The organism is Streptomyces sp. PTY087I2, assembly GCF_001687325.1.
Taxonomy (GTDB): domain Bacteria; phylum Actinomycetota; class Actinomycetes; order Streptomycetales; family Streptomycetaceae; genus Streptomyces.
This window is the reverse complement of the sequence record NZ_LZRD01000008.1, coordinates 1-56,895: the sequence shown is the minus strand read 5'-3', so window position 1 is coordinate 56,895 and position 56,895 is coordinate 1. Positions and strand designations below refer to the sequence as shown.

The window sequence follows — 56,895 nt, the reverse complement described above, 5'->3', positions numbered from 1 at the left end:
GGACCTCGGCGCGGGTGGCCAGGGCGTGGACGAGGAGCGGTTCGGCGACCTCCGCGCCGATCCGGCGCAACGGGTCGAGGGCCCCGAGCGCGTCCTGCGAGACGAGCCCGACGACGCGGCCGCGCACGGTCCGCCAGTCGCGCTCCCGGAAGCCGGTGGTGTCCCGCCCGTCCACCCACAGGCCCTCGGCGCGGACCGCCGCGTCGGGCCCGGCGAGGCCGATGAGGGACCGGGCGGTGACGCTCTTGCCGGAGCCCGACTCGCCGACGAGGGCCAGGCATTCGCCGGGGGCGAGGGTGAGCGAGACGTCGTGGACGACGGTGCGCCGGTGGCGGCCGTGACCGAAGGAGACGGAGAGCGAGCGCACGGCGAGGGCGGCGGCGGCCGGATCCGGGCCGCTCACCGCATGGGCCCCGTCCGGCGCGTCTGCCTGGTGCGGGGTGTCCGCCGCGTCAGCCGGGTCCGGTGCATCGGGCACGCCCGCCGTATCGGGCGCGTCCTCCGAGCCCGCCGGGTCAGCCGCGTCCGGCGCCTCCTCCGCGCCCGCCGTGTCGGGCACGCCCGCCGGGTCCGGCGCGTCCGGCGCGGATTTCGTCGTGGATACGGTCATCTGCCGGGCCTGCCTTCGAGTCCGATGTGCAACTGCCGTCCGACGACGGTGACCGCCACCACCGACAGGGTGATCGCCGCCCCCGGGAACACCGCGATCCACCAGGCGCTCTGGAGCGCGTCCCGGCCCTGGGCGAGCATCGACCCCCACTCCGGGGTGGGGGCCTTCGGGCCGAGGCCGAGGAAGCTGAGCGCCGAACCGGCGATGATCGCCGTGCCGACCCCGAGCGTCGCGGGCACGACCAGCGGCCCGACCGTGTTGGGCACGACATGGCGCAGCACCACGGTCCGGCGGCGCAGCCCGAGCCCGATCGCCGAGCGGATGTACTCCGCCCGGCGCACCACCTGGGCCTGCCCCCGCACGAGGCGGGCGTACCCCGGCACGGACGAGACCGCGATGGCGAGCGCCGCGTTGACCGAGCTCGGCCCCACGACGGCGATCACCAGCAGGGCCAGCAGTAGTTCGGGCAGCGCCAGCATCACGTCCATGGACCGCATCGCCACCTGGTCCGCGAACCGGCCGAGCAGCGCCGCCGGCAGCCCGATCAGCAGGCCCACCAGCACCCCGAGCGAGGTGGCGCCGACGCCGAGCAGCAGCGATTGGCGGGCCCCGTGGACGACCCGGGCGTACACATCGCGGCCGAGCTGGTCCGTACCGAACCAGTGCTCGCCGCCGGGCGGCAGCAGCGCGGCGACCGGGTCGGCGTCCGTCGGGGATGCCGAGGCCAGCAGCCCGGGGGCGACGCAGGCGAGCGCCGCGACGACCAGGACGGCCCCGGACAGCAGCAGGCCGGGCCGTAAGGTCGCCAGCCGTTCGCGCAGCGGTCCGAAGGAGGGCCGGGCGACGGCCGCTTCGGTGGGAGGTGAGGTCATACGGGGCTCCTGAGCCGCGGATCGGCCCACAGGCACAGCAGATCCGCGAGGGCGTTGACGACGAGGTAGACGGCGGCGGACAGCAGGACGAGCCCCACGACCACGGGGATGTCCCGGTTGGAGATGGCGTCCAGCGCCACCCGGCCGAGCCCCGGCCGGGCGAACACGGTCTCCACCAGCACCGTTCCGCCCAGCAGCCCGCCCGCCAGCCATCCGCTGAGCGTCACTGCGGGCACGGCGGCGTGCCGCAGGGCGTGCCGCAGCCGCAGGGTGGTGCCGCTCAGCCCCCGGGAGCGGGCGGTGAGCGCGAACGGCTGGTGCAGGGCGGCCTCCATGCCCTCCCGGAGCACTTGCGCGAGCAGCGACCCGAAGGGCACCGCCAGCGTCACGACGGGCAGTACGAGGGACCGCCAGTCGCCCGCACCGGCCACCGGGAAGAGGTTCAGCCGGAACGAGAACACGGTCAGCAGGACGATCCCGAGCCAGAACGCGGGGGTGGAGACGGCGACCAGCTCGGCCCCCGACACCGCCCCCCGCACCCGGCGCCGGCGCCCCGCGGTGGCGGCGGCCGTGACCAGCGCCCCCGCCACCAGCAGGACCAGCGCGCTCAGCGACAACTGGGCGGTGTCTCCCAGCTGTTCGCCGATGATCAGCGAGACGGGCTGCTGCTGTTGATAGGAGCTGCCCAGGTCGCCGGTGGCCAGCCGCCCGAGGAACGCGGCGTACTGCACGGCCAGGGGGGCGTCCAGGCGGTACTCGCGCAGGATCTCCTCACGGAGCGCCGCCGAGTCGGTCGCCGATGCCCCCAGCAGCGTCGTCACCGGGTCGCCGGGGACGAGGTGGAGCACCAGGAAGGCCAGGCTCGCCGCGCCCCACAGCACCAGCGCGGCCCCGACGGCCCGGTGCAGCAGCCAGCGGGCCGCCGGTGGGAGGCGCCGGTTCACCTCGTGGTCTTCCAGACCCCGGCGAACTGCGGCCAGGCGTTGGCGTCGAAGGTCAGTCCGTCGGCCTTGCGGGAGACGCCGATCGTGGTCACGGGAACGTACAGCGGGAGCACGGTGGCGTGGTCGACGGCCCAGCGCTCCACCTTGGCGTACGACTTCTCCCGCTCGGCGGGCCGGGACTCGGCCGCACCGGCCCGCAGCCAGGCGTCGACCTGCTTGTCCCGGGTGCGCGAGACGTTCTGGCCGCCTGCCGACGGCAGGTTGGTGGAGAGATAGAAACCGGCCAGGATCGCCGGGTCGGCGCGGACCCAGGCGTTGTCCCAGACGTCGTAGTCGCCCTTGCCGTACCGCTCGAAGTAGGCGCCGGTTTCCACCGGGTCGCGGACCAGGTCGATGCCGTTCTTCTTCAGCTCGGCCTGCACCGCCTCGCCGAGCACATCGCGCTGGTCGCGGACGAGGGCGCCGATGAACGGCCAGTGCAGGGAGAGGCGTTCGCCGTCCTTGACGCGGTAGCCCTTGGCGTCCTTCTTCGCCCAGCCGGCCTCGTCCAGGAGCTTCGCGGCGGCGGCCGGGTCGTGGCTGATCGCCCCCTCGATGGAGTCGTCGTAGGCGGCGGGGGTGGTGGGGCCGAGCGGGCTCCAGGCGCGCTCGTACTCGCCCTGGTAGATGCTCTTGATGAGGGCGCCGACGTCGACGGACTGCTGGAAGGCCCGGCGTACTCGCTCGTCGCGCAGCGGCCCCCGGTCGGTGTTGAGGTAGAGGGAGTACGAGGCTCCGGGCGCCTGGCGCTTGGTCAGGCGCAGCGAGCTGTCGCGCTGGACGGTCCTGGCGGAGGTGACCGGCAGGGCCGCCGCGTCGACCTGGCCGCTGGTCAGGGCCCCGGAGCGGACGGAGTCCTCCGGCAGGAAGCGGACGACGAGCTTGTCCAGGAGCGGCGGGCCCTGGTGCTTCGCGCCCGCCGGGGACCAGGCGTAGTCGTCGTTGCGGGCGAACTCGGCCCGGTCGTTCTTGACGTACCGCACCGAGCGGAACGGGCCGGTGCCCACCGAGTACTTCCCGCCCGCGCACAGCTGGTCCTTGAACTTCGTCAGCGAGGCGGGCGAGGCGATGCCGAGGTAGGGGGTGCTGGCGGCCTGGAGGAAGGGGATGTTGGGCTCGGAGAAGGCGATCTCGACGCGGTGCTTGCCGAGCACCTTGCTGCCGCTGTACGGGCCGAGCAGCGCGGAGGCGTAGAGCGACTTGGTGGCGGGGGCCTTGATGTGCTCCAGGTTGGCCTTGACGGCGGCGGCGTCGAAGGGGGTCCCGTCGTGGAAGGTCACGTCGTCGCGGAGTTCGAAGGTGTAGGTGCGGGCGTCCTTCGACACGGTCCAGGACTTCGCGAGCCAGGGGTGGAGCTTGCCGTCACCGTCCAGCTGGACCAGCGAGTCGAAGACGTTGCGCTGGACCACGGCGGTGATGTCGCCGGGGCTGGTGTGCGGGTCGAGGCACGAGGTGCCCACGGCGGCCGCGTAGGTGAACGTGCCCCCGCGCACCGGCTCGCCGCTCTTCCCCTCGCCCTGCTCGCCGCCGCCTCCACAGGCGGTCAGGGAAACCAGCAGGGCGGTGGCGGTGGCGGCGGTGGTCGCGGCGGGTCGTCTGGGCATGTGCCTCTCCATACGTGTGGTGCGAAGCGCGGGTGGGCGGAGCGGGGCTCCCGGAGCTGCTGTTACGGGGCCCGGGGGCACGGCCCGTCGCGGGACCGGTGTCGGAGCCGGTCCCGTAACAGGTGTGCGAGGAGGTGCGAGGAGGTCAGGCGGCCGTTTCCCGGCCGCGCGAACGCGCGGCGTGGACGACGGCCTGGATGCGGTTGCGCATGCCGAGTTTGCGCAGGATGTTCGAGACGTGGAACTTCACGGTCTTGCTGCTCAGGCCGCAGATCTCGGCGATCTCCGCGTTGGAGCGGCCTTCCGTGAGCAGGAGGTGGATCTCCCGTTCCCGGGCGGTCAGCGGTGCGGTCCGGGGTGGCAGGGGTGAGGGCGGGGCGAGCGGGGACTCCGTGGACACGTCGTCGGGTCCGTGGAGCAGGGCGGTTTCTATGACGCGCCGGGCCACGTCATGGGTGAGGAAGGCCTCGCCGCGGGCGGTGGCCCGGAGCGCGGAGAGCAGGACGTCCGGGGCGGCGTCGACCGAGACGAACGAGCGGACGCCCAGGCGGAGATAGCCGAAAACGCGGTCGTCGCAGGCGGATTCCATGACGATCAGCGCACGGGTGGCGCGCGTCTCGCCGTACGGGCCGAGGGCCCTGCCGACGGCTTCGGCGACCGGGACGGTGGGGACGTCCTCGATCAGAACCACGTCGGGAAGGACCGGACGAGGGGCCCGGCCCGCCGCCGCCCGACGGACCACGAGCATCTCGAAACCGGGCTCCTCCTGGAGTAGTGCCGTCATGCCGGCGGTGAGCAACGACGTTGTGCCGGGGGCCAGTACACGGATCGCACTTCGCCCCCGTGGCGATGCCTCGAAGTGCAACATGAGGCTCGACGGTACGAAATTTTCGTCTGTGAGTCAATCATCTATGTACAGATTAAATGTTGCGCGATTGTGTCGCCTCCCCGGTTCCCCCTGCGCTTGGCGGCGGCTTCTGCTAGGGCCGCGGCCTTGCCTGTGACCGGTGGTGAGGGAGGGGTGTGTTTGAGCCACCGACACCTCTGGCTTAGGCTTGCCTAACCTTCATTGCTCGGCCAAACCTGAGGACCCTCCATGCTCGGCTTCACCCGCGTGCGCCGCCACACTCTCGCCGCCACGGCCACCACCGTCGCTCTCGCCGTCGCCCTGGTCGGCTGCTCCTCGGACGGCGACACGAAGGACGGGGCGAAGGACTCGGCGAAGAGCGGCGGCGCCTTCCCCGTCTCGATCAAGAGCTCGCTCGGCACGGCGAAGATCGAGGAGAAGCCCGAACGCATCGTCACCCTCGGCCAGGGCTCCGCCGAGACCGCGATAGCCCTCGGCCAGACCCCGGTCGGCATCGAGAGCTACCCGTGGGGCAGCGACAAGTCCGGCTACCTGCCGTGGATCAACGAAGCGGTCAAGAAGTCCGGCGACGAGCTCCCGAAGCAGTTCACGGGCGGCGAGGAGATCGACTTCGAGGCGATCACCGAGCTGGAGCCGGACGTCATCCTCGCCCCCTGGTCGGGCATCACGCAGAAGCAGTACGACGTCCTCAAGGACATCGCCCCCACGGTCGCCTACCCCGACCAGGCGTGGAGCACCGACTGGGACCAGCAGATCGACATCATCGGCAAGGCGCTCGGCCGCACCGAGGACACGAACGGCCTCAAGACGAAGATCGAGAAGCAGCTCGCCGACGCCGCGGCCACCCGGCCGAACTACAAGGACGTCACCTTCTCGTACATCTACAACTCCGGCCCCGGCACCCTCGGCGTCTTCAAGCCCGAGGAGCAGCGCGTCAAGATGGTCTCCTCGCTCGGCCTGAAGGTCGACCCGGTCGTCAACTCCTTCAAGGAGACCCCCGGCACCGACTCGGCCCTCATCGGCCTGGAGAACGCCGAGAAGCTCAAGGACAGCGACGTGATCTTCACGTTCTACACGGACGCGAAGAACCGCAAGGAGATCGAGGGCCAGAAGCTGTACGGCGAGATCCCCGCGATCAAGAAGGGCGCCGTCGTCGCGAGCAACGACAACTCCTTCGTCACCGCCTCCTCGATCATCAACCCGCTGACCGTGCCGTGGACGATCGAGCGCTACCTGCCGCTCATCGACGAGGCCGTCAAGACGGCCGGCAAGTAACCCCGGCCGGGTATCCGGACCGCCGAGGTCATCGGACACACTTCACTCCCATGGCAACCACCACGGTCGCACCGCCGAGCGGTGCGGGTACCTCGCGTACCCGCGCCGCTCGGTCGGCGTTCCTCCTGCTCCTCGGCCTGGCCGCGCTGGCGCTCGCGCTCTGTGCCAGCGTCATGTTCGGCAGCCGCTCCACCTCGTTCGGCGATGTCCTCGACGTCCTGGGAGGCACCGCCGACCGCAACGTCACCACCATCATCGAGAGCCGCTACCCCCGCACCCTCCTCGGCGTCCTCGCCGGGGTCTGCCTCGCGGTCGCGGGCACCCTCATGCAGGGCGTCTCGCGCAACCCGCTGGCCGAACCGGGCCTCCTCGGCATCAACGCCGGCGCCTCCGCGAGCATCGTCGCCGCGACCGCCTGGCTCGGGGCCTCCGGCGCCACCGACACCATGTGGTGGGCGCTGCCCGGAGCGCTGATCGCGGGCGTCCTCGTCCATGTCATCGGCTCCGCCGGTACGGGAACGAGCGTGGTGCGCCTGGTCCTCGCCGGTGCGGTGCTCACCGCCGTTCTGATGGCGTTCATCCAGGCGGTGACCCTCAGCAAACCGCAGGTTTTCGACAGCTACCGCTACTGGGTCGTCGGAGCGCTCGGCGGCCGGGACTACGACGTCTTCTGGTCCGTCCTGCCGTTCGCCGCCGTCGGTTTCGTCCTCGCCCTCGCCCTCGGCCCCGGGCTCAACGCCCTGGCCCTCGGCGACGCGACCGCCGTCGCCCTCGGCTCGCACCCGGGGCGCACGCGGGCCGGCGGACTGATCGCCGCCACCCTGCTCAGCGCCGCCGCGACCGCCGCCGTCGGCCCGATCGCCTTCGTCGGCCTCGCCGTCCCGCACGTCGTACGGGCCCTGGCCGGCGTCGACTTCCGCGCCCAGATCCTCTTCTCCGCCCTGATGGGCCCCACGCTCCTGCTTCTCGCGGACGTGGTGGGCCGGGTCGTCATGCGACCCACCGAACTCATGGTCGGCGTCGTCACCGCCTTCATCGGCGCACCCGCGCTGCTCATCGCCGTACGCAGGATGCGGGGCACCTCATGACCGTCACCGAACGCACCGCGCCCGTCCGCAAGGCGCCCCGGGGCTATCTGACCGTCGGCAGCGCCGTGGCGATACCCATGCGCCGGGCCTCGGTGTTCGCGGGCGCCGGGCTCTTCGTGCTCCTCCTCGCGGCCGCCGTCGCGACGCTGGCCTGGGGACGCCTCGGCATCGACCTCGCCGACCTGCCCGCCGCGCTCGTCGGGGACGCCGAGGGCAAGGACCGGTTCGTCTTCAACCGGCTGCGCGGCCCCCGCCTCACCGTCGCCATCGGCGTCGGCGCGGCGCTCGGCCTGTCCGGCGCGCTGTTCCAGTCCGTCACCCGCAACCCGCTCGGCAGCCCGGACGTCATCGGGCTCTCCGCCGGGGCCGGAGCGGGCGCCGCGTTCTGCGCGCTGATGTTCCCCGACACGGTCCCGGTCCCCGTCGGCGCGCTCATCGGCGCCCTCCTCGCGATGGCCCTCGTGTACGTCTCCACCGGCACCGGCTTCCGCAACCCCGCCCGGCTCGTCATCGCGGGCATCGGGGTCGCCGCGATGGGCGCGGCCGTCACCCAGTACGTCGTCTACGCCCTGGAACGCGACAAGGCCTCCGTCCTCACCGCGTACGTCAACGGCAGCCTGACCGCCCGCTCCTGGACCGACGCCACCACGGTCTGGCTGGTCCTGCTCGCCGCCGTCCCGCTGGCCGCTCTCATCTCCCGGCGGCTCGACATCGGCGAGATGGGCGACGACATCGCCGAAGGGCTCGGCTCCGAGCCGAAGAAGGCCAAGACCCTCGCCGTGCTCCTGGCCATCGCCCTTTCGGCCGCCGCCGTCAGCGTCTCGGGCCCCATCGCCTTCATCGCCCTGACCGCCCCTCAGATCGCCCGGCGCCTCACCCGGGGCTCCGGCCCGCACCTGCTGCTCTCCGCCCTGACCGGCGGTCTGCTACTGGTCCTCGCGGACCTCTGCTCCCAGCAACTGCCGCTCTTCGACGACCTGCCGGTGGGGATCTACACCATGGCGATCGGCGGCGCGTACCTGGGCTATCTGCTGGTACGGGAATGGCGCAAGGGCGTGCTCTGAGGACCGGGCGCCCCGGCCGCCCCGTCTTTTCCGGCGTACCTCGGCCGGCCGGAGGGGTGGCGACTGGTCACGTACAGGTTCGTCGACCATACTGCCCGCCGTGGAGCAGAGCATAGATTCGAACAAGAAGCCCGAGTTCGCCGCAGGCACCGACCCGGCGTTCATCCCCCTGCCCGGACTGGCGGCGCCCGCCGGAACCCGCGGGCCGGAACCGGAAGCGGAACGGGAGGCCGGTGCGGAGGCGGCGGAGGTCCGCGACGACGAGGCCGGACCGGCGGTCGCGGAGGGCGAGGCCGACCGGGAACCGGAAGCGGTGGACGAAGCGGCGGCGGTCGACGGCGAGACCGAGGCGCAGACCGATGCCGAGGCCGACGCCGAAGAGGGCCCCGTCTTCGAGGTCAGCGACCGGCGCGGTTCGATCCGGGTGGCCCGGGAAGGCGTCCGGTTCCGGCTGGACGACCAGGAGGCCGAGTTCGGCTGGGACGAGATCGCCGCGGTGGAGACCACCCCGGCCCGCTTCGGCCGCAGGTTCACGGTGACCGTCCACCTGCCGGGCCCCCGCTGGTTCAACGCCGAGGTCGAGGCGGCCGGCCGCAGCGAGCTCAAGGGCTGGCCGGCCGAGCTGGACAAGGTCCTGGACGCCTACTTCGAGGAGTGACGCCCCCGTCGGGCCCCGAACGGTCGTGCGCGGGACACCCCCCGAGGGGGTGTCCCGTCGACCGGGCGGGCCGGGCGGTGCGTCCGGCCGTGCTGCCCGCGCCGCCCCGCGGAGTCAGGGCTTCCCGCGTCCGCGCCCCCGGACCCGCATCGTGACGTAGACGGCCAGGGCGGCGACCGCCAGGCCCAGGACGACCTTGGACACGACACCGACGTACGCCCCGACGACGTCCCACTGGTCGCCGAGCCAGTATCCGGCCATCACGAGCACGGTGTTCCACACCAGGCTGCCCGTCGCCGTCAGCGTGACGAACACCGGCAGCGGCATGCGCTCCACACCCGCGGGCACCGAGATCAGGCTGCGGAACACCGGCACCATCCGGCCCAGCAGGACCGCCTTGGTGCCGTGCCGGGCGAACCACGCCTCCGTCCGTACCAGGTCGGCGGCCTTGACCAGGGGCAGCTTCGCCCACCAGGCGTGCATCCGCTCCCGGCCGAACACGGCGCCGACGCCGTACAGGACGATCGCGCCCACGACCGAGCCGAGCGTCGTCCAGAACAGCGCCGAGGCGATGCTGAGCACGCCCTGCGAGGCGGCGAACCCGGTCAGCGGCAGGATGACCTCGCTCGGCAGCGGCGGAAACACGTTCTCCAGCGCGATGGCCGCACCCGCGCCGGGCCCGCCGAACGTCTCGACCAGACCGGCGGCCCAGCCGGCGATACCCCCCTGCGGCTCCGGGGCCGCCGACAGCCGGTGGGCCGCCGCGGACAGGGTCAGGTGCATGCCTCCATGGTCGCGCAGCCCCCGCCTCAGGCCCCGTCGAGAACCACCGAGCGGCTCAGGTGGCGCGGCAGATCGGGGTCGAGCCCCCGGGCCGCCGCCCGGGCGAGGGCGAGGCGCTGTACGCGTACGAGATCGGCCAGGGGGTCGAGGGAGCCGTTCACCCACCGGGCGCCCGTGGCGCGCACCTGCTCCGCCAGGCCCTCGGGGGCCTCGCCGAACATCCAGGTCGTGGTGCCCGTGGTGGAGATGCTGATGGGGCCGTGGCGGTACTCCATCGCGGGGTACGACTCCGTCCAGGACAGCGACGCCTCCTTCATCTTCAGCGCCGCCTCGTGGGCCAGACCGACCGTCCACCCCCGGCCGAGGAACGAGAACTGGGTGCTCCGCAGCAGCTCGTCGGGGAGCGGCTCGGCGAGCGCGGCCTCCGCGTCCGTGACGACCGTGTCGGAGTGCAGCCCGAGGTGGGCCCGCAGGAGGGTGAGGGCGGTCGTGGCGAAGCGGGTCTGGACGACGGACCGTTCGTCGGCGAAGTCCAGGACGACGAGAGCGTCGGCCGCCGTCTTGACCGGGGTCCGCGGATCCGCCGTGACGGCCACCGTGCGGGTGGTGCCGCGCAGCCGGTTCAGCAGCTCCAGCACCTCCGTCGTGGTGCCCGAACGGGTCAGCGCCACGACCCGGTCGTAGCCGCGCCCGGAGGGGAACTCGGAGGCGGCGAAGGCGTCCGACTCGCCCTGTCCCGAGCCCTCGCGGAGCCCGGCGTAGGCCTGCGCCATGTAGAAGGAGGTGCCGCAGCCGACGACCGCGACACGCTCGCCCGCGACGGGCAGGGCGGCGGCCTCGGGGCCGCCGGCCAGAGCGGCGGCGCGCCGCCAGCAGGCGGGCTGACTGGCTGTCTCGGTCTCGGCATACGACACGTCTGCACTCCACGGGAACGAGGTGGACCACGGGATGGGGGCTGAGCGGGGCCGAACACCCCGCGTGTAGAATTCTGCACGTTACATGCAGTTATCGAGCAAAAACAAGCAAGGTGCAGGTGGGTGGAGGGCTCCCGGCGGGCCCTGTGCGACGCTTGCGGCGGTCCGGCCCCCGGCGACCGCGTTCCCGCGAAACGCGGTGCCCGCGCCGGACGGTGAGGAGACGCTCTTGTCCAGGGACGCCCGGTGGGACGCGCTGCTGGAACTGGTCGGCAAGCACGGCAGGGTGGACGTCGAGGAGGCGGCGACGGCGCTCGACGTCTCGGCCGCCACCATCCGCCGCGACCTGGACCAGCTGGCCGAACAGCACCTGCTCACCCGCACCAGGGGCGGCGCGGTCGCGCACGGCGTCTCCTACGAACTGGCGCTCCGCTACAAGACCGGCCGGCACGCTCCGGAGAAGCAGGCCATCGGCCGCGCGGTGTCCGGTCTGGTGGCGGTCGGCGAGGTGGTCGGTCTGACCGGCGGGACGACCGTGACCGAGGTGGCCAGGGCGCTGGCCGTACGCCCGGACATCGTGGGCGAGACGGCGGTGGCGGGCGGCCAGCCGACGCTGACCGTGGTGACCAACGCCCTCAACATCGCGAGCGAGCTGGCGATCCGCCCGCAGATCAAGATGGTCGTGACGGGCGGCGTCGCGCGGCCCCAGTCGTACGAGCTGACGGGCCCGCTCGCCGTCGGAGTGATGAACGAGATCACGCTGGACGTCGCGGTCCTCGGGGTGAACGCCATCGACATCGAACGCGGCGCGTACGTCCACCACGAGGGCGAGGCCAGCGTCAACCGGCTGCTCGCGGAACGGGCCCAGCGGGTGGTGGTGGCGGCCGACTCCTCGAAGATCGGCAAACGGGCCTTCGCGCGCGTCTGCGACCTGGGCCTCGTCGACGTCCTGGTCACCGACTCCCGTATCGGGGCGGAGGCGAGGGACCGGTTCGGCGAGGCGGGGGTGCAGGTCATCACGGTCTGACGGGGTGTGGACCGGCACGGTCCGCCGGGGCCGGTCGTCATGAACCGATGTCCGCCGGGTATCGGATGCGACACGGAGGCGGACTTCGCCGTGTCGCTGGTACGCCGAACGGGTGAGGGGCGAGAGGATTGCCCGATGAACAGTGAGTGCAGCCGGTGCCCATCCGACCGGCTCGACGACGGGGTGGACCTGTGAGCAGGTACGACAGGTATGACAGATACGACGCCACCGACGAACAGTGGGAGGGGCTCGCGCAGGTCGTACCCCTGCGCGGCCGTGACGAGTGGCCGTCCCGGATCGACCACCGCACCGTCCCCGATGAGCGCGCCGCCGAACAGCGCCGCCTGGTCGTCCTGCGGGTGCAGGTCTTCGCGGACGCCCGGGAGGTCGCCGAGTACCTCGTCGCCCAGGTTCCGGTGCTGCTCGACCTGACGGCGGCGGAGACGGACGTGGCGAAGCGGATTCTCGACTTCAGCAGCGGCGTGGTCTTCGGTCTCGGCAGCGGCATGCACCGCGTCGACCGCAATGTCTTCCTGCTCGCACCGGTCGGCATGGAGGTCGAGGGGGTCACGCCCGCGGGCCTCGCCCAGTCGTAGGAAGCGGCGGACGAACGGCGGCCGGGGCGGCGTTCCGGGGGCGGCGGCGGTCGGTTCGGGCCGCCGCCCCCGGCCGCGCCTCGGACGTGCGGCGGGCGCTGTCGGTGGCCGGTGATAGACCTGGGGCTGTGACGGACATCGATGTGGCAGAACTCCAGCGCCGGCTGGCCGCGTTCGCGGCGGCCCGGGACTGGGGGCAGTACCACACCCCGAAGAACCTGGCGGCCGCGCTCAGCGTCGAGGCCTCCGAACTGCTGGAGATCTTCCAGTGGCTGACGCCCGAACAGTCTGCCGGGGTCATGGAGGACCCCGAATCCGCCCACCGGGTCACCGACGAGGTGGCGGATGTGCTCGCCTATCTCCTTCAGTTCTGCGAGGTGTTGGGCATCGACCCGACGGCTGCGCTGGTGGCCAAGTTGGAGCGGAACGAGAAACGCTTCCCGCTGCCGAGCGCCGCAGAACCCCCCGATCGTCACTCTTCGGAGTGATCAAGTTATCCACATTCGACTTCGTGTCCACAGATTTCCGATTTCCTCTGGCCTTACGGTGCTGTCTACCTCACTGTGGGTAATGAATGAGGTGAGCGGGTTTTCGTACGGACGGGGGAGACAGATGGAAGCGGAGCGACTCATCGAGGCGGGCCGACGGGCTCTGGCGGGCAGCCGGGGCGCGCTGGACGTCATGGCGGAGGCCTGGCAGGCGCAGGCGCTCGCCCGGGCGATCGGCAGTCGGCTGGCGCAGTGCGGGCCGATGGAATTACGGAGCGAGGCGCGGGCGCTGGGGGAGATCGGCGCCGGATGCTCGGCGCTGGACCATCCGACGGTGATCTCCGGCGGTGCCAGGGCCGCCCAGTTGTCGGGCATCGGAGAGATCCGGCCGACGCTGGCCGGGCTGGCGCTGCTGCTCGGCGAGGCCGGGATCGCGCTGGTCGGGGTGGCCTGCGACACGGGGGAGGACGGGCTGTACTGGCAGTGCATCGAGGCCATGGACGCGGCGGACGAATCGCTGGACCGTGTGCACGGGATGCTCAGACGCCTGGCGGAGAGGGAGCGGGAGCCGGAGCGGGCGAGGGAGCGCGACGGCCCGTACGGCATACGCGGCCCCGCACCGTCGGCGGCGGGGCCTTGAGGGGGAAGCGCGGCTTCTGAGGGGCGGCGCGGGTTTCGATGAGGGAGGCGCGGGCGGGGACGGCCTTGGGGGAGGCAGGATGGAGGCATGGATCTTCGCATCTTCACCGAGCCCCAGCAGGGGGCCGACTACGACACCTTGCTCACCGTCGCCAAGGCCACGGAGGACCTCGGCTTCGACGCCTTCTACCGCTCCGACCACTATCTCCGGATGGGCTCCGGCGACGGTCTGCCCGGACCGACGGACGCCTGGATCACCCTGGCCGGACTGGCGCGCGAGACCCGGCGGATCCGCCTCGGCACGCTGATGACCGCGGGCACGTTCCGGCTTCCGGGAGTGCTGGCCATCCAGGTGGCCCAGGTCGATCAGATGTCCGGCGGCCGGATCGAACTGGGCCTGGGCGCGGGCTGGTTCGAGGAGGAGCACAAGGCCTACGGCATCCCGTTCCCGAAGGAGAAGTTCGGCCGCCTGGAGGAGCAGCTCGCGATCGTCACCGGGCTGTGGGCGACGGAGGTCGGCAAGACCTTCAGCTACGACGGGACCTACTACCAGCTCACCGACTCGCCCGCGCTGCCCAAGCCCGCCCAGGCCAAGGTGCCCGTCCTGATCGGCGGTCACGGGGCGACACGCACCCCGCGCCTCGCCGCGCAGTACGCCGACGAGTTCAACATCCCGTTCGCCTCGCTGGAGGACAGCGAGAAGCAGTTCGGCCGGGTCCGGGCCGCCGCGCAGGCGCACGGGCGCTCACCGGACGACCTCGTGTACTCCAACGCGCTGATCGTCTGCACGGGCAAGGACGACGCCGAGGTCGCCCGGCGCGCGGCGGCCATCGGCCGGGATGTGGAGGAGCTGAAGGCGAACGGCCTGGCGGGGTCGCCCGCCGAGGTGGTCGACAAGATCGGCCGCTACGGGGCGATCGGCTCGTCGAGGATCTACCTCCAGATTCTCGACCTGGACGACCTGGACCACCTGGAACTGATCTCCTCTCAGATCCAGTCCCAGCTGACCTGACCTGACCGAATGTGATCCGACCTGAGGAGGCAGAGGTGGCCGAGAGCGCAGGCAGTACGCTCGCCGACGCGCTGGACGCCGGGCCCGTCCTGCTGGACGGCGGGCTCTCCAACCAGCTGGAGGCACAGGGCTGTGACCTGTCCGACGCGCTGTGGTCGGCCCGGCTGCTGGCCGACGCGCCGGAACAGATCGGGGCCGCTCACCTCGCCTATCTCCGGGCCGGGGCGCGGGTGTTGATCACGGCCAGCTATCAGGCCACGTTCGAAGGGTTCGGGCGGTACGGGCTCGACCGGGCCGGGACCGAGACCCTGCTCGCCCGCAGCGTGGAGCTGGCCCGGGGCGCCGCCGACGCGGCGCGCCGGGTCGGCCCCGGGCGGGAGACCTGGGTCGCCGCGTCCGTCGGACCGTACGGGGCGATGCTCGCGGACGGCAGTGAGTACCGGGGGCGTTACGGGCTGAGCGTCCGGGAGCTGGAGCGTTTCCACCGCCCCCGGGTGGCGGCACTCGCGGCGGCCCGGCCGGACGTCCTGGCGCTGGAGACGGTGCCGGACCTGGACGAGGCGGAGGCCCTGGTCCGGGTGGCCGAGGAGACCGGGCTGCCGTACTGGCTCTCGTACAGCGTGGCGGGTGGCCGGACCCGGGCCGGGCAGCCGTTGGAGGAGGCGTTCGCGGTGGCGGCCGGGCGGAAGTCCGTCCTCGCGGTCGGGGTCAACTGCTGCGACCCGGACGAGGCGCAGGCGGCGGTCGAGCTGGCGGTGGCGGTCACGGGCAGGCCCGCCGTGGTCTACCCGAACAGCGGCGAGGGCTGGGACGCCGGGGCACGGGGGTGGACCGGGCGCTCCACCTTCGACCCGGACAGGGTGCGGGCCTGGACGCGGGCCGGGGCCCGGCTCGTCGGGGGCTGCTGCCGGGTGGGCCCGGACCTCATAGCTGAGCTGGCCGGGCGACTGGAGGAGCCGGGGGAGCTGGGGGAGCCGGAGAACCCGGAGAACCCGGAGGGAGCGGAGATGTAGGCAAGCGGGGAGAAAATGCCTGGTGGGGACAGGGGGTGAGGATCATACTCGGACAGGTGTTCCTGACCATCGGTACGACCGGCACCCAAGAGCGTCCCGCCACTGATCTGGGCTTTCTGCTGCACAAGCATCCCGACAAGGCGCAGGCGTTCTCCACCTCGCACGGCTCCGCGCACGTCTTCTATCCCGAGGCGTCCGCCGAGCGCTGCACGGCCGCACTCCTGCTGGAGGTGGATCCGGTGGCGCTGGTGCGGCGCGGCAAGGGCAAGGGCCGGGGAGGCGCGCCCGACGCGGCGCTCGCGCAGTATGTCAACGACCGCCCCTACGCGGCGTCCTCGCTGCTGTCGGTGGCCCTCGCCGCCGTGTTCAAGTCCGCGCTCGGCGGGGTCTGCCGGGCCATGCCCGAGCGGGCGACGAGCCCCATGCCGCTGCGGATCGAGGTGCCCGCCCTGCCCGCCCGGGGCGGTGTCGAGCTGGTGCACAAGCTGTTCGCGCCGCTCGGCTGGGAGCGGGTCGAGGCCACGGCCGTACCGCTGGACGAGGAGTTCCCCGCCTGGGGCGACTCGCGCTACGTACGGCTGGTGCTGGAGGGCGAGTTGCGGCTCGCCGACGCGCTGCGGCAGCTCTATGTCCTGCTGCCGGTGCTCGACGACGCCAAGCACTACTGGGTCGCGCCCGACGAGGTGGACAAGCTGCTGCGGGCCGGGGAGGGCTGGCTGGCCGACCACCCCGAGCGGCCGCTGATCACCCGGCGCTATCTGTCCCACCGCTGGGGGCTCACCCGCCAGGCGGACCAGGCCCTGGAGCTGGTCCGGCTCGCCGAGTCGGACGACCTCGACGTGGACAGCGTCGACAATGCGGTGGACGAGAGCACCGACACCGAGGAGAAGCCGGTTCCGCTCGCCGAGCATCGGCGGACCGCGATCCTGGACGCGCTGCGCGCCGCCGGGGCGAGCAGGGTGCTCGACCTGGGCTGTGGCCAGGGCCAGTTGGTGCAGGCGCTCCTCAAGGATGTGCGCTTCACCGAGATCGTGGGCGTCGACGTCTCGATGCGTGCCCTCACCATCGCCTCGCGGCGGCTGAAGCTGGACCGGATGGGGGAGCGCCAGGCCGACCGGGTCACGCTGCGGCAGGGCTCGCTGACCTACACCGACAAGCGGCTGACGGGGTATGACGCCGCCGTGCTCAGCGAGGTGATCGAGCACCTGGACCTGCCCCGGCTGCCCGCCCTGGAGTACGCGGTGTTCGGCGCCGCACGACCCGGGACGGTGCTCGTGACCACGCCGAACGTCGAGTACAACGTCCGCTGGGAGACCCTGCCCGCCGGGCACGCCCGGCACGGGGACCACCGCTTCGAGTGGACCCGGGCCGAATTCCGGAACTGGGCCGGGCAGGTCGCCGAACGGCACGGCTACACCGTCCGGTACGTGCCGGTCGGGCCGGACGACCCCGAGGTGGGGCCGCCGACCCAGATGGCCGTGTTCACCCGCACCACCGAGCGGACCGAGAAGCAGACCGAGAAGAAGAAGGAGGCGGAAGCCGCATGAACAGCGACCACAGCACCACCGGCGCGGAGACCGCCGAGCCTGGCCGGACCGCCGCCGCGGCGAGCCCCGTGCGCACCCTGCCGGTGACCGACCTCTCCCTCGTCGTCCTCATCGGCGCCAGCGGATCGGGCAAGTCCACCTTCGCCCGCAAGCACTTCAAGCCGACCGAGATCGTCTCCTCGGACGTCTGCCGGGGCCTGGTCGCCGACGACGAGAACGACCAGAGCGCCAGCCGCGACGCCTTCGACGTGCTGCACTACATCGCGGGCAAGCGCCTGGAGGCCGGGCGGCTCACCGTCATCGACGCCACCAGCGTCCAGTCCGAGAGCCGCAAGCAGCTCGTCCAGCTGGCCAGGAAGTACGACGTCCTGCCCATCGCCATCGTCCTCGACCTGCCCGAGGAGGTCTGCGCCGCCCGCAACGCGGCCCGCCCCGACCGTGCCTCCATGCCCCGCCACGTCATCCAGCGGCACCGCCGCGAGCTGCGGCGCTCGCTGCGCGGCCTGGAGCGCGAGGGCTTCCGCAAGGTACACATCCTGCGCACCGAGGAGGAGGCCGAGCGCGCCGAAGTGGTCCTGGAGCGCCGCTACAACGACCTGCGCCACCTCACAGGACCGTTCGACATCATCGGTGACATCCACGGCTGCCGCTCCGAGCTGGAGACCCTGCTCGGCAAGCTGGGTTACGTGGACGGTGCCCACCCCGAAGGGCGTACGGCCGTCTTCGTCGGCGACCTCGTCGACCGGGGCCCCGACAGCCCCGGAGTGCTGCGCCGCGTCATGTCCATGGTGGCGTCGGGCAACGCCCTCTGCGTCCCCGGCAACCACGAGAACAAGCTCGGCCGCTATCTCGCGGGCCGCAAGGTCCAGCTCACCCACGGGCTCGCCGAGACCGTCGAGCAGCTGGAGCGCGAGGACGCCGAGCACCCCGAGTTCCGGGGCCAGGTGCGGGAGTTCATCGACTCCCTCGTCAGCCACTACGTTCTGGACGACGGCAAGCTGGTGGTCTGTCACGCCGGGCTGCCCGAGAAGTACCACGGCCGTACCTCCGGCCGGGTCCGCTCGCACGCGCTGTACGGGGACACGACCGGGGAGACCGACGAGTTCGGCCTGCCCGTGCGCTACCCGTGGGCCGAGGAGTACCGGGGCCGGGCCACCGTGGTCTACGGCCACACCCCCGTCCCCACCACCTCCTGGATCAACAACACCATCTGCCTGGACACCGGCGCCGTCTTCGGCGGGAAGATGACCGCGCTGCGCTGGCCGGAGCGCGAACTCGTCGACGTACCCGCCGAGAAGGTCTGGTACGAGCCGGTCAAGCCGCTGGTGACCGAGGCGCCCGGTGGCCGGGAGGGCCGGCCGCTGGACATCGCCGACGTCCAGGGCCGCCGGATCGTCGAGACCCGGCACATGGGACGCGTCGCCGTGCGCGAGGAGAACGCCGCCGCCGCGCTCGAAGTCATGAGCCGGTTCGCCGTCGACCCGCAGCTCCTCGCCTACCTGCCGCCCACGATGGCCCCCACCGCCACCTCCCGCGAGGACGGCTTCCTGGAGCACCCGGCCGAGGCGTTCGCGCAGTACGCGTCCGACGGCGTCGAGCGGGTCGTGTGCGAGGAGAAGCACATGGGCTCCCGGGCCGTCGCCCTGGTCTGCAAGGACGCGGAGGCGGCGACCGCGCGGTTCGGCACGGCGGGCCCCACCGGCGCGCTGTACACCCGCACCGGCCGCCCCTTCCTGGACGACCCGGCGATGACCGAAGAGGTCCTGGCCCGGCTCCGCAGCGCCGTCACCGCCGCCGGGCTCTGGGCGGAGTGGGACACCGACTGGGTGCTCCTGGACGCCGAGCTGATGCCGTGGTCGCTGAAGGCGGGCGGGCTGCTGCGCTCGCAGTACGCCGCCGTCGGCGCCGCGTCCGGCGCGGTCCTCCCGTCAGCCGTCGCCGCCCTGGAGCAGGCGGCCGCCCGGGGCGTCGAGGTGGCGGGCCTCGCCGGACAGCAGCGGGCCCGCGCGCAGGACGCCGCCGCGTTCACCGAGGCGTACCGGCGCTACTGCTGGCCCACCGAGGGCCTGGAGGGGGTGCGCCTGGCCCCTTTCCAGATCCTCGCCGTCCAGGGCCGCTCCCTGGCCGCCGTCCCGCACGACGAGCAGCTCGCCTGGCTCGACCGGCTCGTCGAGCACGACCCGACCGGGCTGCTCCAGGTCACCCGCCGGCTCGTCGTCGACACCGGCGACGAGGGATCGGTCCGCGCCGGTGTGGACTGGTGGCTGGAGATGACCGGGCGCGGCGGCGAGGGCATGGTCGTCAAGCCGCTCGGCGCCCTCGTCCGGGACGCCAAGGGCCGCCTCGTCCAGCCCGGCATCAAGGTGCGCGGCCGGGAGTATCTCCGCATCATCTACGGCCCCGAGTACACCCGCCCGGAGAATCTGGAGCGGCTGCGCTCCCGGTTCCTCGGCCACAAGCGCTCGCTCGCGCTGCGGGAGTACGCACTGGGTCTGGAGGCGCTGGACCGGCTGGCGGAGGGCGAACCGCTGTGGCGGATCCACGAGGCGGTGTTCGCCGTCCTGGCCCTGGAGTCGGAGCCGGTGGACCCCCGGCTCTGAGACCGGTCCAACGGATAGCCGATTCGCCGGGTGAACGGTGCTCCGCGCGGTGAGGATGAAGGCATGGGATTCCATGTCGACTCCGAAGCCGGGCGGCTGCGCCGCGTCATACTGCACCGCCCCGATCTGGAGCTGAAGCGGCTCACCCCCAGGAACAAGGACGCGCTCCTGTTCGACGACGTCCTGTGGGTGCGCCGCGCCCGGGAGGAGCACGACGGGTTCGCCGACGTCCTGCGCGACCGGGGCGTCGCCGTGCACCTCTTCGGCGATCTGCTCCGCGAGTCCCTCGACATCCCGGTCGCGCGACGGCTCGTGCTCGACCGGGTCTTCGACGAGAAGGAGTACGGCCCGCTCGCGACCGAGCATCTGCGGGCCGCCTTCGAGCAGCTGTCGGCGGCGGAGCTGGCGGAGGCGCTGGTCGGGGGCATGACCAAGCGGGAGTTCCTGGAGCGGTACAGCGAGCCGACCTCCGTCCGCTTCCATGTGATGGACCTGGACGACTTCCTGCTCGGACCGCTGCCCAACCACCTCTTCACCCGGGACACCTCGGCGTGGATCTACGACGGGGTGTCCATCAACGCCATGCGCTGGCCCGCCCGGCAGCGCGAGACCGTCCACTTCGAGGCCATCTACCGCCACCACCCGCTCTTCACCGGCCCGGAGGCGGGCGCCTTCCACCACTGGTCGGAGGGGCAGGACGACTACCCCTCCACCATCGAGGGCGGCGACGTCCTGGTCATCGGGCAGGGCGCGGTCCTGATCGGCATGAGCGAGCGCACCACCCCGCAGGCGGTCGAGATGCTGGCCCGCGGGCTCTTCGACGCCGGTTCCGCGCGCACGATCGTGGCGCTGGACATGCCCAAGGCCCGTGCGTTCATGCACCTGGACACGGTGATGACGATGGTCGACGGCGACACGTTCACTCAGTACGCCGGGCTCGGCATGCTCCGGTCGTACACCATCGAGCCCGGCAGCGGCCCCCGCGAGCTGAAGGTCACCGACCATCCGCCCGAGCACATGCACCGCGCGATCGCCGCCGCCCTCGGCCTCGATTCCATCCGGGTCCTCACCGCCACCCAGGACGTGCACGCCGCCGAGCGCGAGCAGTGGGACGACGGCTGCAACGTGCTCGCGGTCGAGCCCGGCGTCGTCGTCGCGTACGAGCGCAACGCCACGACCAACACCTATCTGCGCAAGCAGGGCATCGAGGTGATCGAGATCCGGGGCAGCGAGCTGGGCCGGGGTCGCGGCGGGCCGCGCTGTATGAGCTGCCCGGTGGAGCGGGATCCCGTGGCGTGAGCGGCCGACGGAACGCGAACCCATGCCCCTGTATAGAGATGCGAGGTGTCGTATAGACTTCCAGTCCTGTCGCGCGCAGCGCGCCGATCCCCGCCCGACCCAGGAGCAGTCATCATGGCCATAGACCTCACCGGCCGCCACTTCCTCAAGGAGCTGGACTTCACCTCCGAGGAGTTTCTCGGCTTGGTCGCGCTGGCCGCCGAGCTCAAGGCGGCCAAGAAGGCCGGGGCCGAGGTCCAGCGGCTGCGCGGGAAGAACATCGCGCTGATCTTCGAGAAGACCTCGACCCGGACGCGCTGCGCGTTCGAGGTCGCCGCCGCCGACCAGGGCGCCTTCACCACCTACCTCGACCCCGCGGGCTCCCAGATGGGCCACAAGGAGTCCGTGAAGGACACCGCCCGGGTGCTGGGCCGGATGTTCGACGGGATCGAGTACCGGGGCGACAGCCAGCAGGCCGTCGAGGAGCTGGCCGCACACGGCGGCGTGCCGGTCTTCAACGGGCTCACCGACGACTGGCACCCCACCCAGATGCTCGCCGACGTCCTCACCATGACCGAGTGCCGCGAGGGCACCCTCGCGGGGACGGCCTTCGCCTACCTCGGCGACGCCCGCTTCAACATGGGCAACTCCTACCTGATCACCGGCGCCCTGCTCGGCCTGGACGTCCGGATCGTCGCCCCCGAGGCGTACTGGCCGGCCGAGGCGGTCGTGGCGCGGGCCCGGAAGCTCGCCGAGGTCAGCGGCGCGAAGATCACCCTCACCGGCGACGTGGCCCAGGGCGTCGCGGGCGCCGACTTCGTCGCCACCGACGTCTGGGTCTCCATGGGAGAGCCCAAGGAGGTCTGGGCCGAGCGCATCGCCGCCCTCGGGCCCTACGCCGTGACGATGGACGTCCTGCGGGCCACCGGCAACCCGGACGTGAAGTTCCTGCACTGCCTGCCGGCCTTCCACGACCTCGGCACCCAGGTCGGCCGGGACATCCACGCCCGGTACGGACTGACCGAGCTGGAGGTCAGCGACGAGGTCTTCGAGTCGCCGCACTCCGTCGTCTTCGACCAGGCGGAGAACCGGATGCACACGATCAAGGCCGTGCTGGTGGCGACCCTCGCCGGAAAGTAGCCTCGCCGGCAAGGGTGCCCGGTACGGATACCGGGCAGGGGTTCGCATGCTCATACACCCGATTGGGTGAACATGCGTACTGGTGGCTACGATGTCGGCTCTTGGTGGGGTTCGGACCCGGGGAGACCCCCGCAGGGTCGAACCCCATACCTGTGCCGCCGGAACACCGGCGCACGGCCGTCCCCCCACTGCACCACCAGAGATGAGAACGTCCCGCATGAGCACCGGTCTGCCGCGATCCGGCACCCCGAAGCCCTCCGGCCCCCATCTGTCGGGCCTGCGCCGCAAGAGTCCCGAGCAGCTCATCGCCGAATCCGGTGGCGACCTGGAAGGCCACGGCCTCAAGCGCACGATGGGCCTCTTCCAGCTCGTCTGCTTCGGGGTCGGCGCGATCGTCGGCACCGGCATCTTCGTCGGGCTCTCCGACAGCGTCGCCGAGGCCGGCCCCGCCGTCGTGATCTCGTTCGTCCTCGCCGCGATCACCTGCATCTTCACCGCCCTGTCCTTCGCGGAGCTGGGCAGCGCCATCCCGGTCTCCGGAAGCTCGTACTCCTTCGCGTACGCGGCCCTCGGCGAGCGCACCGCCTTCCTCGTCGGCTGGTGCCTGCTGCTGGAGTACGGCGTCTCGGTCTCCGCCGTCGCGGTGGGCTGGAGCCAGTACGTCAACGAGCTGCTGAACAGCCTGTTCGGCTGGGAACTGCCCGCGGCCCTGTCCTCCGGGCCCGCTGACGGCGGTGTCGTCAACCTGCCCGCGGTCGTCGTGATCGCCATGGCCGCCACCCTGCTGGTGCGCGGCGTCCGGGAGAGCGCCACGGCCACCGCCGCCATGGCGGTCCTCAAGATCGGCATTCTGATCGCGTTCTGCGCGGTGGCGTTCAGCGCGTTCCAGGACGACAACCTCATGCCGTTCGCCACCCACGGGCTCGGCGGGATCACCGCGGGCGCGTCGCTCGCGTTCTTCTCCTACATCGGCTTCGACGCCATCACCACCGCCGGCGAAGAGGTCAAGAACCCCCGCCGGAACATCCCGATCGCCATCCTGATCTGCATCGGCGTCGTCACCCTGCTCTACTGCGCCGTGGCGCTCTCCGCCATCGGCGCGATCGGCTCGGACGACGTGGCGAACAAGAGTGCCGCGCTCTCGATCGCCGTCAACGAGGTCACCGGCTCCTCGGTGGGCGGCGGCATCATCGCCTTCGGCGCGGTCGTCGCCATCGCCTCGGTGGTGCTCGCCGTGATGTACGGGCAGACCCGCATCCTGATGTCGATGTCCCGCGACGGACTCATTCCGCGCGTCTTCGAGCGGGTCTCGCCCACGACCCACACCCCGGTCGCCAACACCTGGATCGTCGCCTGCGTCTTCGCGGTCCCGGCCGCCTTCGTCCCGCTCGACGTCGTCGTGAACCTGACGACCATCGGCACGCTGGCCACGATGGTCGCCGTCAATGTCGCGGTGGTGGTGCTCCGCCGCCGCAACCCCGAGCTGAAGCGGACCTTCCGGGTCCCGCTCTACCCGGTCAGCCCGCTGCTGGGCGTCGCCTTCTGCCTGTATCTGATGTACGGGACCGGCTGGACGACCTGGGTCCAGTTCGCGGTCTTCCTGGCCGCCGGCTCGCTGCTCTACGCCGGCTACGGCCGCAAGCGTTCCCGGCTGGTCAGCTCCCCGGCGACGGACCCGGCTGCGCCGGTATCGCCGGAAGCGTGAACCAGACGGCCTTGCCGTGCTCCGTGGTGCGGTGACCGCACGCGGAGCTGAGGGTCCGGATCAGCAGCAGGCCGCGGCCGTGCTCCTGCCAGGGATCGACCTCGAAGCCCGGCCGCGGCCGGGACAGGTCGCCCGGCGGGGCGGGGTCGCGGTCGTGCACCTCGACCTGGCAGCCGGTGGGCAGCAGCTCCACGACCAGTTCGATGGGCTCGCCGCCCAGGGTGTGCTCGACCGCGTTGGCCACCAGCTCGGCGGTCAGCAGTTCGGCGGTGTCGCTGTCGGCCGGGGCGTCGATGTCCGACAGGGCCGTACGGATGAGAGCCCGGGCGATCGGCACGGCCGCGGTCGAATGCGGCAGGGCGATGCGCCAGGAAGCGGGGACGGGGACATCGGGCGGCACGGCAGGGTTTCCGTTCGGGAGCGGGTCTACCTGAAGCGGGAGGTCTCGGCCTCGGGACACTCGTCTTCTCGGGTTCACGTCGTACTCGTGGCGAGACTTCCTGGTTTCAACCTTACGAACCGCTCCGGCCCAGCCATAGGGGCGGTCGGCCGGAGCAAAGGGGACTTTCGCCACAACGGTCTCATGGATGCGGTATTGCGACCTCGTGACGGCAGTCACGCTTGAGTGATAACTTCGGAGGCGGAACGCGACCCGCGCACGGCCGGCACCCGCCCGATCGCTGAAGGGGACCCCTCCATGAGCCCGTTTCCCAGCTCGGCCCCGAGCGCCGAGGAATGGCGTCATCTCCGGCTGACCCGGGACGACGGTGTGGCAACCGTCACATTCTCCCGCCCCGAAAAACTCAACGCGCTCACCTTCGGCGCCTACGCCGATCTGCGCGACCTCCTCGCCGAGCTCTCCCGGGAGCGCTCCGTCCGCGCCCTCGTCCTCGCCGGGGAGGGGCGCGGCTTCTGCTCCGGCGGCGACGTCGACGAGATCATCGGCGCCACCCTCGCCATGGACACCGCGCAGCTCCTCGACTTCAACCGGATGACCGGCCAGGTCGTCCGGGCCCTGCGCGAGTGCCCCTTCCCCGTCGTCGCCGCGATCCACGGGGTCGCGGCGGGCGCCGGAGCCGTCCTGGCCCTCGCCGCCGACTTCCGGGTCGCCGACCCCTCGGCCCGCTTCGCCTTCCTCTTCACCCGGGTCGGCCTCTCCGGCGGCGACATGGGCGCGGCCTATCTGCTGCCCCGGGTCGTCGGCCTCGGCCACGCCACCCGGCTCCTGATGCTCGGCGACGCCGTCCGCGCCCCCGAGGCGGAGCGGATCGGCCTGATCAGCGAGCTGGCCGAGGAGGGGAAGGCCGACGAACGCGCCGCCGAGCTGGCCCGCCGCCTCGCCGACGGCCCCGCCCTCGCGCTCGCCCAGACCAAGGCCCTGCTCACCGCCGAGCTGGACATGCCGCTCGCCGCCTCCGTCGAGCTGGACGCCAGCACCCAGGCCCTCCTGATGCACGGCGAGGACTACGCCGAGTTCCACGCCGCCTTCACCGAGAAGCGGCCCCCGAAGTGGCAGGGGCGGTAGCCGTGGCCGGCGGCGGATCCTCCGTGCGGCGCATCGCGGTCATCGGCGGCGGCCCCGGCGGGCTCTACGCCGCGTCCCTGCTCAAACGGCTCGACCCGGACCGCGAGATCACCGTCTTCGAGCGCAACGCCCCCGACGACACCTTCGGCTTCGGCGTCGTCCTCTCCGACGAGACCCTCGGCGGCATCGAACACGCCGACCCCGAGGTCTACCGCGCCCTCGGCCGCGAGTTCGTCCGCTGGGACACCATCGACATCGTCCACCGCGGCCGCACCCACACCTCCGGCGGCCACGGTTTCGCCGCCCTCGGCCGCCGCCGGCTCCTGGAGATCCTGCACGAACGCTGCACCGACCTCGGTGTCGGTCTCCGCTTCCGCACCGAGGCCCCGCCCGTCGCCGAGCTGGCCGCCCACCACGACCTGGTCATCGCCGCCGACGGGGTCAACAGCGTGACCCGCCGGGCGCACGCCGACGTTTTCGGCCCCTCCCTCACCGAACACCGCAACCGCTACATCTGGCTCGCCGCCGACTTCGCGTTCGACGCCTTCCGCTTCGAGATCGCCGAAACGCCGTACGGCGTCATGCAGTTGCACGGCTACCCGTACGCCGCCGACGCCTCCACCGTCATCGTCGAGATGCGCGAGGAGGTGTGGCGCGCCGCCGGACTCGACACCTGCGAACCGGCCGAATCCACCACCCGCTGCGCCAAGTTCTTCACCGAGGCCCTGGACGGCAGGCCCCTGCGCTCCAACCGGTCCAGCTGGCTCACCTTCCGTACGGTCACCAACTCCCGCTGGTCCCACGGCAACACCGTGCTCATCGGCGACGCGGCCCACACCGCCCATTTCTCCATCGGCTCCGGCACCAAGCTCGCCGTCGAGGACGCCCTCGCGCTCGCCGCCTGCGTCGAGGAACAGCCGGACCTGCCTTCCGCGTTGACGGCGTACGAGGCCGAGCGCCGCCCGGTCGTCGCCTCCACGCAGCGGGCGGCGGCGGCCAGTCTGCGCTGGTTCGAGGAGCTGGCCACCTATGTCGACCAGCCGCCCCGCCGCTTCGCCTTCAACCTCCTCACCCGCAGCCGCCGGGTCACCCACGACAACCTGCGGCTGCGCGACGCCTCGTTCACCGCCGCCGTGGAGGAGGAGTTCGGCTGCCCGCCCGGCACCCCGCCGATGTTCACCCCGTTCCGGCTGCGCGGCCTGACCCTGCGCAACCGCGTCGTCGTCTCGCCCATGGACATGTACTCCGCCACCGACGGGCTCCCCGGCGACTTCCACCTCGTCCACCTCGGGGCCCGTGCGCTCGGCGGCGCCGGACTCACCATGACCGAGATGGTCTGTGTCAGTCCCGAGGGCCGCATCACCCCCGGCTGCACGGGCCTGTGGACCGACGAACAGGCCCTGGCCTGGCGGCGGATCACCGACTTCGTCCACACCTCCGCCCCCGGCGCCGCCATCGGCGTCCAGCTCGGCCACTCCGGCCGCAAGGGCTCCACCAAGCTGATGTGGGAGGGCATCGACCAGCCCCTGGACAGCGGCAACTGGCCGCTGACAGCCGCCTCCCCGCTCCCGTACGCCCCCGGCGTCAGCCAGGTCCCCGCCGAGCTGGACCGGGCCGGACTGGACGCCGTACGCGAGCAGTTCACCTCCGCCGCCCGGCGCGCCGCGAGCAGCGGCTTCGACCTCCTCGAACTCCACTGCGCCCACGGCTACTTGCTCTCCGGCTTCCTCTCCCCGCTCACCAACCACCGCACCGACGCCTACGGCGGAGACCTGGCCGGCCGCCTCCGCTTCCCCCTCGAAGTCTTCGACGCCGTGCGCGAAGTCTGGCCGGAGGAACGGCCGATGACCGTCCGGATCTCCGCCACCGACTGGGCCGCGGGTGGCACCGACGCCGAGGACGCCGTCGCGATCGCCCGCGCCTTCGCCGAGCACGGGGCCGACGCCATCGACGTCTCCACGGGCCAGGTCGTACCCGAGGAGCGCCCCGAGTACGGCCGCTCCTACCAGACCCCGTACGCCGACCGGATCCGCAACACCGTGGACGTCCCCGTCATCGCGGTCGGCGCGATCTCCTCCTGGGACGACGTCAACTCCCTGCTCCTGGCGGGCCGCGCCGACCTCTGCGCCCTGGCCCGCCCCCACCTCTACGACCCGCACTGGACGCTCCACGCGGCCGCCGAACAGGGCTACACGGGACCGGGCGCGCCCTGGCCCCTCCCGTACGGCGCGGGCAGCCGCACCCCGCCCACCGGCCGCACCGACGGACCGAAACCCCGGCTCACTCTGGGGTGACCAGGCACGTGTGACAGAGACACGGCGTGGGGTGGGGCGCGCCGTGGTGGGTCTCGCGGTACTCGGCGGCGAGCCGCTCCAGCAGACCGGCCAGCTCCTCGGCCTCCTCCCGGGGCTGCGGACGCACCGCGAGCGCTTGGGCCCGCCGCAGCACGGCCGGCGCGAAGACCTGCTTGGCCCGGAAGGTGTGCAGATGGCGTGAGCCCGTGTCGACGGTGATCCAACGGCCGGTGCGGGCCCGCCCGATGGTGGTCACCTGCTCGTGCCCCATGCCCGGGTAGGTGCCGACGACGTACACCTTGGCCCCGCCCCGGTACGTCTTGGTCCCGGGCCGCAGCTCCTGCCCGCCGTCCCCGTACCGCCGCCACCGCACGACGTTCGCGGCGACGAGCCACAGCGGCTCAGACGCCACGGGCCCAGGTGCCACGGGCTCCGTCATCTCGCGTCCCTTCTCAACTGCACCCGGTCCGCCACCGGCTCGTAACCGATGCGCAGATATACGCCGTTGCTCGTCGGATTGGCCAGGTCCGCGAACAACAGCACCTCCGCCGCGCCCGCCTCCAGCGCGGCCCGGGAGGACGCGGCCGTCACGGCGGCCCCGTACCCCCGGCCGCGGAAATCCGGCGGGGTGTACACCAACGTCACCCGCACCGTGCCCGCCAGCATCCGGGTGCGCCCCGCCAGGGCCACCGGCGTACCGCCGCACTCCCAGAGGGTGAGCGAACCGCGTTCCGTGCCCTCGTCCACCAGCCACTCCACCAAGGACGTGGCCTTCCCGGCCTGCCCGGTCGCGTCGGCGAACCCCCGCACCCACTCCACCAGCAGCGCCCGGTCCGCCCGCGTCGCCACCCTGGCCCGGCCCTCCGGCGCGGGGGAGGGCGGCCGAAGCATGCCCAGCCGGTACAGCCGCTGCTCCTGCACGGTCCGGTACCCCGGCAGCCGGGCGGCCAGCAGCGCCGCGATGTCCCGGTCCGCGTTGACACCGTCGAGGTCGGAACCCGCCCCCAGGGCCTCCACCAGCGGCCCCACCGCCTCCGGCGGCACGGCCGTCAGCAGTGCCGCGTGCGGTGGCGTGCGTACGAGTGTCCCCGCCACCGCCCCGTCCGCCCCGCGCCACCAGCCGAGGAGCGGATCGTCGTCCCCGTAGTGATGCGCACCCGAACGCCTCAGCCGCTCGGTGACGCTCAGCGCCACCGTGTGCTCGACGGGCCGCGCGGCGAGCGACGGTCCGGCCGAGGCGAGGAACACGTCGACGTCGTCGGTGAAGGTCCAGGTCATGCCTCATCCTGCCCGGGGGCGGCCGGCCGGGGCACCCGGATTTCCCCCCGCAGAGGTCACCGCGGAGGTCACTCCCGTACGAACCGCTCCCCGGCGTCCCGCAGCCGCTTGTGCAGCCGGCCGAACACCTCCGCCGACCGGCCGCCCGGCCAGTCCGCGGGCAGCAGCTCCGCCGGCAGACCCGGGTCCGCGTACGGGAGTTGCCGCCAGGAGTCCAGCGCCAGCAGATAGTCCCGGTAGGCGGTCTGCGGGCGGGGCTCGCCGTCGACCCCGGACGCCTCCCAGTCCCGCAGGACCGGCTCGTGCAGCTCCAGGAAGTCGTGGTGCAGGCGCGCCACCGTGTCCAGGTCCCACCAGCGGGCGACCGCCTCGCGGGTGGCGGCGAAACCGAGGTGCTCGCCCCGGAACAGGTCGACGTACGGGTCGAGTTCGAGCCGTTCCAGGGTGTGCCGGGTCTCCTCGTACAGCCCGCCCGGCGCGATCCACACCCCGGGCGCGGCCGTGCCGAAGCCCAGCCGGGCCAGCCGGGAGCGCAGCACATGGCGCTTGCTGCGCTCGGCCTCGGGCACGGAGAACACCGCGAGCACCCAGCCGTCGGCGAGGCTCGGCGCGGGGTGCCGGTAGATTCGCCGGTCCCCGTCGTCGAGCAGCTGCCGGGCGTCCGGGGAGAGCGCGTACCCCGCCGAGCCGTCCGCCGCCCGGGCGGCCACCAGCAGCCCGCGCCGTTTCAGCCGCGAGACGCACGAGCGTACGGAGGGGGCGTCGACGCCCACGGCGTGCAGCAGGCGGATCAGCTCGGACACCGCGAACGGCGCACCGTCCGCCGGACGGCCGTAAGCGCCGTAGAGCGTGATGATCAGGGAGCGGGGGGTGCGCAACTCGGCCACGTGATCACTCTAGAACGGGTGGTCCCGGAGCAGGAACCGCTGGAGCTTGCCGGTCGCCGTGCGGGGGAGTGAGGTGTGGAAGACGAAGACGCGCGGGCACTTGTGCGGGGCCAGGTTGGCCTTCATATGGGCACGCAGCGAGTCCGCCGTCTGCTCCGAGCCCTCGGTCAGCACCACATGCGCCACCACGATCTCGCCGCGCAGTTCGTCCGCCCGGCCCACCACGGCCGCCTCCGCGACCTCCGGATGGCGCAGCAGGGCGTCCTCCACCTCGGGGCCCGCGATGTTGTACCCGGAGGAGATGATCATGTCGTCGGCGCGGGCCACGTAACGGAAGTAGCCGTCCGGTTCGCGGACGAAGGTGTCGCCGGTCAGATTCCAGCCGTGCCGGACGTACTCCGTCTGGCGGGGGTCGGCGAGATAGCGGCAGCCGACCGGGCCGCGCACGGCGAGCAGCCCCGGCTCGCCGTCGGGCAGCTCCTCCCCGTGCTCGTCCACCACCCGGGCCTGCCAGCCCGGCACGGGCACCCCGGTCAGGCCCGGCCGGATCGCGTCGTCGGCGGCCGAGATGAAGATGTGCAGGAGTTCGGTGGCCCCGATGCCGTTGATGATGCGCAGCCCCGTGGCGTCGTACCAGGCCCGCCAGGTCGCCTCCGGCAGGTTCTCCCCGGCCGACACACACCGCCGCAGCGCCGACAGGTCGTGGCCGTTCAGCTCGCCGAGCATCGTGCGGTACGCCGTCGGCGCGGTGAACAGCACCGAGACCCGGTGCCGGACCAGCGCGGGCAGCAGATGCTGCGGACCCGCCTGCTCCAGCAGCAGCGTCGAGGCCCCGGCCCGCAGCGGAAAGACCAGCAGCCCGCCGAGCCCGAACGTGAACCCCAGCGGCGGGCTGCCCGCGAACACGTCGTCGGCCGAGGGGCGCAGCACGTGCTGGGAGAAGGTGTCGGCGATGGCCAGGAGGTCCCGGTGCAGATGCATGCAGCCCTTGGGGCGCCCGGTGGTGCCCGAGGTGAACGCGATGAGTGCGACCTCGTCGGCGGCCGTGTCCACCGCCCGGAACGGACCGGGCCTGCCCTCCACCAGCCGGGTGAGATCGTCGGGCCCGTCCCCGCCGAACAGCGTGATCCGCAGCCCGTCCACGTCCGCATCCGCCAGATCCTCCACGGACCGGGCGTCGCACAGGGCGTGGCCGATGCGGGCCAGCGAGCAGATGGTGGCCAGCTCCGTGGCCCGTGCCTGCGCCAGTACGGTGACGGCGACCGCGCCCGCCTTCATGACGGCGAGCCAGCAGGCGGCCAGCCAGGGCGTGGTCGGCCCGCGCAGCAGCACCCGGTTGCCCGGCACCACGCCCAGGTCGTCCGTCAGCACATGGGCGATGCGGTCCACAATCTCCCGCAGCTCGCCGTAGCTCCAGACGCTCCCGTCGCCGGAGCGCAGCGCGGGACGGTCGGCGCCGTACTCCTCGACGGTGCGGTCCAGCAGCTCGTGTCCGCAGTTCAGCCGGTCGGGGTAACGCGGCGCCGGATCGTCCAGAAGCAGTTCCGGCCACTGCTCCGGAGGTGGGAGATGGTCGCGCGCGAAGGTGTCGGTGTGGGCGCCGGCGGCGCGCCCGGTCGGCTCGTGAGGCGCGCCGGGGACGCGTACGGACGCGTCGGCGGCGGCTGTGGGCGTGTTCGGCGAGGAATTCGGCTCCATGAAGGATCGCCCCCTTGTCGCCTCTGGAGCGTATCGTTTGGGTGACGGTAGTCAACGGTCCGCGATAAGCCATGGTGTGCGATACGACGCGACGAGATGTCAGCCGACGCGACGGGGCACGCGACACGACGCGACAAGAGAGGCGCCGCCATGACGGCATTCTCCCTCGAACCGGAACAAACCGCCTGGTGCGAGGAGCTCCGTACGCTCGCCGTGCACAAGCTGCGCCCGCTGGCGGAGAAGGGGGAGCCCGGGCGTGTCAACCGTCCCCTGCTGGCGGCGCTCGGCGAGCTGGGCCTCCTCGGCCGGATGCTGGGCTCCGGGGCGCTGGACCTGTGCCTGCTGCGGGAGTCGCTGGCCCGAGGCTGCACCGAGGCCGAGACCGCGCTCGCCCTCCAGGGCCTCGGCACCACCCCGATCGTCCAAGCCGGCACCCCCGCCCACCGCGAACGCTGGCTCCCCGAGGTCCGGGCCGGGCGGGCCGTCGCCGCGTTCGCGCTGAGCGAGCCGGGGGCGGGCTCCGACGCGGCGGCCCTGAGCCTGGCCGCCGAGCACACCGCCGACGGCTGGCGGCTCACCGGCGAGAAGTGCTGGATCTCCAACGCCCCCGAGGCCGACTTCGCCGTGGTCTTCGCCCGCACCATCCCCGGCGCCGGATCCCGGGGCATCACCGCGTTCCTGGTCCCCTCCGACCGGCCCGGACTCACCGGCTCCGCCCTCGACATGCTCTCCCCGCACCCCATCGGCACCCTGGAGTTCGACGGCGTACCGGTCACCGCCGACGACGTCCTCGGCGAACCCGACCGGGGCTTCCGGGTCGCCATGAACACCCTCAACCTCTTCCGGCCCAGCGTCGGGGCCTTCGCCGTCGGGATGGCCCGCGCCGCCCTGGACGCCACCGTCGCCCACACCGCCCACCGCACCGCGTTCGGCGGCCCGCTGAGCGACCTCCAGGCCGTCTCGCACCAGGTCGCGGAGATGGCCACCCGCACCGAGGCCGCCCGGCTGCTGGTGTACGCGGCGGCAGCGGCGTACGACGCGGGGGAGAGCGGGGTGCCGCGCCGCGCGGCGATGGCCAAGCTGTACGCCACCGAGACCGCGCAGTACGTCGTGGACACCGCCGTCCAGCTGCACGGGGCCCGCGCCCTGCGCCGGGGCCATCTGCTCGAACACCTCTACCGCGAGGTCCGCGCGCCGCGCATCTACGAGGGCGCGAGCGAGGTGCAGCGCACGATCATCGCCAAGGACCTGTACGCGAACGCCGCCCAGGGCCCCGACGCGTCCCCCGTCCCGGAACGGCCCGCCCCGGAACCCGCCGCCCGCCAGTCATCCCCGCCCACGACCCAGGAGCCGCCCGCATGAGTCCGTCGCACCGGATCAACCCGGCCGAACTCTCCCCGCCCACCGGCTTCAGCCACGCGGTCGTCGCCACCGGCGGGCACCTGGTCTTCCTCGCCGGACAGACCGCGCTCGACCCGGAGGGCAAGGTCGTCGGGGCCACCCTGCCCGAGCAGTTCGCGCTCGCGCTCGGCAATCTGCTCACCGCACTCCACGCGGCCGGCGGTGCCCCCGCCGACCTCGCCCGGGTCACCGTCTACGCCACCGACGTGGACGACTACCGCTCCCACTCCGCCGAGCTGGGCCGGATCTGGCGCAGGCTCGCGGGCCGCGACTACCCGGCGATGGCCGTCATCGGGGTCGCCCGGCTCTGGGACGAACAGGCGATGGTCGAGATCGACGGGGTCGCGGTCCTGCCGTGAGGCCCCGGCCCCCGAGTAGCGGCGGCGGGGCGCCGGGGCGAGGCTGAAGGGGTCCGGATGCCGAGCCGACCCGGGAGAGCCAGCGGTGACCAGCCAGCCGCCCCCGCGCCCCGCCGCCAAGTCCTACGACGGCGAGGGCATCGTCGTCGGCTTCGACGCGCACCGCTGTCTGCACGCCGCCGAATGCGTGCGCGGCCTCCCCACCGTCTTCGACGTCGCCCGCCGCCCGTGGGTCCAGCCCGGCAACGCCCCCGCCGACGAGGTCGCCGACGTCATCCACCGCTGCCCGAGCGGCGCCCTCCAGTACCACCGCACCGACGGCATGCCCGACGAGGTCCCCGACGTCCCCACCCATGTGTCGCTCCACGCCGACGGAGTGCTGCACCTGCGCGGAGACCTCGAAGTCGCCACCCCGTTCGGCCCCCGCCACGAGACCCGCGTGATGCTCTGCGGCTGCGGAGCCACCGCCAACACGCCGTACTGCGACCACAGCGGGCCCTGCGCCGGACACGGCTGAGACGGCCGGACTCCGAGGGGGCGACCCCAGCGGACCCGGAGGTGCGCGGCGCGCCGGTCGGGTGAATCGCTCCGAGGGATATATCTGTATTTAGTGCCCTTTATTTCGGATGCCCCGCCGCCCGACCCGGACACCCCCCTGTGATCGCGCTCATCGTCGCCCACTTCGCACTGGCGGCCTGCGCGGGCCCGCTGGTGCACCGGCTCGGCCGGCGGGGGTTCGTCGTGCTGGCGCTGCCGCCGACGGCAGCCACCGTCTGGGCGTTCACCCGCTGGAACACCGCCGCGTCCGGCGGTGCGGACACCTGGACCTGGGAGTGGATCCCGGACTACGGGGTCACCCTCGATATGCGGCTGGACGCGCTGGCCGAGCTGATGGTGCTGCTCGCCGCCGGGGTGGGGGCGCTCGTCCTGCTCTACTGCGCCTCCTACTTCACCGACGACACCCCGCAGCTGGGCCGGTTCGCGGGGAACCTGCTCGCCTTCGCGGGGGCCATGCTCGCCCTCGTCCTCGCCGACGACCTGATCACGCTCTATGTGTTCTGGGAGCTGACCACGGTCTTCTCCTATCTGCTGATCGGCCACAGCAGCGAACACCGGCACAGCCGCCGCTCCGCCCTCCAGGCCCTGGTGGTCACCACCCTCGGCGGGCTCGCCATGCTCGTCGGCTTCCTGATCCTCGGTCAGGCCGCGGGCACCTACCGGATCTCCGCGATCGTCGCCGATCCGCCCGAGACGACCCTCGCCGTGTCCATCGCCGTCGTCCTCGTGCTGTGCGGGGCCCTGTCGAAGTCCGCCATCTGGCCGTTCTCCATGTGGCTGCCGAACGCCATGGCCGCGCCGACCCCCGTCAGCGCCTATCTGCACGCCGCCGCGATGGTCAAGGCCGGGGTCTACCTGGTCGCCCGGCTCGCCCCGGCCTTCGCCGACGTACCCGTCTGGAAACCCGTCGTCCTCGTCCTCGGCGGCGCGACCATGCTGCTCGGCGGCTGGCGGGCACTGCGCCTCAACGACCTCAAGCTCGTCCTCGCCTACGGGACCGTCAGCCAGCTCGGCTTCCTCACCCTGCTCGCCGGGACCGGCAACCACGACGCCGCGCTGGCGGCCTTCGCCATGATCCTCGCCCACGCCCTCTTCAAGGCTCCGCTGTTCCTCGTCACCGGCATCGTCGACCACGCCGCCGGGACGCGTGACCTGCGGAAGCTCTCCGGGGTCGGCCGTTCGCTGCCGTACGTCGCCGGGGTCGCGGCACTGTCCGCCGCCTCCATGGCCGCCCTGCCGCCCCTGCTCGGCTTCGCCGCCAAGGAGGCCGCCTTCGCGGCGCTGATCCAGGGATCCACCGCCGACCGGTGGGCGCTGGTCGCCGTCGTCGCGGGCTCCGCGCTGACGACCGCGTACACCCTGCGGTTCTTCTGGGGCGCGTTCCTCCGTAAACCCGGTGTCCCCGACACCCCCGTCCACCGGGTGGGCCCGGCGTTCCTCGCCCCGCCCGCCCTGCTCGCCGTGCTCGGCCTGGTCCTCGGCCCGGCCGTCAGCTGGACCGACCGGCTGCCGAACGCGTACGCCGACCTGTTTCCGGCCGAGCCGGACCCGTACCACCTCGCCCTCTGGCACGGATTCGGCCTCGCCCTCCTCCTGTCGGCCGTCGCCTGGGCCGCGGGCGCCGCGCTCTTCCTCGGCCGCGCCCAGGTCACCCGGTTCTCCCGGCGGATCGCCTGGCCCACCGCCGACAGCGTCTTCGGCCATCTGCTGCTCGGGCAGGAACGTCTCGCCCTCCAGGTCACCGGCTTCATCCAGCGCGGTTCCCTCTCCGTGTACCTCGCCACCACACTGCTGGTCATGCTCGGCGGACAGCTCGCCGTCCTCATGGTCGACACCCCCTGGGACGGAGCCGTACGCCCCCGGCTCTGGGACAACCCGCTCCAGGGCGCCGTCGCCGCCCTGACCTGCGCCGCCGCCCTGCTCTGCCTGACGGTACGACGGCGTATGAAGGCCGTCGTCCTGGCCGGGCTCACCGGCTACGGCACCGCGCTGCTCTTCGTCGTCCAGGGCGCGCCCGACCTGGCGCTCACCCAGTTCTGCGTCGAGACCGTCGCGATGATCGTCTTCGTGCTGGTGCTGCGCCGGATGCCCGTCCATTTCCAGGAGACCGTGAGCACCTGGCGGCGCGCCACCCGCATCCCGGTCGCCCTCGCCGCGGCCGCCACCGTCGGCGTCGGGGTGTGGGTCGCCGCCGCCGCGCGCACCGCCGAACCGGCAGGCGCCGCCATGGTCCAGGAGGTCGCCGACCACGGGTACAAGGACGTCGTCGCGATCATCCTCGTCGACCTGCGCGCCTGGGACACGATGGGGGAGTCCGCCGTCCTCGCCGCCGCCGCGGTCGGCGTCACCAGCCTCATCTACCTGCACCGCCGCAGCGAGGGCTCCATGGCCCAGGAGGAGCTGCGGGGCCGCACCGCCTGGTCGCTGTCGGCCCAGCACTCCTCCCGGCTGCCGCAGGGCGACGACGCGGCCCCCGAACGCAGCTGGCTGGCCGCCGGGGCGACCCTCGCCCCCGAACACCGCTCGATCGTCTTCGAAGTGGTGGCCCGGCTGCTGTTCCACCCGATCCTGGTGCTCTCGGTCTATCTGCTGTTCTGCGCCGAGTCCCTGCCCGGCGGCGGATTCGTCGCCGGGCTCGTCGCCGGGGTCGCCCTGATCACCCGCTACCTGGCGGGCGGCCGCTTCGAACTCGCCGAGGCGGCCCCCCTCCAGCCCGGTCTCTTCACCGGTCTCGGGCTCTTCATCTCCACCGGGGTGGCCCTCCTCGGACTCGGCGAGGGCACCGTCCTGCACGCGTTCACGTACCACGGGCATCTGCCGGTCTTCGGCGACTACCACCTGAGCACCTCGGTCCTCTTCGACTTCGGCGTCTACCTGCTGGTCCTCGGCGTCGTCCTGGACATCGTGCGGGCCCTCGGCGCCAAGGTCGACCGGCAGATCGAACGGGCCGCGGGCGTCCTCACCCCCGACGGCGGACCCGAGGCGGGAGGGCCCCTGCGATGATCGTCAGCGCCTCGCTCATCGCCACGGCCGTCGTCCTCTGCGCCGTCGGCGGCATCCTCATGCTCACCCGCCCGCTGACCCGCATCCTGCTCGGCGCCGTCATCCTCAGCAACGGCATCAACCTGCTGGTGCTCTCCTCGACCGGCCGGGCCGGCGCCGCACCCCTGCTGTACGGGGTGTCGCTCAGCCGGGTCACCGACCCGCTGCCCCAGGCCATCGCGCTGACCGCCATCGTCATCACCCTCGCCACCACCGCGTTCCTGCTGGCCATGGCCTACCGCAGCCACCAGATCACCGGCACCGACGAGGTCCACGACGACCTGGAGGACCGGCGCATCGTGCTGCGCGCCGAAGTCCTCGGCGAACGCGCCCAGCTGCGCGAACAGTTCCGGTCGGGAGCCGAACCCACCGCCGAGGAGCGCGAACGCTACCGCGAGGAGCGCCGCCGGCTCCGCGACCGCCTCCGCGCCGACCGCGCCCGCCAGGCCCGCGGCCGCGACGCCTCCGGAAACCTCTGGAACGACGTGCTGGGCGCGGACCCGGAGGACTACGCCCGCGACGGCGATGCCAAGGCGGACGACCGCTACCCCCGTGACCGAGGAGCCGCCGGATGAACGCGCTTGTCCCGCTGCCGGTGCTGCTGCCCCTGTGCGCCACCGGACTCAGCCTCGCCTTCGGCATCCGGCTGGGGCGCTTCCAGCGCTTCATCAGCGTCGCCGTGCTCACCGCCGTCACCGCGCTCTCGGCGATCCTCATGGTCGCCGCCGACCGGCAGGGCCCGCTCTCCGTCCACCTCGGCGACTTCGCCCCGCCGCTCGGCATCACCCTGGTCGCCGACCGGCTCTCCGGGCTGATGCTCACGGTCTCCTCGGCCGTCACCCTCTGCGTGCTCGTCTACTCCCTCGGCCAGGGCATGACCGACCGGGACAAGGAGACCCCGCTCGCCGTCTTCCACCCCGCCTATCTGATCCTCGTCGCCGGGGTCTCCTGCACCTTCCTCGCGGGCGACCTCGTCAACCTCTACGTCGGCTTCGAGATCATGCTCGTCGCCAGCTTCGTCCTGCTCACCCTCGGCGGCACCGGACCCCGCATGCGGGCAGGCTCCACCTACGTGATCATCTCGCTGTTCTCCTCGATGCTCTTCCTCACCGCCATCGCCATGACCTACGCGGCCACCGGCACCGCGAACTTCGCCCAGCTCGCCGTGCGTCTGGCCGAACTCCCCATCGGCGTACAGACCCTGATCCAGGCGCTGCTGCTGACCGTCTTCGCCATCAAGGCCGCCGTCTTCCCGCTCGCCGCCTGGCTCCCCGACTCCTACCCGACCGCCCCGGCCCCCGTGACCGCCGTCTTCGCCGGACTGCTCACCAAGGTCGGCGTCTACTGCATGCTGCGCACCGAGACCCTGCTCTTCCCCGGCAACCGCATCGGCGACCTCCTGATGGCCATCGCCCTGGCCTCCATGGTCATCGGGATCCTCGGCGCGGTCGCCCAGACCGACCTCAAGCGACTGCTCTCCTTCACCCTGATCAGCCACATCGGCTACATGGTCTTCGGGATCGGCCTCGCCACCCGCGAGGCGTACGGCGGGGCCATCGTGTACGTCGCCCACCACATCACCGTCCAGACGACTCTGTTCCTCGTCGCCGGGCTCATCGAACGCCGCGGCGGCACCACGGAGCTGACCCGGCTCGGCGGCCTGGCCAGGGCGGCGCCGATGCTCGCCGCGCTGTTCTTCGTCCCCGCCATGAACCTCGCCGGGATCCCCCCGCTCTCCGGCTTCATCGGCAAGCTCGGCCTGATGCGCGCGGGCGTCGCCGACGGCAGCGGCTGGGCCTGGGTCCTGGTCGCCGGCTCGGCGGCCACCAGCCTGCTCACGCTGTACGTGATCGCCAAGGTCTGGAACCTCGCCTTCTGGCGCGCGGCCCCGCCCGGCCAGGCCGCCACCGGCACCGTCCTGGAGTCCGGCGACGACAGCGACGACGACACCGACGCCGGACCCGACCACATCCCCGGCACCGGAGACGAGGGCATCGGGACCACGCCCCCGCCCGCCGGTCAGGCCGTCGCCGCGACCCTGCACGGACGGGCCGTCACCACCACCAGCCGGCTGCCCCACCCCATGATCGCGGCCACCGCCGCCACCATCGCGATCGGCCTCGCCTTCACCGTGTTCGCCGACCCGCTCACCGCCTACACCGACCGCACGGCCGCCGAACTCCTCCAGCGCACCCCCTACATCCAGGAGGTGCTGGGCCGGTGAAACGCGTTCTGGGCTTCTCCTTCCGCAGCGCCGATCTGCCGCCGCTGAGCTTCGAGTTCGGCACCCGGCGGCGGGTGCTGGACCTGCCGCTGATCCTCTGGCTCACCGTCATCTGGGTGCTGCTCTGGTCCACCCTCACCTGGGCGAACGTCCTGACCGGACTGGTCGTCTCGGTCGTCGTCTGCATCGCCTTCCCGCTGCCCCGCGTCGACCTCGGACTGCGCCTCCACCCCTGGGGCATCCTGTGCCTGGCGGTCTACCTCTTCCACGACATGTACACCTCGGGGGTCAAGGTCACCCGGCAGACCTTCTTCGGCCTGCCGCACCGGGCCGCCGTCATCGGCGTCCCCCTGCGCTGCCGCAGCGACCTGATGCTCGCCGCCACCGCCGTCGCCGTCTCCAACGTCCCCGGCGGCTCCATCATCGAGGTGCGCCGGGCGACCGCCACCGTCTTCCTGCACGTCCTGGACGCCGACCGGCCCGAGGAGCTCGAAGCCGCCCGCCGCAAGGTGTGGCGGATGGAGGAGCTGACCGTACGGGCCTTCGGCACCCGGGACGAGATCGCCCGGGTCGCCGAACCCCCGCCACCGCCCCAGCTCCCCGCCGGGAGGCCCACACCGTGACCGCACCCGAACGCGTCGACCAGGCCCTGCTGACCTGCGCCGTCGTCCTGGTCCTCATCGCCGGGGCGCTGCTGCTCGCCCGGATCTGGCGGGGCCCCTCCATGCTGGACCGGGCGATTTCGCTGGACGTCTGCGCCGCCCTGATCATCGCCGGTCTCGCCGCCAAGTCCGCCTTCGCCCGGGACCAGTTCTACTTCCCGATCATGCTGGTGCTGGCGTTCCTCGGCTTCACCGGCTCGGTGGGCATCGCCCGCTTCATCGCCGTACGCGACCGGCCCCGCAACCCGGCCGACCCCCCTCCGCCCCCCGACGACGCCCGGGAGGGCCCGCGGTGAACCTCTGGCTCCAGATCGTCGACACGGCCGGCGCCGCCCTGCTCCTGATCGGCGCCGCGATCTGTCTGCTCGGAGTGATCGGCATGCTCCGGCTGCCCGACGTCCTCTCCCGCAGCCACGCCGCCACCAAACCGCAGACCCTCGGCATGATCCTGGTGCTGGCCGGGGTCGCGCTCCGCCTGCGAGGCGGCATGGAGCTCGCCACCCTCGCCCTCATCGCCTTCTTCCAGATGCTCACCGGACCGGTCGCCTCGCACCTGGTGGCCCGCTCCGCCTACCGCACCGGCCAGGTCGACCACAGCGAACTCCTCTTCGACGAGCTCGACGAACAGCTCACCGACGGGAAGTGACCGTGGTGCGGGGCGCGTTCATGCCGCCGGTACGCGGTCCAGGAATCCGCTCACCGAGCTGATCCGGCCGTCCTCGGCCAGCCGGGCCACGTCGAACCCGGCCACCGGGGCGGAACCGTCCGCCGAGGAGACCAGCTCCCAGGAGAACCGGACCAGGTCGTGGTGCCCGTCCGGCGTGCCGGTCAGCGTGAAGCGGAAGCCGGGGAACTGCTCGTGCACGCTGCCGATCAAGGCCGCGAGCCCCTCGTGCCCGCGCACGTCGGCCAGCGGGTCGGTATAGCCGGCGTCTTCGGTGAACGCGGCGGCCACCGCCTTCGCCCGCTCCTCGGCCCCGGTGGTGTTCCAGGCGGCGAAGTAGCGCTGGACAGTTTCGTCGTACGCGGTCATGACGGGTCCTCTCCGTGGTGCCCCGGTGGTCCGGGGCGGTGCACCCACCTTGGCCCCGGGGTCCCGGCGGCGTCGATTACCCCGGAGGTAAGGAGATCCAAAGACCCCACAGGTCCGGTGTCCGCGTGCCATGATGCGGGCACTGCCGGACGCTGGGGGGCGTAGTGGGAAGCACGGGCACCGTGCTGCGCGAATTGCGCGGCGCACAGAAGAGCGCCAAAGGCGTCTCGCTCTACTCGCGGTACGTGAACCGGCCCGCCGGCCGCGTGCTCGCGGCCGGAGCCTACCGGGCAGGACTGACGCCCAATCAAGTGACGCTGACCAGTGCGCTGTTCACCTTCGGTGCGCTGGCGGCGGTCGCGCTCGTCGAGCCTTCCTGGACGCTCGCCGTCCTGGTCTGGGCGGCCCTCGCGGTCGGCTTCGCCTTCGACTCCGCCGACGGGCAGCTCGCCCGGCTCACCGGCCGGGGCGGACCCGACGGGGAATGGCTGGATCATGTCGTGGACTGCGGAAAGCTGGTGCTCGTCCATACCGCGGTCCTGATCTCCTTCTACCGCTTCGGTGAACTGCCCTCGGACGCCTGGCTGTTGCTGCCGCTGGGCTTCCAGCTGGCCGCCGTGGTCACCTTCTGCGCGGGGCTGCTGCGCGAACACCTCGGCAAGGCGGCCGCGAGCGCCCGCGGCCCGTCCTGGGCGGCGCCCCCGCCGGGACCCGTCTCGCGGATCCGGGCCCTGGCCCTGCTGCCCGCCGACTACGGGGTGTTCTGCCTGGTGTTCCTGCTGCTCGGCGCACCCGGGGCCTTCCGCGCCGGGTACGCCGTGCTCGCGGTCGTGCACACGCTCTTCCTGGCGGCCTTCCTCGCCAAGTGGTTCAGGGAGCTGAAAGCGCTCCGGGCCGGCTGACGAGAACGTCCAGCGCCCGGCGCAACTGGGTGCTGGACGTATGCACGGTGTACGGGAAGTAGACGACCTCCACGCCCACTTCGGCGAAGTCGCGCTCCAGCTTCAGCCCCTTCTCCGTGCCCCGCCAGTCGTCGCCCTTGAAGATCACGTCGAACCGGACCTGCTGCCAGGTCTCGACCTTGTCCGGCACGGTCTCCACGAACGCGGCGTCCACGAAGCGCACGCTGCGGACGATCTCCAGTCGTTCGCGGAGCGGGATCATCGGCGTATGGCCCTTGGCGAGCGCCGCCATCTCGTCCGACACGACCCCCGCGACCAGGTAGTCGCACTGACTGCGGGCATGACGCAGGATGTTGAGGTGCCCGACGTGGAACAGGTCGTACACCCCGGGTGCGTAACCCACCCTGTGCTGCACCATCCGTATCTCTCCCCCCACGGTGAACGTGATCCGGTGATGTTCCAACGACCTTACTGTGAAGAACACTTGTGCAAGCCGTGAACGGATAAGCTCGATGGGGGCCGTCCCTCGCCGGGGGCGGCGGCTGTCGTGGGGGGAAGGCGATCGTCCGATGTCCGATGCTGCAAGGCCCGGCCCGATCCGGGGCCGCCGACTTCTGCTGGTCTCGACCAACTACGCGCCGGAGCTCACGGGCATAGGCCCGTACGCCACCCAGCTGGCCGAGCACTGGGCCGCGTCCGGCGCCCGCGTCCGGGCGCTCACCGGTATGCCGCACTACCCCTCCTGGCGACTGGAGGAGAGCTACCGGGGCGTATGGCGGACGGTGGAGATACGCGGCGGCGTCGGCGTCCACCGCCGCCGCCACTATGTGCCGCCCCGTCAGACAGCCCTGAAACGCGCCGCGTTCGAGGCCAGCATCCTCGCCACCGGGCTGATCGCACCGCCGCCCGGCCGCCCCGACGTCGTGATCTCCCAGATGCCCAGCCTCGCCGGCGGGGTCATCGGGGCGCGCCTCGCCCGGCGCCACCGCGTGCCGTATCTCCCCGTCGTTCAGGACCTGATGGGCGCCGCTGCCGCGCAGAGCGGCATCCGGGGCGGCGGCAGGGCCGCCGCCGTCGCCGCGGCCGCCGAGCGGTACGCGCTGCGCGGGGCCGCCCTCGTCGGCGTCATCCACGAGAGCTTCGTCCCCGGAGTCCGGGCCCTCGGCGTCGACCCCGGCCGCATCCGCCTCGTCCCCAACTGGACCCATGTGCAGGGCCCCACCGCCGACCGGGCCGCGACCCGCGCCCGGCTCGGCTGGCCCGACGCCACCCCGGTCCTCCTGCACTCCGGCAACATGGGCCTCAAGCAGGGCCTGGAGGTCCTGGTGGACGCCGCCCGCCTCGCCCCCGGCGTCCACGTCGTCCTGATGGGCGACGGCAACCAGCGCGACGCCCTGCGCGCCCGCGCCGACGGGCTCGCCAACGTGGAGTTCCTGGAGCCCGCGGCGGCCGAGGAGTTCACCGACGTACTGGCCGCCGCCGACGTCCTCGCGGTCACCCAGCGCGCCTCGGTCCTCGACATGAGCGTCCCCTCCAAGCTCACCTCCTACTTCACCTCCGGCCGCCCCGTGATCGCCTCCGTCGCCGACGAGGGCGGCACCGCCGACGAGGTCCGCCGCTCCGGCGCCGGAGTCCTCGTCGCCCCCGAGGACCCGGCCGCCCTGCTCGACGCCGTACAGAAGCTGGCCGCCGACCCGACCGCCGCCGACGCCCTCGGGGCCGAGGGGCCGCGGTACGTCGCACGCCACCTGAGCCGGGAAGCGGGACTCGCCCGCTTCGACGACCTGCTCGCCGAGGTCCTGCGGGACGGACAGGACAGTGGCCGCCGATGACACCCGCGAACCGGGTCCCGGACGACCACGACGAGCCGGCGCTCCTGCGCGACCAGTTCCGCCAACTCCTGCGCTACCGAACCCTGCTGGCCGTCGGCGTGATCGTCGGACTGCTCGGCGGCGGCTATCTCGCCCTCGGCGGCGAGAAGACGTACACCGCCACCGGTGAGGTCCAGGTCCGGTCCGCCATCGCCGACCCCTTCGCCGCCGGAGCCACCGCCGACAAGGGCATCAACATCGGCTCCGAGCGCCAGACCGCCGTCAGCGACACCGTCGGCACCCTGGCCGCGGGCACCCTCCTCAAGGCGGGCGACGACGTCACCGCCCGCAAACTGCTCGCCGGACTCCAGGTCACCAACCCGCCCAACACCCTCACCCTCCGCTTCTCCTACACCGGCGCCACCCCCGAACAGTCCCGCGCCCGCGCCGAAGCCCTCGCAGGCGCCTATCTCGCCCACCGCAAGGCGCGCACCGAGGAGAGCATCGAGAACATGGCGGGCGGCTACCGCGCCCAGCTGAAGCCGCTGGAGGAGAAGCGCGACCTCCTGGAGGAGCAGGCCGGCGCCGGAGCGGCCGACGACGTCACCAGCGCCCGCGCCAACATCATCGTCTCCATCTCCGAGCTGAGCCGGAAGATCTCCGAGCTCAAGGCCCTGGACACCACCCCCGGCTACCTCAACAAGAAGCCCGTCGCCCCGACCTCGCCCACCGGCGCGGGCCTGCCCCTCCTCCTCGGCCTCGGCGGGGTCGTCGGCCTGGCGCTCGGGCTGCTGCTGTCCTGGGTGCGGCTCGTCTTCGACCCCGCCGTACGCTCCGACCGCGAGCTGGTCCGCTCGCTCGGCGCACCGCTGCTGGGCACCCTGCCCCGGGAGCGCTCCGCCGGGGACGGGCTGCTCGCCATCGGCCGCGCCGGCTCCCGGCTCGCCGAGGAGTACCGCGCGGTCGCCTTCCGGCTCGCCTACGACCCGTCGTTCGCCGAGAGCCGCCGCCTGCTGGTCACCGCCCCGCGCGGCGACAACGCGGCGGCCGCCGCCGCTGCCGCCAACCTCGCCGCCGCCTTCGCCGAGATGGGCCGGGACGTCCTGCTCGTCGAGGCCGACCTGCGCACCCCGGCCCTCGCCCGGGAGCTGGGCTCCGCCGCCCACGAGACGCGATCGCCGCGCTGGGCCGCCGAGGAGGGCGACGGCAGCTGGCCCACCGGCACCCGCTCCGGCGTGGACGTCCCCGGCTCCGGGGCCTTCACCCTGATCCCCGGCACCGTCGTCGACAACGTCCCGCGCGCCCTCACCTCCCCGCCCGTCGGCCGCATCGTCGGCGAGGCCGACAGCCCGGGCACCGTCGTCATCGTGCTCGCCCCGCCCGTCCTCGCCTACGCCGACGCGGTCGCCCTCGTCGACCGGGTCACCGGCGTCATGATCGTGTGCGACCCGCGCGAGGTGCACCGCAGCGACCTGGAACGCATCCGCGAGATCATCAGCGCCTCCGGCGGCTCCGTCCTCGGGGCCCTGCTCCACCCGCCCCGGGGCCGGCTGCGGCGCTCAGAGCGCCGCCCGAAGTCCGCCCGCCGCCGCTCCGGAGGCGGCGGACCCACCGCCCCCAGCGCCGAGCCGGACACCCCGGAGACCACCGGAGACCCCACCGAGACCCTCGGCCTGCGCTCCCTGACCCTTCCGGCATCCCGCCGGTGAGAGCCCGCACCGCCGTCCTCTGCTCGGTCGCGGACCAGGGCGTGGCGGCGCTCACCAACATCCTGGTGCTGGTGGCCGCCGCCCGGCTCTCCACCCTCGCCGACTTCGCCCGGTTCTCCGCGGTCTACCTGGTCTTCACGGTGCTGCTCGGCGTCTCGGGGGCGTACACCGGGCAGCCTCTCGTCCTCAAGCGCGGCGCGGGGGAGGAGACCCGGTCCGCCTGCCGGTCCGCCGTGACGTTCACGGTGCTCGCCGCAGCCGTGCTCGGCGCGCTGCTCGCGGCCGTCTGCGTTCTCGTCCCCGGAGATACGGCGCGCGCCCTGCTGATGCTCGGCCTCGTCCTGCCCGCCGTCCTGGGACAGGACGCCGTACGGTACGCCTTCTCCACCCTCCAGCAGCCCCATCTCGCCCTGCTCTCCGACCTGTTGCGGCTCGGCTGTGTGCTCGGGGCGCTCTCCGTACCGGCCTACGGGGCGTCTCCGGCCCGGCTGATCGCCCTCTGGGGCCTGTCCGCCCTGCCCGCGCTGCTGCTCTCCGCCGCCCTCCTGCACCGCGCCACCGCCGGATCCCCGCTGCGGCTGCGTCCGATGCTGCGGCGCGGCCACCTCGGGCAGCGCTTCACCGTCGAGTTCGGCGTGGGCAACGCCACCGGCCAGCTGTCCGTCCTCGGCCTCGGCGCGGTCGGCAACCCCCTCCTGGTGGGCGCGCTGCGCGGGGCGACGACCCTGTTCGGGCCGCTCAACGTGCTGTTCACCTCGGCCACCTCCTTCGGCCCGCCGATCCTCGGCCGCATCGGCGACGAGCGCCGCCGGGTCCGGGCCACCGCCGCGCTCGCCGCCGTCCTCGCGGGCGTCGCCGCGCTCTGGGCCACCGTGCTCGCCCTGCTGCCCGACCCCGCCGGACGTCAACTCCTCGGCGACACCTGGCCGGTGGCCGCCGACCTCCTCCCGGCGACCGGCAGCCAGTACGCGGCGATGGCCGTCGGCACCTGCGGGCTGCTCGCCCTGCGCATGCTCGACCCGCGCACCACGCTCGCCATCCAGGTGGTCTTCTCGCTCACCTCTGTGGCGTTCCTCGCGGGCGGTTACGTCGTCGGGGGCGTCCCGGGCGCCGCCTGGGGGCTGTTCCTGGGCTCGCTCTGCAAGGCCGCCGCCACCTGGATCCGGGTGGCCCGGCTGCGCCGACACACCCCCGCCCGCGACGAGGACGTCAGCGCCGACGCCCTGCCCGCCGCTCCCTGAACGTACTGATCGCGACCAGGCAGAGCGCGGCGATCGCCAGCTTCCCCGCCGCCTGGAGGAGCGGGCCGCGCAGCAGGATGAAGGTGTAACCGGCGATCAGCGGCGCGGCGATGGCCAGCACGCTCCCGGGGCCAGGACCCGCCCGGGTGACGGCCAGGGCGTAGCGGCGGTCGGTGCGCGCCGACCCGTAACCGATCAGCGCCATCCCGCCGATCATGCCGGCCGCCCCGAGATCGACCCAGAACTCCGTCCACAGCGGGGCCGAGAGATTGGTCATCCGCAGCCCCATCCACTGCCCGACCCGGACCCCGGTGTCCTCCGGCTTCCCGCTCCACACCGCGCGCGGCACGAAGAACAGCCCGGAGCCCGCCAGTTGGCGGCCATAGGTGTGGCCCCGGGTGTCGACCCACGAGATGGTGTTGGCGAACATCACCATCTGGTCGTAGTCCTTGGTCACCAGCGGATCGAAGACCGACGTCGACTGCACGGACCGCTGGCTCCCCTCCTCGTACCGGAACCGGTCCGCGTACGGGAACAGCACCAGCGCCCCCACCACGCCCGCCGTCAGCACCGTCCGGTAGACCGCCGCACTGCTCGGGAACGCGGCGAACACGAACGCCACCACCACGGTGAGGAACCAGTAACGGGCGTTCGAGATCGGGTTGTTCACCAGCAGGTTCAGTGCCGCCAGAGCCACCCACACCAGCACCGTCGACGGCCGGCGCCGGGCCCGGTAGGAGGTCGCCAGGCGGCGGGTGTAGAAGAGCAGCGCCAGCAGCGCCGGGACCTGCCCGAAGCCCTTGAGGAACGCCGAGCCCACATTGGACCCTTCCGTGACCACCCCGCTCGCCGCGACGGTCTCGTTGATCTCCTGCCGGCTGGCGAAGAAGACCGCGGGCCCGCCCAGCTTCAGCACGTAGAACGCGCTCGCCGTGAACGCCAGCAGCACCAGCAGCCGCAACCGCAGCGGATGAGCGACGGCGGGCCCGCCGCCCGAGCCGCGCGCGGAGGGTGCCCGGCGGCGCAGCGGACGCCGGGAGGCCAGCAGCGCCCCCAGGTCGTAGGCGGCACACCCCACCAGAACCATCGCGACGGCCGTGACCAGGTCCTGGCGCGGCCCCACCATCGGCGTCGGCGTCTGCCCGATCACCACCTGGGCGAACGGCGCCACGCCCATCGCGATGTACACGAACATCCAGAAGACGCCCTGGAGCAGCCGCCGCCGGGTCGAGAGGATCATCGTGGCGAGCCGGGCCCCCGCGTAGCAGGTCAGCACCAGCTGGAGCCAGTACGCCGTGTCCCGGACCCCGTTGCCGGGCTGCGCGGCGATCACCGCGGGCAGGAAGCAGACCAGACCCAGGATGAGCGGCACGGACAGCGCCCGCGACAGCATCGACCAGGCGATCGGCCGCTCCGGCGGCTCCGGAGGACCACCGGGAACCCCCGGCTTCCGCGTGCCCACGGCCGTGGGACCGTCCTGCCCCAGCGCCGACGTGTGCACCGACGTCATGCGCCCCCCCGGGATCAGCGAACCGCTGAACACTCTAACGAATCAGCCCACTTGAGGGGGGCCGATGACTACGCTGTGAATACTTGGCCATAGTCGAGGGGAACTCTGGTGAAAATCCTGCACGTTGTCACGCTCCACACCCCGGACCACGCCTTCGGCGGTCCGACGCGCGTGGCGTTCAACCTCTCCAAGGTCCAGCGGGCGAACGGCGACGACGCACGCGTCATGGCCCTCGGTGACGGCTTCCCCGACGGCGAACTGCCCAGCCATGTGGAGGGAGTTCCGGTCCACCTCTTCCAGGCCCGGCACCTCCTCCCGATGTTCGAGGTCAGCGGCATCACCTCCGCCGCGCTGCTGAACACCGCCCGCCGCATGATGCGCGGCGCCGACCTCGTCCACGTCCATCTGATGCGGGACCTGGTGACCCTGCCCGCGGCGCTCCTCGCGCTCGCGACGCGTACACCCCTGGTCGTCCAGACCCACGGCATGATCGACCCCACCGAGAAGAAGGTCGCCCAGCTCACCGACCTCCTCGGGGTCCGCAAGGTGCTGCGCGAGGCGGACGCCGTCCTGCATCTGACCGAGATGGAGCGGCTCGACGTGAACGCCGTCGCCGCCCCCGTCCCGCTCACCCGTACCGTACGGCTGGTCAACGGCGTCCGCCCACAGGAGCGCAAGCCCGCCCGGGAGCCCGGCCGCCCGCCCACCATCCTCTACCTCGCCCGGATCCAGGAGCGCAAGCGGCCCGAGGACTTCGTCGCCGCGATGCCGCACGTCCTCGCCCGCCACCCGGACGCCCGCTTCGTGCTGGCCGGCCCCGACACCGGCGCGCTGGCCGGCACCCTCGCGCTCGCCCGGAAGCTCGGGGTGGCCGAATCCCTCGACCACGTCGGCCCGCTGGAGCACGACGAGGTGCTGGCCGCCGACCGCGAGGCCGATGTGTATGTGCTGCCCGCGATCGAGGAGCCGTTCCCGGTCTCGGTGCTGGAGGCGATGTCGGTCGGCACCCCCGTCGTCATCACCCGCACCTGCGGACAGGCCCCCGATGTGGCCGGGGCGGGGTCGGGCCGGGTCATCGACAGCCGGGTGGGCGAGGACGCGGCCAACGCCCGCAAGGTCGCCGACGCGATCCTGGAGCTGCTGGAGCCGGAGGCCGCCGAGCAGGCGGGCAAGGCCGCCTGGGAGCTGGTGAACGAGCAGTTCACCATCGAGGCCGTCACCGCCACCCTCCGGCGGACCTACGAGGACGTGGTCCGCCGGAGGCGAGGGTGAGCGGGGGAGCCGTCAACGTACGGGCTTCTCGCGGGACTTGAGCGCGATCTGCCAGCGGTAGAAGCTCATCGCCAGCGCGAAGTCGAAGCCCGCCCGGCCGTCCAGGAAGCCCCGCTTGTAGAGATACATGTAGGCGAAGGACACCACCGGCTTGAACGGCGCCTTGTGGAACAACTGCCCCTGGCGCGACTTGACCTGGCGCACCTGCTCCTTCACCTGGGGGTGGTGCTCCAGCCAGGCCTCCCAGTCCGAGTAGCGGTTGTGCCGCTCGAACCAGGCGGTCACCGGGTCGAGGTCCTGGTGCTCGATGGGGTGGGTGAGGGTGCCGACGCTCGCCGCGACCGGCTGGTAGTGGCCCTCCACCTCCCCGATCCCCGGCGCGTCCAGGTCCCCGACCTCCGGGTAGTGGCAGCGGGTCCGGTCGGTCAACGACCGCTTGCGGATGGTGTACCCGTGCCGCAGCCGTTTCCCGGAGAACCAGTAGCCGAGCGGTATGTCGTACGCGGCGGGCTTCGGCGCGTCCGGATCGCGGAAGGTCTCCCGCAGCTCGGCCAGCAGCCCGGGGCTCAGCCGCTCGTCACCGTCGAGCAGCAGGATCCAGTCCAGGTCGGTGCGGACGTTCTCCAGGCACCACTGCTTCTTGCGCGGATGGCCGCCGTCCCAGGTGTACGTGACCACCTCGGCCCCGCACTCCTCGGCGATCTTCACGGTGTCGTCGGTGCTGTGGGAGTCCACCACGACGACCGCCTCGAAGTGGCCGAGCACCGATTTCACCGCCTCCGCGATGTTCAGCCCCTCGTTCTTCGTGGGGATCGCCACGGCTATCGGGAGTTTCGGCGTACCTGCGGTCATCCCGCGGCTCCTTCGGGCAGCCAGGCGTAGCAGCCTGTGGACGTGAACGTAACTGCGGAATCGGGGATGGTGATCTTCCGGGACTTCCCGGTGCCGGAGGCGCCGGAGGACAGCTCCTTGCCGCCCGCCCCTTCGATCTGCCAGGAGCAGTCCGTGGTGGGCGAGGCCGAGCGGTACACGCCCGGGCGGAGCTTCTTCCCGGAGTGCTTGCCGTCCGGGTAGCCGTGCGCCGCCTCGTCGACCAGGTCCTGGTGCTGGGTGCAGAGCCCGGCGACGGCGGCCTTCGCGTCGGGGATCTCGCCCGTCACGATCGAGCCGACCGCGGTGTCCCGGTCGGCCTTGACGAGGTAGCGCAGCTTGGCGCAGGTCTCCTCGCCGGTCTGGAGCACGGCCGCCGGGTCCATCCCCTTCGGCACCCGGTCCTTCAGATACTCCTTCTGCTTCTTGGTGAACGTCCCCGTCGCCGGGGTGATCTCGTCGACGGGGGTCTTCGGGCCCTCGGCCGTGGCGGCCGGAGCGGACGCCTCCGGGGCCGCCGGCTCCTCGGTGGGCGGTGTAGCGGGCTCGGTGGTCTCGGTGGCGGACGGTCCTGGGGCGGCGGGCCCGGAGGCCGCGGGGCGCTGGGCGCCCGCGGCCTCCGGGCCGTTCCCCTCCGCGGACGAGCCGCAGGCGGCCAGCGCCGCCGCCGTCAGGACGACGGCGGCGCAGGCCAGGAACGGGTTTCTCATCGCTCAGCCGTTCCTCAGGGCGTAGTGCGCGCTGATCTGGGAAGCGCTCAGCGCGGTCGGGTAGACGGCGGTCTCGTCGATCTGTCCGGCGAAGAAGTTGCTCGTCGGACGGTTCGGCCAGCCGGAGAGGTTGTCCCCGCCGACCCGCCAGTACCCCTGGTAGTTGTCGTTGGTCGTGTACAGGATGCTGGACGCGCGCAGCTGCCCGTCCACGTAGAGCGCCATGCCCGACGTGCCCTGGGTGGCGACGACGTGGTGCCACTGGCCGTCGTTGTACGCCCCGGTAGTGGCGATGGTACGGGCCGAGCCGCTGCGCACCCCGAACTGGAGCCGCCCGTCGTTGCGCATGTAGACGAGCTTGTCGTGGCGGCTGCTGTTCTGCTGGGTCAGGTTCCCGAAGCCGATGATCCGGCCGCCCTGGGTGGTGGTGGTCTTGATCCAGGTCTCCACCGTGAACCGGGCGGGGTGCGGGTGCAGCCGGTTGCTGTACGCGTACTGGTTGGTCCCGTTGAACCCGATCGCGGTGGACGGCCCGGCGACGGCCGCCGGGGTCTGCCGGTAGGCGGGGCCGTTGCGCATGAAGCCGTTGTTCAGATTGCCGCTGCTGTCGTGCGCGAACGTGGAAGTGCCCTCGTCCCAGCGCCAGTAGAGGCTCGCCCCGTCGGACCTGACCCGCGCCGGGTACGCCTCCGTCGCGCTCGCCACGGTCGCGGACTGGGCCGGGGACTTGGCACTGGTGTTGGGGCCGTCGCTCGCGGTGATCCGGTACGAGTGGGTCTCGCCCGGGTTGACGTCGGTGTCCGTCCAGGTCAGCTGCGGACGGTCCCAGAAGACGGAGTAGCCGGTCGTCGTGTGGATCGGGGTGTTGGAGCCGTCCTTGTAGATCCGGTAGGTCAGCTCACCGTCGTCGGTGTCGAAGCTGGTCTGCCAGTTCACATCGATCTGCCCGGGGGTCAGCGTGGAGAGACTGACGTTGGGCACCCACGGCACGCCCGTGTCCGGGCCGTCCGCGAACCGGGTCAGCCCCTGCTGCGGCTTGGTGTTGACGGTGGTGAACTCGCCGCCCACCCACAGGTAGTGGCGCCCGCCGCTGCTCGTCTGGCTCATCACACGCGGCCCGACGGGCTCCCCGATCCCGTCGTTGGTGTCCGGGAACCAGGGCAGCAGCTTCGGGTCGTCGACCGACTGGGCCAGCAGGTGCTTGCGCGGCTGGTCCGGGAACGCGCCCATGCTGGAGCAGTCGTGGGCGTGGCTGCCGCTGTACAGCACCCCGGAGTGCACCAGCACGGCCTGGGTCGCGCCGAGGCAGGTGTCCCGCCAGCGCTGCTCGAAGTCGCCGAGGTTCAGGGCGATGCGGCCGTCGAACACGCCGCCGCCGGTGCCCTCGTTGGCGGTGTAGAAGCCGCCCGCGTCGGTGGTGATGTCCTGGACCGTGGAGTTGTTGTGGATGAACCCCGGGTAGGACTTGGTGAGCTGTCCGGTGGTGGCGTTGACGACGGCCAGGGCGTGGGTGTTCGTGCCGTTGATCCGGAAGAAGTCCCCGCCGAGCAGCACGTTCTGCCCGTCCGGGGTCACCTCGACGGCCCGTGCGACCTCGTCGGCGTTGGCCGTGAAGGGCAGCAGTGAGGCTCCGGTCGTGACGGCGGCGAAGTGGCTCCTGGGCTGCCCGCCGACCTGGGTGAAGTCGCCCGCCAGATAGACCGTGTCGTCGGTGACGGCGAGCCCCCGCACGGTCGCGGAGACCCCGATCTTGAAGGAGGTGCGGACCGTGCAGCTCTCGGTGTCGATCGCCGCGAAATTGCTCACGCCGACCCCGTTGACCGCTCCGAACTGGCCGCCCGCGTACAGGGTTTCGCCGTCCGGCGAGAGGGCGAGGGCCCGTACCGTCGCGGTCCCCGAGGAGATCGTGAAGGACAGCGAGCAGTCGGTGGGCGCCCCGGTCGCCGCGTCGAACGCGGCGAAGTTCACCGCGGGCTGTTCGTTCGTGCCGGGGGCGGCGGTGGGGGGGCGCAGCCGGGAGAAGGTGCCGCCCGCGTAGACGACGCCGTCGCCGGCGGCCATCGACCAGACGATGCCGTTGGTCTGCCAGGTGGAGAGGTCGTCCGCGGTGATGGCGACCGGTGGTGTCAGCGCCGCCGCCGGAGAGGCCCCGACCGTGGTCGCGGTCAGGGCTCCGGCCAGCAGGCCGAGAGCGGCGGACATGGCCCGCACACGGCCACGCCCTCCGCTTCTCTGCCCCGTACTTCCGTTCATCATTCAGCTCCGAAGGTGAGATTCGAGCTGCGGCCGGGAGGCCGCGGATCCTGCCTCGCCCGGCCGGCCGCGGGGACGGTGCGTCCCGCCGCCGGTCGGTGCGAGTGGGGAGGCGGGGCCGGAGCCCCGCCCGTGGCCGGCGCGTTGAGCTCCACCGAGCGGTCGGCGGAGATCGGCGGTGGCGCCGGTGATCGTCCCGGGCACGGGCGCGGCGAGCGCCGGCCGGGAGTCGATGGGCGGCCGCCCGGCCCGGTGGTGCGGGCGTCGGCGGTCGCACGGTCCTGTCGGTCCGGACCTGACCGGTCCAGACCGGTCAGGGAACGGCGGACCGGCGGCGGCGCGGACCGGGCCGGCCGCAGGGGAAGCGGCGCCCGTCATGACCGCGCACGTCATGACCGAGCACGTGACGGCGACGCGGGTCCGTCGGCCCATCCGGACGGCGGGCGGGCCCGTTCACGGGTGCACGCGCACGGCGGTCCCGTCCCGTCACCGGCCCACGCGCACGGCGTTTCCGCCCCGTCACCGGTCCACCCGGACGGCGGCCCCGGACAGCTGGTCGGCCAGTCGGCGGATGTCGGCGTCGACCATGATCCGGGCCAGCTCCCGGGACTTCACCTCGGGCTTCCAGCCCAGCAGCTCCTCCGCCTTGGAGGCGTCGCCGATCAACGCGTCGACCTCGCTGGGGCGTTCGTACTTCGGGTCGTAGCGCACATGCTCGCGCCAGTCGAGGCCCGCGTGCTCGAAGGCGAACTCCAGGAACTCCCGGACGGTGACGCCCTCGCCGGTGGCGATCACGAAGTCGTCGGGGGTGTCGCACTGGAGCATCCGCCACATGGCGTCCACGTACTCCGGCGCATACCCCCAGTCCCGGACCGCGTCCAGGTTGCCCAGGTGCAGCCGGTTCTGGAGTCCCGCCTTGATCCGGGCGACGCCCCGGGTGATCTTCCGGGTCACGAAGGTCTCGCCCCGGCGCGGCGACTCATGGTTGAAGAGGATCCCGTTCACCGCGAACATGTCGTACGCCTCGCGGTAGTTGACCGTGGCCCAGTAGGAGTAGACCTTCGCCACGCTGTACGGGCTGCGCGGGTGGAACGGGGTCTTCTCGTTCTGCGGGGGCGGGCTGGCGCCGAACATCTCGGAGGACGACGCCTGATAGATCCGCGTCTGGATCCCGCTGGCCCGGACCGCCTCCAGGAGCCGGATCGTGCCGAGACCGGTGACGTCACCGGTGTACAGCGGGGCGTCGAAGGACACCCGCACATGCGACTGCGCGCCCAGGTTGTAGACCTCGTCGGGCTGGATGTCGCGCAGCAGGTTCACCAGCGCCACACCGTCGGACAGGTCCGCGTGATGCAGGACGAAGGAGCGCTCCGGCTCCTCGGGACCCTGGTAGATGTGGTCTATCCGCTCGGTGTTGAAGCTTGAGGAACGGCGTATGAGCCCGTGCACCGTGTATCCCTTGTCGAGCAACAGCTCCGCCAGATACGAACCGTCCTGGCCTGTCACTCCGGTGATGAGCGCGGTCTTCGCCACGATTCCCCCTTCTCTGCTGATCGCCTCGTCGGCGATGTTCACCGATATTCCGGAATTGGAGCGTTCTGCGGCAAACCGTCACCGCAGTCCCTTTCTGCTGGCACAATCCGAGCCATGACGACCGAACTCCCCGTCCCGTCCCAGGAATCCGACCGTTCCCTACTGCGGCCCGGCTCCCGCATATTCGTCGCGGGACACCGCGGCCTGGTCGGCTCGGCGGTGGCCCGCCGCCTCGCCGACGACGGCCACGAGGTGCTCACCCGCGGCCGGGACCTCCTCGACCTGCGCGACGCCGCGCGGACCGAGACGTATCTGAAGGAGGTCCGCCCGGACGCCGTGGTGCTGGCCGCCGCCAAGGTGGGCGGGATCATGGCCAACAGCACGTATCCGGTGCAGTTCCTGGAGGACAACCTGCGCATCCAGCTCAGCGTGATCGCGGGCGCGCACGCGGCCGGCACGGAGCGGCTGCTCTTCCTCGGCTCGTCGTGCATCTACCCCCGGCTCGCACCCCAGCCGATCCGCGAGGAGGCGCTGCTCACCGGGGAGCTGGAGCCCACCAACGAGGCGTACGCCCTCGCCAAAATCGCCGGAATCGTCCAGACCCAGTCCTACCGGCGGCAGTACGGCGCCTCCTACATCAGTGCCATGCCCACCAATCTCTACGGGCCCGGCGACAACTTCGACCTGGAGACCTCGCACGTCCTGCCCGCGCTGATCCGCCGCTTCCACGAGGCCCGCAGGGACGGGGCCCCCGAGGTCACCCTGTGGGGATCCGGCTCGCCGCGCCGGGAGTTCCTCCACGTCGACGACCTCGCCGCCGCCTGCGTCAGCCTGCTGGAGGCCTACGACGGCGACGAACCCGTCAACATCGGCTGCGGCCAGGACCTCACCATCCGCGAACTGGCCGAAACCGTAAGGGACGTGACGGGCTACGAGGGGCGCATCGCCTGGGACACCTCGAAGCCCGACGGGACCCCCCGCAAGCTGCTCGATGTCACCCGCCTGAACGCCCTCGGCTTCACGCCGAAGATTCCGCTGCGCGACGGCATCGCCCGCACCTACGCCTGGTGGCTCGGACAACTCCCGCCCGGACAGTGACCGTCGGCCGCCGCCGGGAGCACCCTCCCGGCGGCGCACCGGCAGTGCCGTTCCCCGTATCCGCACGCCCGCCGCCCTCAGTACGCCCCGCGGCCGTCGGTGACGGCGCGCACGGTGCGGACGAGGAGCCCCATGTCGGCGGCGATCGACCAGTTGTCCACGTACCAGAGGTCGAGCGACACGGTCTCCTGCCAGCTCAGATCGGAGCGCCCGCTCACCTGCCACAGGCCCGTGAGCCCCGGTTTCACGGCGAGCCTGCGGTGCTCGCGCTCGTCGTAGCGGGACGCCTCCTCCGGCAGCGGCGGACGCGGCCCCACCAACGACATATGGCCCAGCAACACATTGACCAGCTGCGGGAGTTCGTCGATCGACGTGCGCCGCAGCATCCGGCCGACGGGAGTCACCCGGGGGTCGCTGCGCATCTTGAACAGTGGCCCGTCGACCTCGTTCACCACGGCGAGCTGCGCCTTGAGCTCCTCCGCGTCCGCCACCATCGTGCGGAACTTCCACATGGTGAACGGGCGGTTGTGCTGCCCCTGCCGCACCTGCCGGTGGAAGACCGGCCCCCGCGAGGACAGCCGGACGCTCAGCGCCACCGCCAGTAACAGTGGTGCCAGGGCCAGCAGTCCGAACAGGGCGCCCGTGCGGTCCAGCACGCTCTTGACCACCGCCTGCGGCCCCCCGCGCAGCGGCGGCGCGATGTGCAGCAGGGTGAGCCCGGCCGCGGTGACGGGACGCACCCGCTCGGCCGCCACGCCGGACAGCTCGGAGAGCACGGACAGGGCGACGCCCCGGTCGTGCAGCCCCCAGCCGAGGCGGCGCAGCCGATCGCCGGTCAGCTGCGGCCCGGGGGCGACCAGCACCAGGTCCGCCGCATGGGCGTAGACCCCGCCGAGCACCGTCGCCACATCGTCGTCGGCCGGGCAGGACGCGAGGTGCCCCGGCACCTGAACCCCCTCCAGCTCCAGCCGGGCGGCGCCCACCGGAATCGCGGCGACCAACGTGTAGTCGTGATCCGTACGGGAGTTGAGCAGTCCGGCCGCCCGGTGCACGCCCGACGCCTCGCCGACCAGCAGCACCCTGCGGACCCGGGCGGCCCGCCGGGCGGAACGCGGCCAGCGCCGCAGCCCCGCCACCGTGGCGGCGATCAGCAGCCCCGGCGCGACGGCCACGACGGCCGTGGCCGGGTCCACCGGGCTGCCCGCTGCCGTGTGCAGCACCGCCAGCAGGCCGATGAGGACGAGCCAGTCGCCGACCGCGC

At 72.4% G+C, this 56,895-nt stretch carries 52 protein-coding genes (1 of these 52 only partly in view); 32 read left to right on the top strand and 20 right to left on the bottom strand.

What is annotated here, in order from left to right:
* From A3Q37_RS10335 to A3Q37_RS10315, 5 genes are all read right to left on the bottom strand, one after another.
* Window positions 1-610: the beginning of an ABC transporter ATP-binding protein gene (locus A3Q37_RS10335; protein WP_079137728.1), read on the bottom strand. Its footprint begins 1,223 nt before the window's first position; only the first 610 of its 1,833 coding nucleotides appear in the window; its start codon is at window positions 608-610; its stop codon lies off the left edge, out of view.
* A complete protein-coding gene (locus tag A3Q37_RS10330) occupies window positions 607-1,482 on the bottom strand; it encodes an ABC transporter permease (protein WP_065481195.1) in 876 nt (291 codons plus the stop codon). The genes A3Q37_RS10335 and A3Q37_RS10330 overlap by 4 nt, the downstream gene beginning before the upstream one ends.
* Window positions 1,479-2,426: an ABC transporter permease gene (locus A3Q37_RS10325; protein WP_065481193.1), complete on the bottom strand. Its 948-nt coding sequence runs from the start codon at window positions 2,424-2,426 to the stop codon at window positions 1,479-1,481. Before A3Q37_RS10325 ends, A3Q37_RS10330 begins: the two co-directional genes overlap by 4 nt.
* Entirely contained in the window at window positions 2,423-4,069 is a 1,647-nt protein-coding gene (locus tag A3Q37_RS10320; RefSeq protein ID WP_065481191.1) for an ABC transporter substrate-binding protein, read from the bottom strand. Before A3Q37_RS10320 ends, A3Q37_RS10325 begins: the two co-directional genes overlap by 4 nt.
* A gap of 145 nt (window positions 4,070-4,214) precedes the next feature.
* Window positions 4,215-4,853 (bottom strand): response regulator transcription factor, encoded by a 639-nt coding sequence (locus A3Q37_RS10315; RefSeq protein WP_141693553.1) that lies wholly within the window; start codon window positions 4,851-4,853, stop codon window positions 4,215-4,217.
* A 312-nt stretch (window positions 4,854-5,165) separates the two neighbouring features.
* On the opposite strand from A3Q37_RS10315, the gene A3Q37_RS10310 reads away from it, so the two are divergent.
* The 4 genes from A3Q37_RS10310 to A3Q37_RS10295 all read left to right on the top strand — a co-directional run bounded on the left by A3Q37_RS10310 (window position 5,166) and on the right by A3Q37_RS10295 (window position 9,022).
* Window positions 5,166-6,212, top strand: coding sequence for an iron-siderophore ABC transporter substrate-binding protein (locus A3Q37_RS10310; protein ID WP_065481187.1), 1,047 nt, complete (start codon window positions 5,166-5,168; stop codon window positions 6,210-6,212).
* A 50-nt stretch (window positions 6,213-6,262) separates the two neighbouring features.
* Window positions 6,263-7,300: an iron ABC transporter permease gene (locus tag A3Q37_RS10305; protein ID WP_065481185.1), complete on the top strand. Its 1,038-nt coding sequence runs from the start codon at window positions 6,263-6,265 to the stop codon at window positions 7,298-7,300.
* Complete coding sequence (locus A3Q37_RS10300; RefSeq protein WP_065481178.1) at window positions 7,297-8,364, top strand: iron chelate uptake ABC transporter family permease subunit; 1,068 nt, start codon at window positions 7,297-7,299, stop codon at window positions 8,362-8,364. The genes A3Q37_RS10305 and A3Q37_RS10300 overlap by 4 nt, the downstream gene beginning before the upstream one ends.
* A 100-nt stretch (window positions 8,365-8,464) precedes the next feature.
* Window positions 8,465-9,022: a hypothetical protein gene (locus A3Q37_RS10295; protein WP_065481175.1), complete on the top strand. Its 558-nt coding sequence runs from the start codon at window positions 8,465-8,467 to the stop codon at window positions 9,020-9,022.
* A gap of 114 nt (window positions 9,023-9,136) precedes the next feature.
* Here A3Q37_RS10295 and A3Q37_RS10290 read toward each other — a convergent pair whose 3' ends face one another.
* Both A3Q37_RS10290 and A3Q37_RS10285 read right to left on the bottom strand, forming a co-directional pair.
* Window positions 9,137-9,805, bottom strand: a complete 669-nt coding sequence (locus tag A3Q37_RS10290) for a DedA family protein (protein WP_065481171.1) — start codon at window positions 9,803-9,805, stop codon at window positions 9,137-9,139.
* 26 nt (window positions 9,806-9,831) lie between these two features.
* On the bottom strand, window positions 9,832-10,719 hold the full coding sequence (locus tag A3Q37_RS10285; RefSeq protein WP_065481168.1) for an SIS domain-containing protein: 888 nt from the start codon (window positions 10,717-10,719) through the stop codon (window positions 9,832-9,834).
* Window positions 10,720-10,948: 229 nt separating this feature from the next.
* On the opposite strand from A3Q37_RS10285, the gene A3Q37_RS10280 reads away from it, so the two are divergent.
* From A3Q37_RS10280 to A3Q37_RS10230, 11 genes are all read left to right on the top strand, one after another.
* Window positions 10,949-11,746: a DeoR/GlpR family DNA-binding transcription regulator gene (locus A3Q37_RS10280; RefSeq protein ID WP_065481164.1), complete on the top strand. Its 798-nt coding sequence runs from the start codon at window positions 10,949-10,951 to the stop codon at window positions 11,744-11,746.
* A 191-nt stretch (window positions 11,747-11,937) separates the two neighbouring features.
* Window positions 11,938-12,342, top strand: a complete 405-nt coding sequence (locus tag A3Q37_RS10275) for a cell division protein SepF (RefSeq protein WP_006128240.1) — start codon at window positions 11,938-11,940, stop codon at window positions 12,340-12,342.
* A gap of 128 nt (window positions 12,343-12,470) precedes the next feature.
* Window positions 12,471-12,830 (top strand): nucleotide pyrophosphohydrolase, encoded by a 360-nt coding sequence (locus A3Q37_RS10270; protein WP_065481158.1) that lies wholly within the window; start codon window positions 12,471-12,473, stop codon window positions 12,828-12,830.
* A 124-nt stretch (window positions 12,831-12,954) separates the two neighbouring features.
* Window positions 12,955-13,470: a DUF6099 family protein gene (locus A3Q37_RS10265; protein WP_065481156.1), complete on the top strand. Its 516-nt coding sequence runs from the start codon at window positions 12,955-12,957 to the stop codon at window positions 13,468-13,470.
* An 87-nt stretch (window positions 13,471-13,557) separates the two neighbouring features.
* Window positions 13,558-14,481: an LLM class F420-dependent oxidoreductase gene (locus A3Q37_RS10260; RefSeq protein ID WP_058954122.1), complete on the top strand. Its 924-nt coding sequence runs from the start codon at window positions 13,558-13,560 to the stop codon at window positions 14,479-14,481.
* A gap of 35 nt (window positions 14,482-14,516) precedes the next feature.
* On the top strand, window positions 14,517-15,494 hold the full coding sequence (gene mmuM, locus A3Q37_RS10255; RefSeq protein WP_065481154.1) for a homocysteine S-methyltransferase: 978 nt from the start codon (window positions 14,517-14,519) through the stop codon (window positions 15,492-15,494).
* Window positions 15,495-15,550: 56 nt separating this feature from the next.
* The gene (locus A3Q37_RS10250; RefSeq protein ID WP_065481152.1) at window positions 15,551-17,041 is read left to right on the top strand and encodes a 3' terminal RNA ribose 2'-O-methyltransferase Hen1; all 1,491 of its coding nucleotides are present in this window, start codon (window positions 15,551-15,553) and stop codon (window positions 17,039-17,041) included.
* Window positions 17,038-19,641 carry a polynucleotide kinase-phosphatase gene (locus tag A3Q37_RS10245; protein WP_176711389.1) on the top strand — a complete coding sequence of 868 codons (2,604 nt, stop codon included), beginning with the start codon at window positions 17,038-17,040 and terminating at the stop codon, window positions 19,639-19,641. Before A3Q37_RS10250 ends, A3Q37_RS10245 begins: the two co-directional genes overlap by 4 nt.
* Window positions 19,642-19,704: 63 nt before the next feature.
* A complete protein-coding gene (locus tag A3Q37_RS10240; RefSeq protein WP_065481150.1) occupies window positions 19,705-20,940 on the top strand; it encodes an arginine deiminase in 1,236 nt (411 codons plus the stop codon).
* A gap of 114 nt (window positions 20,941-21,054) precedes the next feature.
* A complete protein-coding gene (gene argF, locus A3Q37_RS10235) occupies window positions 21,055-22,059 on the top strand; it encodes an ornithine carbamoyltransferase (protein ID WP_065481148.1) in 1,005 nt (334 codons plus the stop codon).
* A gap of 217 nt (window positions 22,060-22,276) precedes the next feature.
* Window positions 22,277-23,764 carry an amino acid permease gene (locus A3Q37_RS10230; RefSeq protein ID WP_065481146.1) on the top strand — a complete coding sequence of 496 codons (1,488 nt, stop codon included), beginning with the start codon at window positions 22,277-22,279 and terminating at the stop codon, window positions 23,762-23,764.
* Here A3Q37_RS10230 and A3Q37_RS10225 read toward each other — a convergent pair.
* Window positions 23,715-24,164, bottom strand: a complete 450-nt coding sequence (locus A3Q37_RS10225) for an ATP-binding protein (RefSeq protein WP_065481144.1) — start codon at window positions 24,162-24,164, stop codon at window positions 23,715-23,717. The two genes, A3Q37_RS10230 and A3Q37_RS10225, sit on opposite strands and share 50 nt — an antisense overlap.
* A gap of 297 nt (window positions 24,165-24,461) precedes the next feature.
* Here A3Q37_RS10225 and A3Q37_RS10220 point away from each other — a divergent pair, with 297 nt between their 5' ends.
* Both A3Q37_RS10220 and A3Q37_RS10215 read left to right on the top strand, forming a co-directional pair.
* On the top strand, window positions 24,462-25,289 hold the full coding sequence (locus tag A3Q37_RS10220; RefSeq protein ID WP_065481142.1) for an enoyl-CoA hydratase family protein: 828 nt from the start codon (window positions 24,462-24,464) through the stop codon (window positions 25,287-25,289).
* A complete protein-coding gene (locus A3Q37_RS10215) occupies window positions 25,274-27,583 on the top strand; it encodes a bifunctional salicylyl-CoA 5-hydroxylase/oxidoreductase (RefSeq protein WP_065481141.1) in 2,310 nt (769 codons plus the stop codon). The genes A3Q37_RS10220 and A3Q37_RS10215 overlap by 16 nt, the downstream gene beginning before the upstream one ends.
* Here A3Q37_RS10215 and A3Q37_RS10210 read toward each other — a convergent pair.
* The 4 genes from A3Q37_RS10210 to A3Q37_RS10195 all read right to left on the bottom strand — a co-directional run bounded on the left by A3Q37_RS10210 (window position 27,570) and on the right by A3Q37_RS10195 (window position 31,446).
* A complete protein-coding gene (locus A3Q37_RS10210) occupies window positions 27,570-28,022 on the bottom strand; it encodes a hypothetical protein (RefSeq protein ID WP_065481137.1) in 453 nt (150 codons plus the stop codon). The genes A3Q37_RS10215 and A3Q37_RS10210 overlap by 14 nt on opposite strands.
* Window positions 28,019-28,861 (bottom strand): GNAT family N-acetyltransferase, encoded by an 843-nt coding sequence (locus A3Q37_RS10205; RefSeq protein WP_065481134.1) that lies wholly within the window; start codon window positions 28,859-28,861, stop codon window positions 28,019-28,021. Before A3Q37_RS10205 ends, A3Q37_RS10210 begins: the two co-directional genes overlap by 4 nt.
* A gap of 68 nt (window positions 28,862-28,929) precedes the next feature.
* Window positions 28,930-29,748 (bottom strand): PaaX family transcriptional regulator C-terminal domain-containing protein, encoded by an 819-nt coding sequence (locus A3Q37_RS10200; protein ID WP_065481131.1) that lies wholly within the window; start codon window positions 29,746-29,748, stop codon window positions 28,930-28,932.
* Between the two features lie 9 nt (window positions 29,749-29,757).
* A complete protein-coding gene (locus tag A3Q37_RS10195; protein ID WP_065481129.1) occupies window positions 29,758-31,446 on the bottom strand; it encodes an AMP-binding protein in 1,689 nt (562 codons plus the stop codon).
* A 150-nt stretch (window positions 31,447-31,596) separates the two neighbouring features.
* On the opposite strand from A3Q37_RS10195, the gene A3Q37_RS10190 reads away from it, so the two are divergent.
* From A3Q37_RS10190 to mnhG, 9 genes are all read left to right on the top strand, one after another.
* Entirely contained in the window at window positions 31,597-32,808 is a 1,212-nt protein-coding gene (locus tag A3Q37_RS10190; protein ID WP_065481127.1) for an acyl-CoA dehydrogenase family protein, read from the top strand.
* Window positions 32,805-33,206 (top strand): RidA family protein, encoded by a 402-nt coding sequence (locus tag A3Q37_RS10185; RefSeq protein WP_030581469.1) that lies wholly within the window; start codon window positions 32,805-32,807, stop codon window positions 33,204-33,206. The genes A3Q37_RS10190 and A3Q37_RS10185 overlap by 4 nt, the downstream gene beginning before the upstream one ends.
* Window positions 33,207-33,291: 85 nt before the next feature.
* A complete protein-coding gene (locus A3Q37_RS10180; protein ID WP_065481125.1) occupies window positions 33,292-33,723 on the top strand; it encodes a (4Fe-4S)-binding protein in 432 nt (143 codons plus the stop codon).
* 140 nt (window positions 33,724-33,863) lie between these two features.
* Window positions 33,864-36,767, top strand: coding sequence for a Na+/H+ antiporter subunit A (locus A3Q37_RS10175; protein ID WP_065481122.1), 2,904 nt, complete (start codon window positions 33,864-33,866; stop codon window positions 36,765-36,767).
* Window positions 36,764-37,381, top strand: coding sequence for a Na(+)/H(+) antiporter subunit C (locus tag A3Q37_RS10170; RefSeq protein ID WP_065481120.1), 618 nt, complete (start codon window positions 36,764-36,766; stop codon window positions 37,379-37,381). The genes A3Q37_RS10175 and A3Q37_RS10170 overlap by 4 nt, the downstream gene beginning before the upstream one ends.
* Window positions 37,378-39,030 (top strand): Na+/H+ antiporter subunit D, encoded by a 1,653-nt coding sequence (locus tag A3Q37_RS10165; RefSeq protein WP_065481118.1) that lies wholly within the window; start codon window positions 37,378-37,380, stop codon window positions 39,028-39,030. The genes A3Q37_RS10170 and A3Q37_RS10165 overlap by 4 nt, the downstream gene beginning before the upstream one ends.
* Window positions 39,027-39,653, top strand: coding sequence for a Na+/H+ antiporter subunit E (locus A3Q37_RS10160; RefSeq protein ID WP_065481116.1), 627 nt, complete (start codon window positions 39,027-39,029; stop codon window positions 39,651-39,653). Before A3Q37_RS10165 ends, A3Q37_RS10160 begins: the two co-directional genes overlap by 4 nt.
* Complete coding sequence (locus tag A3Q37_RS10155; protein WP_065481114.1) at window positions 39,650-39,988, top strand: monovalent cation/H+ antiporter complex subunit F; 339 nt, start codon at window positions 39,650-39,652, stop codon at window positions 39,986-39,988. The genes A3Q37_RS10160 and A3Q37_RS10155 overlap by 4 nt, the downstream gene beginning before the upstream one ends.
* The gene (gene mnhG, locus A3Q37_RS10150) at window positions 39,985-40,338 is read left to right on the top strand and encodes a monovalent cation/H(+) antiporter subunit G (protein WP_065481113.1); all 354 of its coding nucleotides are present in this window, start codon (window positions 39,985-39,987) and stop codon (window positions 40,336-40,338) included. The genes A3Q37_RS10155 and mnhG overlap by 4 nt, the downstream gene beginning before the upstream one ends.
* Window positions 40,339-40,356: 18 nt before the next feature.
* Here mnhG and A3Q37_RS10145 read toward each other — a convergent pair whose 3' ends face one another.
* Window positions 40,357-40,725: a nuclear transport factor 2 family protein gene (locus A3Q37_RS10145; RefSeq protein ID WP_065481111.1), complete on the bottom strand. Its 369-nt coding sequence runs from the start codon at window positions 40,723-40,725 to the stop codon at window positions 40,357-40,359.
* Between the two features lie 164 nt (window positions 40,726-40,889).
* Here A3Q37_RS10145 and A3Q37_RS10140 point away from each other — a divergent pair, with 164 nt between their 5' ends.
* On the top strand, window positions 40,890-41,627 hold the full coding sequence (locus tag A3Q37_RS10140) for a CDP-alcohol phosphatidyltransferase family protein (RefSeq protein ID WP_065481109.1): 738 nt from the start codon (window positions 40,890-40,892) through the stop codon (window positions 41,625-41,627).
* Here the strand turns inward: A3Q37_RS10140 and A3Q37_RS10135 are convergent.
* Window positions 41,596-42,045 carry an adenylyltransferase/cytidyltransferase family protein gene (locus A3Q37_RS10135; protein ID WP_030802039.1) on the bottom strand — a complete coding sequence of 150 codons (450 nt, stop codon included), beginning with the start codon at window positions 42,043-42,045 and terminating at the stop codon, window positions 41,596-41,598. The genes A3Q37_RS10140 and A3Q37_RS10135 overlap by 32 nt on opposite strands.
* Before the next feature lie 151 nt (window positions 42,046-42,196).
* Between A3Q37_RS10135 and A3Q37_RS10130 the strand changes: the two genes are divergently transcribed.
* From A3Q37_RS10130 to A3Q37_RS10120, 3 genes are read left to right on the top strand one after another with little or no spacing between them, the layout of a single operon-like run.
* On the top strand, window positions 42,197-43,459 hold the full coding sequence (locus A3Q37_RS10130) for a glycosyltransferase (protein ID WP_065481107.1): 1,263 nt from the start codon (window positions 42,197-42,199) through the stop codon (window positions 43,457-43,459).
* Complete coding sequence (locus A3Q37_RS10125) at window positions 43,456-45,147, top strand: lipopolysaccharide biosynthesis protein (RefSeq protein ID WP_065481105.1); 1,692 nt, start codon at window positions 43,456-43,458, stop codon at window positions 45,145-45,147. Before A3Q37_RS10130 ends, A3Q37_RS10125 begins: the two co-directional genes overlap by 4 nt.
* Window positions 45,144-46,388: a hypothetical protein gene (locus tag A3Q37_RS10120; RefSeq protein ID WP_065481103.1), complete on the top strand. Its 1,245-nt coding sequence runs from the start codon at window positions 45,144-45,146 to the stop codon at window positions 46,386-46,388. The genes A3Q37_RS10125 and A3Q37_RS10120 overlap by 4 nt, the downstream gene beginning before the upstream one ends.
* On the opposite strand, the gene A3Q37_RS10115 is transcribed toward A3Q37_RS10120, so the two are convergent.
* The gene (locus A3Q37_RS10115) at window positions 46,357-47,898 is read right to left on the bottom strand and encodes a hypothetical protein (protein ID WP_065481797.1); all 1,542 of its coding nucleotides are present in this window, start codon (window positions 47,896-47,898) and stop codon (window positions 46,357-46,359) included. The genes A3Q37_RS10120 and A3Q37_RS10115 overlap by 32 nt on opposite strands.
* Before the next feature lie 108 nt (window positions 47,899-48,006).
* Between A3Q37_RS10115 and A3Q37_RS10110 the strand changes: the two genes are divergently transcribed.
* A complete protein-coding gene (locus tag A3Q37_RS10110; protein WP_065481101.1) occupies window positions 48,007-49,170 on the top strand; it encodes a glycosyltransferase in 1,164 nt (387 codons plus the stop codon).
* 12 nt (window positions 49,171-49,182) lie between these two features.
* Here the strand turns inward: A3Q37_RS10110 and A3Q37_RS10105 are convergent, their stop codons facing one another.
* The 4 genes from A3Q37_RS10105 to gmd form a co-directional block, all read right to left on the bottom strand.
* A complete protein-coding gene (locus tag A3Q37_RS10105; protein WP_065481099.1) occupies window positions 49,183-50,022 on the bottom strand; it encodes a glycosyltransferase family 2 protein in 840 nt (279 codons plus the stop codon).
* Entirely contained in the window at window positions 50,019-50,750 is a 732-nt protein-coding gene (locus A3Q37_RS10100; RefSeq protein ID WP_065481097.1) for a hypothetical protein, read from the bottom strand. Before A3Q37_RS10100 ends, A3Q37_RS10105 begins: the two co-directional genes overlap by 4 nt.
* Window positions 50,751-50,753: 3 nt before the next feature.
* Window positions 50,754-53,006 (bottom strand): LamG domain-containing protein, encoded by a 2,253-nt coding sequence (locus tag A3Q37_RS10095; RefSeq protein WP_065481095.1) that lies wholly within the window; start codon window positions 53,004-53,006, stop codon window positions 50,754-50,756.
* 516 nt (window positions 53,007-53,522) lie between these two features.
* Window positions 53,523-54,536, bottom strand: coding sequence for a GDP-mannose 4,6-dehydratase (gene gmd / locus A3Q37_RS10090; protein WP_065481794.1), 1,014 nt, complete (start codon window positions 54,534-54,536; stop codon window positions 53,523-53,525).
* A gap of 114 nt (window positions 54,537-54,650) precedes the next feature.
* Between gmd and A3Q37_RS10085 the strand changes: the two genes are divergently transcribed.
* Window positions 54,651-55,634, top strand: a complete 984-nt coding sequence (locus tag A3Q37_RS10085; RefSeq protein ID WP_065481092.1) for a GDP-L-fucose synthase — start codon at window positions 54,651-54,653, stop codon at window positions 55,632-55,634.
* A 77-nt stretch (window positions 55,635-55,711) separates the two neighbouring features.
* Here A3Q37_RS10085 and A3Q37_RS10080 read toward each other — a convergent pair.
* Window positions 55,712-56,895, bottom strand: a 1,184-nt coding sequence (locus A3Q37_RS10080; RefSeq protein WP_255311777.1) for an exopolysaccharide biosynthesis polyprenyl glycosylphosphotransferase, incomplete at its 5' end; no start/stop codon positions are given.

Coding starts and splice junctions, on each gene's coding strand:
- A3Q37_RS10330 (WP_065481195.1), bottom strand. CDS start 1,482: ATGACCTCACCTCCCACCGAAGCGGCCGTCGCCCGGCCCTCCTTCGGA.
- A3Q37_RS10320 (WP_065481191.1), bottom strand. CDS start 4,069: ATGCCCAGACGACCCGCCGCGACCACCGCCGCCACCGCCACCGCCCTG.
- A3Q37_RS10315 (WP_141693553.1), bottom strand. CDS start 4,853: ATGACGGCACTACTCCAGGAGGAGCCCGGTTTCGAGATGCTCGTGGTC.
- A3Q37_RS10310 (WP_065481187.1), top strand. CDS start 5,166: ATGCTCGGCTTCACCCGCGTGCGCCGCCACACTCTCGCCGCCACGGCC.
- A3Q37_RS10305 (WP_065481185.1), top strand. CDS start 6,263: ATGGCAACCACCACGGTCGCACCGCCGAGCGGTGCGGGTACCTCGCGT.
- A3Q37_RS10300 (WP_065481178.1), top strand. CDS start 7,297: ATGACCGTCACCGAACGCACCGCGCCCGTCCGCAAGGCGCCCCGGGGC.
- A3Q37_RS10290 (WP_065481171.1), bottom strand. CDS start 9,805: ATGCACCTGACCCTGTCCGCGGCGGCCCACCGGCTGTCGGCGGCCCCG.
- A3Q37_RS10265 (WP_065481156.1), top strand. CDS start 12,955: ATGGAAGCGGAGCGACTCATCGAGGCGGGCCGACGGGCTCTGGCGGGC.
- A3Q37_RS10260 (WP_058954122.1), top strand. CDS start 13,558: ATGGATCTTCGCATCTTCACCGAGCCCCAGCAGGGGGCCGACTACGAC.
- A3Q37_RS10245 (WP_176711389.1), top strand. CDS start 17,038: ATGAACAGCGACCACAGCACCACCGGCGCGGAGACCGCCGAGCCTGGC.
- A3Q37_RS10240 (WP_065481150.1), top strand. CDS start 19,705: ATGGGATTCCATGTCGACTCCGAAGCCGGGCGGCTGCGCCGCGTCATA.
- argF (WP_065481148.1), top strand. CDS start 21,055: ATGGCCATAGACCTCACCGGCCGCCACTTCCTCAAGGAGCTGGACTTC.
- A3Q37_RS10230 (WP_065481146.1), top strand. CDS start 22,277: ATGAGCACCGGTCTGCCGCGATCCGGCACCCCGAAGCCCTCCGGCCCC.
- A3Q37_RS10220 (WP_065481142.1), top strand. CDS start 24,462: ATGAGCCCGTTTCCCAGCTCGGCCCCGAGCGCCGAGGAATGGCGTCAT.
- A3Q37_RS10210 (WP_065481137.1), bottom strand. CDS start 28,022: ATGACGGAGCCCGTGGCACCTGGGCCCGTGGCGTCTGAGCCGCTGTGG.
- A3Q37_RS10205 (WP_065481134.1), bottom strand. CDS start 28,861: ATGACCTGGACCTTCACCGACGACGTCGACGTGTTCCTCGCCTCGGCC.
- A3Q37_RS10195 (WP_065481129.1), bottom strand. CDS start 31,446: ATGGAGCCGAATTCCTCGCCGAACACGCCCACAGCCGCCGCCGACGCG.
- A3Q37_RS10190 (WP_065481127.1), top strand. CDS start 31,597: ATGACGGCATTCTCCCTCGAACCGGAACAAACCGCCTGGTGCGAGGAG.
- A3Q37_RS10185 (WP_030581469.1), top strand. CDS start 32,805: ATGAGTCCGTCGCACCGGATCAACCCGGCCGAACTCTCCCCGCCCACC.
- A3Q37_RS10170 (WP_065481120.1), top strand. CDS start 36,764: ATGATCGTCAGCGCCTCGCTCATCGCCACGGCCGTCGTCCTCTGCGCC.
- A3Q37_RS10165 (WP_065481118.1), top strand. CDS start 37,378: ATGAACGCGCTTGTCCCGCTGCCGGTGCTGCTGCCCCTGTGCGCCACC.
- A3Q37_RS10145 (WP_065481111.1), bottom strand. CDS start 40,725: ATGACCGCGTACGACGAAACTGTCCAGCGCTACTTCGCCGCCTGGAAC.
- A3Q37_RS10135 (WP_030802039.1), bottom strand. CDS start 42,045: ATGGTGCAGCACAGGGTGGGTTACGCACCCGGGGTGTACGACCTGTTC.
- A3Q37_RS10130 (WP_065481107.1), top strand. CDS start 42,197: ATGTCCGATGCTGCAAGGCCCGGCCCGATCCGGGGCCGCCGACTTCTG.
- A3Q37_RS10125 (WP_065481105.1), top strand. CDS start 43,456: ATGACACCCGCGAACCGGGTCCCGGACGACCACGACGAGCCGGCGCTC.
- A3Q37_RS10115 (WP_065481797.1), bottom strand. CDS start 47,898: ATGACGTCGGTGCACACGTCGGCGCTGGGGCAGGACGGTCCCACGGCC.
- A3Q37_RS10105 (WP_065481099.1), bottom strand. CDS start 50,022: ATGACCGCAGGTACGCCGAAACTCCCGATAGCCGTGGCGATCCCCACG.
- A3Q37_RS10100 (WP_065481097.1), bottom strand. CDS start 50,750: ATGAGAAACCCGTTCCTGGCCTGCGCCGCCGTCGTCCTGACGGCGGCG.
- A3Q37_RS10095 (WP_065481095.1), bottom strand. CDS start 53,006: ATGATGAACGGAAGTACGGGGCAGAGAAGCGGAGGGCGTGGCCGTGTG.
- A3Q37_RS10085 (WP_065481092.1), top strand. CDS start 54,651: ATGACGACCGAACTCCCCGTCCCGTCCCAGGAATCCGACCGTTCCCTA.